This is a genomic window from Pseudodesulfovibrio hydrargyri (assembly GCF_001874525.1).
GTDB lineage: Bacteria > Desulfobacterota > Desulfovibrionia > Desulfovibrionales > Desulfovibrionaceae > Pseudodesulfovibrio > Pseudodesulfovibrio hydrargyri.
Genome location: NZ_LKAQ01000004.1, coordinates 1,411,171 through 1,467,559, shown reverse-complemented (window position 1 = coordinate 1,467,559; position 56,389 = coordinate 1,411,171). Strand labels below are relative to the sequence as shown.

Below are 56,389 nucleotides of genomic sequence, written 5' to 3'. Positions count from 1 at the left end.
GGCGTGCGCCAGAAGGTCAAGCTGGTCTTCTGCCCGTCGGACACCTACAGGGGGTTCAGGCAGATCAAGGTGCTCATCGACCGCGAGGCGGGCGAACTCACGGCCTGGGAGAACCTCAACCGCAATTTCATCAACGACCTGCGCAAGCAGCTGCTCGCCTGGCGCTCCCTGGACGAGGAGGCCGTGCACCACTACGCCGAGGACCTGGAAGAGGAACGGCTGCGCCTGGAGCGCGAGGAAGCAGAGGAGGCCTGGGCATGAACGGACGACTGAGGCTGCGCGCACTGGCCACCGGGCTCGTCCTCGGCCTGGTCCTGTGCGTCTACACCCCGTACAACAACGCGGTCCTCGGCGGCGTGCCGCTGGGCGGCGGGCACTTCCCCCTGGCTCCGTTCTTCATCCTGGCCTGGCTGTTCCTCCTCGACGCCGCCGCCGCGCGCCTGACCAGGCGGCCGCCGGTCCTGTCCGGGGTGGAGCTGCTGGTCGTCTGGCTGATGATGACCCTGTTCACGGCCATCGGCTACGCCGGGCTGACCGAGACCTTTTTCGTCAACATCACCGCGCCCCAGCGCTACGCCAAGGACGCCTACCGCTGGACCGAGGTCCTGGGCCCGCTGCTGCCCGACTCCTGGTTCCCGCACTCGGCCGATGCCGTGCGCCAGCTCTTCCAGGGGCTCAAGGGCGGCCGGGACATGTCCGTGCTCCAGGTCCTCTCGTCCATCCCGTGGGGGGTCTGGCTGCCGCCGCTGCTCGTCTGGTCCCTGTTCATCCTGGGCGCGTATTTCGTCATGATCTGCCTGACCGCCCTGTTCGGCCGCCAGTGGGTGGTCAACGAGCGGGTCAACTTCCCCCTGCTGCGCGTGCCCATGCTCATGGGCGAGGCCCTGGACCAGAGGCAATTCTCCTCCTGGTGGACCGACCGCTTCCTGCTCACCGGCCTGGTCCTGACCGGGGCCCTGCACCTGCTCAACGGCCTGCACTTCTACTACCCGTCCGTACCCCAGCTGCCGACCCTGATCCTGGCCGGGTCCTATTTCCCCAAGTTCGGGCTCTTCTCCGGGTTCTACAAACTGAAGCTCTATTTCATCCCGGCCTTCGTGGGCTTCGCCTTCCTGACCACCCGGCAGATATCCTTTTCCATGTGGTTCTTCCACCTGGCCGCCGGGCTGCTCTTCGGCCTGCTCTACGTGCTCGGCTGGCAGCTGCCCGAGGCCGCGCTCGGGACCACGCTCGGGCCCGACCTGGCCCGGCCCGAGGGCGCGCAGACCATCGGCTCCTACGCCGTGTTCTTCATTTTCCTGGTCTGGCTGGCCCGCCACCACCTCAAGGAGACCCTGTCCTGCCTGACACGGCCGGTCTGCAAGGGCGGCGAGGCCATCAACCGGTCGGGCCGCGCCATGCCTCCCCAGGAATGGGGACCGCCCGCCTGGCCGCTGCTCGGCCTGGTCCTGGGCATGCTCTTCCTCATCGCCTGGTGCCGCTGGTTCGGCCTGCCCTGGGCCGGAGCCATCCTGCTGCCCGTGGCCTTCATGCTGGTCATGCTGGTCATCAGCCGACTGGTCTGCCAGGGCGGCCTGCCCTACTTCACCCTGACCGCGGCCCCGTCCGACGGGATCATGGGGCTGTTCGGCACGGGCGTGCTCGGCTCGGCGGGCGTGGCCGCCACCGCGATCATGCAGAAAGTCCTGTTCCTGGACGTGCGCGAGGCCGTGGCCCCGACCCTGTTCCACGGGGCCAAGATAGGCGAGTCCGCGGCCCCGGCCCGGCGCGGCCTGGTGCTCGCGGCCATAGGCTTGTCCCTGGTCCTGGCCCTGGCCGCCGCGTTCGCGACCATGCTCTACCTCGGCCACCGCTACGGGCTGCGCGAGCTGCGCCTGGACTGGGCCACCCAGACCGTGCTGGCCAACTTTGAAAACGCCCAGCGGCTGGTCGACCAGCCGGTGGGGCCCAACCAGTGGCTGCTGACCTACGCGGGCTTCGGCGCGCTGGTCATGTTCGTGCTCATCTACTGCTACTACAAGCTGCCCTGGTGGCCCCTGCACCCCCTGGGCTATCTGGCGGCCTATTCGGCGGGCATGAAGATCCTGTGGTATCCGTTCTTCCTGGGCTGGCTGTGCAACCACCTGGTCCTGCACTACGGCGGCACTAGGCTTTACAACAAGGTCCGGTTCCTGTTCATCGGCCTGATCCTCGGCGATTTCCTCATGGGCGGCGCCTACGCCGTCATCGGCATGTTCTCCAGCCAGGCGTACAGCGTCTTCCCCATGTAGCCGTGAGCCCAGCCATGCGAACCATACTGAAGATACTCCCCCTCTCCCTCTGCCTCCTGCTCATCGAAAGCGCGGGCATGGCGGGCGTCGTCCCGACCGCTGCCGAAGAGAGGAGCATGGTCATGTTCATCGCCTACGCGGACGTGCCGCCCTACTACATCGACGACTCCGAGGGCCGGGGCAACGGCATCCTCATGGACGTGCTCCGGGCCGTGACCGGCCCGCTGAACTGCACTGTGACCAGCATGCGGCTGCCCGACAAGCGGGGTTGGGAAATGCTCGAACACGGCGGGGTGGACGTGTACGCCTCGGCCAGGGAGTGGATCGGAAACCCGGACCGGTTCCTGTGGACCGACCCGTTCATGCCCAATGACGACGTGCTCATCTACCGCGCGGGCAGCCCCCAGATATACAGCGGGCCCGAATCCCTCTACGGCAAGACCGTGGCCTGCATAAAGGGGTTCGTCTACCCGACCCTGGAAGGCCATTTCGGGCCGGGCCGGATCATGCGGATCGACGCCACCTCGCCCGAGGCCATGCTCGAACTCCTGGTCCGCGGCCGGGCCGACGCCGTGCTGGTCAACCACACGGAAATACGGTGGATATTCCGCACGAGCAGGGAGCATGAGCCGCACAGGTTCCGCATCGACGCCCAGCCTGTGGACCGGGCCCTTATCCGGTTTCTCTTTCCCCGCGGCCGGGGCTGGGAGCCCATGGTAGGACAGTTCAACCGCCGCCTTCACGCCATGAGAAAGGACGGCAGCCTCAATGCCATACTCGACAGATATAAGTAGGCACGGACGTATGTACGACAAGGAATCGATACCATACCGGCAAGTTGCCGCAAAGACCGGACAGGACGGGCCCGGCTCGCCGTCCGGCGGGGAGACGCGGGCGACGCGCCGTTGTACCGGCGGCCTGCGCCGCGCTTCCGGCCCAGCCGCCGTGGTCCTTGCCTGCCTGTTGTTTTTCTGCTCCGAAGGCGCGGGACACGCGCGCGATCTCGTCCTGTTCATAACCAACGAGAATTGGCCCCCCTATCAGATCAACGATTCGGCATTGAAGGGCAAGGGCGTGATAGTGGACATGCTCGGGGAAATCGCGCCTTCCCTAGGCCTGACCCTCAAGGTACGGGTCCTGCCCGAGCGCCGGGGCTGGGACATGCTCGAACACGGCGAGGTGGACATCTTTCCCACGGCCCGGGAATGGACCGAGAATCCCGACCGCTACCTCTGGACGGCCCCGCTCATGCTCAATGAGGACATTCTGCTTTTCCGGGCGGGCAGCACGCTGCGCTACGTTTCTCCGGCCTCCCTGGAGGGGCTGAGCGTGGCCGCCATGGAGGATTTCGTCTATCCCGCCCTGGAGCCGTCTTTCCGGGAAGGAAAGATCATACGCATCGACTGCGGGTCGCCCTACAACATGCTGGAGATGCTCGACCGGAGCAGGGTGGACGCGGCCCTGGTCAACCGCAGCGAGACCCTGTGGCTCTTCCGCAACTATCCGGAGCTGCATCCCGAGCGCTTCCGCATGGACGAGACCCCGTTCGACAGCGCCTGGTACCGCTTCCTGCTGCCCAGGGGACGGGGCTGGGAGCAGTATATCGACCGTTTCAACGACCGCATCACGACCATGAAGCGGGACGGCACCCTCAACGCCATACTCGACCGGTACAGATAGCCCCTGACGGAGCCTGACGCATGTACGACGACAAGGAACTGAAAGAATATCGCGACCTGATGCAGCCGCCGGAGAAGTTCGAGGAGGGCTTCGACTGGAAGACCATCGTCGGGGCCATCTTCATCGGCTTTTTGATGATGCCCGGCTCCATGTACCTGCAGCTGGTCATCGGCCAGGGCATCGGCCCGGCCGCCCGCTGGGTGACCATCATCCTGTTCGCCGAGATCGCCAAGCGCTCCTACACCCACCTGAAGGAACAGGAAATCTTCCTGCTCTACTACATGGCTGGCGCGGCCCTGGCCTCGCCGTTCCAGGGGTTGTTGTGGAACCAGTACCTGGTCCAGTCCGACGCGGCGCGCATGCTCGGCCTGACCGAGTTCATCCCCCACTGGGTCGCCCCGGCGCTCGGCTCGGGCTCCTACCTGGAGCGGACCTTCCTGCACCGCGACTGGCTGGTGCCCATCCTGCTCCTGGTCGGCTCCCAGCTGGTCCAGCGCATCGACCACTTCGGCCTGGGCTACTCCCTCTACCGGATCACCTCGGACGTGGAGAAGCTGCCCTTCCCCATGGCCCCGGTGGGCGCGCTGGGCACCATGGCCCTGGCCGAGTCCACCGAGGACAAGAAGACCGGCTGGAAGTGGCGGGTCTTCTCCATCGGCGGGGTCATCGGGCTGGCCTTCGGCTTCTTCTACGTGCTCCTGCCCGCCCTGTCCGGGCTGCTCTTCACCGAACCCATCCGGCTCATACCCATCCCGTGGGTCGAGCTGACGCAGCACACCGAGGACGTTCTGCCCGCCGTGGCCACCGGCATACAATTCGATCTCGGCCTGGTCTTCATCGGCATGGTCCTGCCCTTCTGGGCGGTCATCGGCGGCCTGCTCGGGCTGATCGTGACCATCGTGGCCAACCCGATCCTCTACGCCCACGGCATCCTGCACCGCTGGCACCCGGGCATGGCCACGGTGGAGACGGTCTTCGCCAACAATTTCGACTTCTACATGAGTTTCGGCATCGGGCTTGGCCTGGCCATCGGCGCGGTGGGCGTCTACTATGTCGTCAAATCATTCAGGAGCTCCAGCGGCGGTCTGGACTTCTCGGCCCTGTTCAACCCGCCCGCCGGGCGCGGGGACATCAACTTCTGGGTGTCCATCGCCATCTACGTCTTCTCCACGCTGTGCTACATCGCGTTTTGCCTGTGGCTGGTGCCGAACTTCCCGTGGATATTCTTCGTCCTCTACGGCTTCGTCTACACCCCGGTCATCTCGTACATCTCCGCGCGCATGGAGGGCGTGGCCGGGCAGTTCGTGGCCCTGCCCATGGTCCGCGAGTTCTCGTTCATCGCCGGGGCCAAGTTCTTCGGCTACCACGGGCTGGAGATCTGGTACGCGCCCATCCCGGTGCACAACTACGGCGAGGCCACGGTCCAGTTCCGCCAGATCGAGCTGACCGGCACCAGCCTGCGGGGGATCATCAAGGCCGAAATCCTGGTCTTCCCCATCGTCATGGTCTCCTCACTGCTCTTCTCCCAGTTCCTCTGGCAGCTCGCGCCCATCCCCTCGCCCGAGTACCCCTTTGCCCAGGAACTGTGGCACCTCCAGGCCCTGAACTCCCTGCTGCTCCAGACGTCCACCCTGGACGGCAACTCGCTCTTCTTCGAGGCGTTGTCCGGCCCGGTTGTCCTGTCCGGCCTGGGGCTCGGGCTGATCCTCTACTCCGTGCTCAACGTCCTCGGCCTGCCCGTGCTCCTGGTCTACGGCGTGGTCCGGGGGCTCGGCCAGTCCACGCCCCACGGCATGCTCCTCGAGGTCGTGGGCGCGCTCCTCGGGCGTTTCTATTTCCTGAAGAAATACGGCACCAAATGGCGGCACTACGCCCCGGTCCTGCTGGCGGGCTTCTCCTGCGGCATGGGGCTGACCGGCATGTTCGCCATGGGCTGCACCCTGATCATGAAATCCCTGGGCCGATTGGCCTACTAGAAGACCGGGGGAAGGGGGAAAGGAAACCCTTTGAAAAGGGCTTTCCTTTCCCCCTTCCCCGGACCCCCATCCTCCTTTCCTTCCTAAACTTCTTGTGGCCGCTTCGCGGATGGCGGGCGTGACGGGGGAATGGATCGTTGGCTTTCTTCAGGTGGGAACCGGGCGGTTTTTTCTGAACGGGCGGCCGGGGGCCGAAACCATCCGGCAACTTGGCTTCATTTTGCAAACGGGCCTTGTTCTTTCCCTTGCGAGCGGGTAATTTATCCCCGGCATAACGGTACAAGGAACCCAATACGGAGAACAGAATGCCCGAGACCAAGACGACCGCCCTGGTGCTGGCCGCCGGCAAGGGGACGCGGATGCGTTCGCCCAAGGCCAAAGTGTTGCAGACACTGCTGAACGAGCCCATGCTTTTCTACGTGTACGAGGCCCTTGCGCCCATCGTCCGGGACAACGTCCTGACCGTTGTCGGCCACGACGCCGACAACGTGGCCAAGGCCTTCCCGGCCATGGCCGACCGCTTCGTCACGCAGGCCGAACAGCTCGGCACGGGCCACGCCCTGCAGGTCGCCTGGGAGGCTGTGGAAAAGTCCGGGGCCACCCACTGCCTGGTCATCAACGGCGACACCCCGCTGGTCACGGTCGAGGCCCTGGACCGGTTGGTGGCCGCCCAGGGATGCTGCGACCTGGCCTTCATGACCATCACCCCGCGCGACACCGGGGCGTTCGGCCGCGTGGTCCGCGACCCCGAGCGCCGAATCCGGGCCATCGTCGAGGCCAAGGACTACGATTTCTCCCTGCACGGACCGGTCACCGGCGAGGTCAACGCGGGCATCTACCTGCTCAAGGTCGCGACCATCGGCCCGCTCCTGCACAAGCTGGAGAACGGAAACAAATCCGGCGAATACTACATCACCGACCTGGTGGAACTGGCCGTGGAAAAGGGCTTGTCCGTGGACGGCGTCCAGGCGGGCAACGACGTCTCGCTCATGGGCATCAACTCCCCGCGTGAGCTGATCAATGCCGAGAACACCCTGCGGGCACGCATCGTGGACGAACTCCTCGACGGGGGCGTGCTCATCCACAACCCCGGCACCGTGATCATCGGGCCCAGGGCCGTGGTCGAGCCCGGGGCCGAGATATTCGGCCACTGCGAGATCTACGGCGCGTCAAGGGTCGCCGCCGGAGCCCGGCTCGGCTCATACAACCACATCACCGACGCGACCTTCGCCCCCGGCTGCGTGATCCGCGAATTCAACCACATCGAGGGGGCCGAGGTGGGCGAAGGCGTGACCGTGGGGCCCTACTCCCGGCTGCGGCCCGGCGCACGGCTCGAAAAGGACGCGCGCATCGGCAATTTCGTGGAGATGAAGAAGGCGACCCTCGGCGAGGGCGCCAAGGCCAGCCACCTGACCTATCTCGGCGACGCCGAGGTCGGGGCCGGGGCCAACATCGGGGCCGGAACCATCACCTGCAACTACGACGGGAAAAACAAATTCACGACCAGGATCGGCGCGGGCGCGTTCATCGGCTCCAACACCGCCCTGGTCGCTCCGGTGAGCGTTGGCGACAACGCCCTGATCGGGGCGGGATCCACCATCACCAAGGACGTGCCGGACAATCAGACCGGCATCGCCAGAGGCAAGCAGGTCAACCTGAAACGGAGCCTGAAGAGAAACTCGTGATGCAGTGGAAAACCCTTTAAATAACTGTGGAAAGAAATCTTGCCTTGGACCCGAAAAAAGCATAGATAAAAGATATGGAATTAGTTGCCAAGCTTGAAGAGCGTTTCAACGGATTATTGAATAAAGTTGCGGAACTGAAAGAAGAGAATCAACGCTTGAGGGAGGAGGCCGAGGCCGAGAGGCGTCTGCGTACCGACATCGAATCGCGTATCGACACCCTGCTCGAGAAGATCGAAACCGAGTTGGAATGATAGTGGATCACGATGCCGCGCTACACGCTGACCCTGATGGGACTCGAGATATCCTTCAAGACGGATGCGGACAACGTCCGTATCGAGGCCGCGCAGGCGTTTATCGAGAACAAGCACAAGGAGCTTGTTTCCGGGGCCGGTGACATCAGCAAGGAAAAGCTGCTCACCTATCTGCTCCTGAGCCTGGCGGACGATTATCTGGTCGCCGAGGATAAGCTGAAGCGACTGGAAGGGAAGATCGGAGAGATTTTGGAAAAGACCTCAACGGACCCGGGCCGATAACTGGACGGGGCCGAGGTCGGCAAGGAATTACCCTGGGGCGTGCGTGATTGCCCGGAGTGTTATTGAGCCAATGCTCTGAAAAAGGGCGACGACTCCAGTGTGCTGGTGAGCAGGCCCGGTCCGGCCGGGAAGCCTGAAGGCGCGCGAGTCATGCCCACCTGGACATGCCAGGTTCAAAACATACAGGCAACACGGCTTCCCGGGGATTTAAAACTCCGCCTGACCGGCTAAGACCGGCGCTTTCGGGCGGCGATATACACCCTACAGCCATATCCGAAACCACCCTCCTCTCTTCCCTTCAGGGCAGAGTGCGTCTTTGTTGCGTGCTCTTCAACGCGGCACGGCGGAAACAGGCCGCCTGTTCAAAAGCCTGTTAACATAAAAAGGAGCAACCACATGTTACCCCAAATCGCCATGGTCGGCGGTGCATTGATCCTCGGCCTCGCCGTCGGGATCATCCTTTTCAAATACATCACCGACAAAAAGGTATCCGACTCCAAAGGGCTTGCGGAACGCATCGTGGAGGAGGCCCGCAAGGAGAGCGAGGCCCTGAAGAAGGAATCGCGCCTCCAGGCGCAGGATGAGATTTTCAACCAGAAAAAGGAGCTGGAGCGCGAGTTCAAGGACCGCGAGAGCCAGCTCAAGAACGAGGAGAAGCGCCTCCACTCCAAGGAGGAGCGCCTCGACGCCAAACGGGAAAAGGTCGCGGACAAGGAAGCCCAGGTGGTCGAGCTGGAAAAGCAGCTCATCAAACAGGAGAAGCACCTGAGCGAACTGGAGGAGGACCTGACCCTGAAGGCCGACGAGCACGAGCGCAAGCTCCAGGAGATCTCCGGCCTGACCGTGGAGGAGGCCCGTGAGAGCCTGCTCAAGGAGATCGAGTCCCGCACCCGGCACGAAGCCGCCAAGATGATCCGGAACATCGAGATGGAGGCCAAGGAAAACGCCTCCAAGAAGGCCAGGGAGGTCCTCTCCCTGGCGCTGCAGCGCTACGCGGGCGACTACGCCGGCGAGCAGACCGTGACCGCCGTGACTCTGCCCTCCGAGGACATGAAAGGCCGCATCATCGGCCGCGAGGGACGCAACATCCGCGCCCTGGAAGCGGCCACCGGCGTGGACCTGATCATCGACGACACGCCCGAAACCGTGGTCCTGTCCGCCTTCAGCCCGCTCAAGCGGGAGGTGGCCAAGCAGGCGCTCGAGCGTCTCATCCACGACGGCCGCATCCACCCCGCCCGCATCGAGGAGATCGTCCGCAAGGTCGAGGGCGAGATGGACACCAAGCTCAAGGAGATCGGCGAGCAGGCCACCTTCGACGTGGGCGTGCACGGCATCCACCCCGAGTTGATCAACCTGCTCGGCCGGTTGCACTACCGCACCAGCTTCTCCCAGAACGTGCTCCAGCACTCCATGGAGGTCGCCTTCCTGTGCGGCGTCATGGCCGCCGAGCTCGGCCTGAACGAGAAGGAGGCCAAGCGCGCGGGATTGCTGCACGACATCGGCAAGGCCGTGGACCACGAGATCGAAGGCCCCCACGCCATCATCGGCGCGGACCTGGCCAAGAAGCACGGCGAGTCCAAGGAGATCATCCACTCCATCGCCGCCCACCACGAGGACACCCCGCCCATGTCCATCCTGGCCAACCTGGTCCAGGCCGCCGACTCCCTGTCCGGCGCCCGGCCCGGCGCGCGCAAGGAGCTGCTCGAGAACTACGTCAAGCGTCTCGAGGAGCTGGAAGGGCTGGCCACCGGCTTCGACGGCGTGCAGAAGGCCTACGCCATCCAGGCCGGGCGCGAGATCCGCGTCATGGTCGACTCCGAGAAGGTCGGCGACGAGAACACCTACGTGCTCTGTAAGGACATCGCCGAAAAGATCGAGAACAACATGACCTACCCCGGCCAGATCCGGGTCACGGTCATCCGCGAGAAGCGGGCCGTGGGCTACGCCAAATAACGCATTCGACCGCGCACCCGGAGGCTCCTCCGGGTGCGCTTCTTCCATTTTCGAACACGCATTCGAAAAAAATCATAGCTCACGAATATGATGATCCTATATGGTTGCGTCACTGCACCCGGCAGCAAACGGAGCCCTGACAGACATGAGCCGCAGCACAGACCAAGCCAACGAAAAGCTCAAGCAGGCCATGGATCAATCCATGAACCTCGTGCGCTCCGAAATGGGCGACGCGGAATTCAAGCGGTTCAGCGACCTGATCCAGTCCGAACTCGGCATCAAGATGCCGCCCACCAAGAAGGTCCTGCTCCAGTCCCGGTTCCAGAAGCGTCTGCGCGCCCTGGGGCTGCCCGGTTACAAGGAGTACTGCGACTACGTCTTCTCGGACGCGGGGCGCGAACAGGAGCGCATGCACCTGATCGACGTGGTCACCACCAACACCACCCATTTCTTCCGGGAGCCCAAGCACTGGGACATCATGAACAACATCGTCCTGCCCGAGCTGTGGAGCCGGGGCGTGGGCCGGTCCACTCCCCTGCGCATCTGGTCGGCGGGCTGTTCCAGCGGCGAGGAGCCGTATACCCTGGGCATGGTCCTGCACGAATGGGGCGGGACGCGCCAGGGGTTCGACTTCACCATCCTGGCCACGGACATCTCCCAGAAGATCCTGGCCGAGGCCAAGCGGGCCGTCTACTCCATGGACAAGGTCGAGGACGTGCCCATGCAGTACAAGAAGAAGTACATGCTCAAGTCCAAGGACAAGCAGCTGGTCAAGATGGACGCCATCCTGCGCAACAAGGTCTCGTTCCAGCAGTTGAACTTCATGGAGGACTTCCGGCTGCAGAACAGCCAGAACATCATCTTCTGCCGCAACGTGGTCATCTACTTCGACCGGTCCACCCAGGAAGTGCTCTTCAACAAGTTCTGCAACAACCTGCAGCCCGGCGGCTACCTCTTCATCGGCCACTCGGAAAGCCTGTCCGGCATGACCCTGCCCATCCGGCAGGTTGCCCCCACGGTCTTCCAGCGGCTCTGACCGCCCCGCACCACATTTCGCCGATCCCTGTCGGCAAACCCTTCGCACCATCCCAAGGAGCGTCATGCGCATTCTCTTTCTCGGCGACATCGTAGGCGTGCCCGGCCGCAAGGCCGTCATCCACAACCTCGCCCGCATCCGGGAGGAGGAGTCCCTCGACTTCGTCTTCGCCAACGGCGAGAACGCGAGCGGCGGGTACGGCCTCAAGGCCAAGCACGCCAAGGAGCTGCTCAAGGCGGGCCTGGACGGCATCACCGGCGGCAACCACATCTGGAAGTACAAGGATCTCTACTCCATGCTCGACGGGGACGGCCGCATCCTGCGGCCCCACAACTACCCGGAGCAGCTGCCCGGCTCGGGCGTGCGCGTCTTCCGCAAGGAGGGCTTCCCGCCGGTGGCGGTCATCAACCTCATCGGCCGGACCTTCATGCCGCCCATAGACTGCCCGTTCGCCGCAGTGGAGACCGTGCTCGACGCGTTGCCCGCCGAGGTCACGGTGCAGGTCGTGGACTTTCACGCCGAGGCCACGGGCGAGAAGATCGCCATGGGCTACTTCCTGGAGGGCAAGGTCTCGGCCGTGGTCGGCACCCATACCCATGTCCAGACCAACGACGCCAAGGTGCTCTCCGGCGGCACGGCCTACCTGACCGATCTGGGCATGTGCGGGGCCGCCGACTCCTGCCTGGGCATGAAGCCCGAGATCATCCTGGACCGCTACCTGACGGGCCTGCCCCGGCAACTGGAAGCGGCCACCGGTCCCGGGGTTTTACAAGGCGCGATTTTTGACATAGATGAGAGCACCGGCAAGGCGGTATCCATGGCCACGTTCCAGCGGGAAGGCTAGCCGTGAACCACTGTCAAACCCACATACGCGAGGAATAAAGTGAATATCTTTGATGAGTTGAAATGGCGGGGGCTGATCAATCAGGTTTCTGACGAAGACAAGGTGCGCGAGTATCTGTCCGAGCCGGGGGCCACCATGTATTGCGGCTTCGATCCCACCGCCGAATCCCTGCACGTGGGCAACCTCGTCCCCCTGCTCTGCCTGGTGCGCATGAAAAAGGCGGGCCACAACCCCCTGTATCTCATGGGCGGGGCCACGGGCCGCATCGGCGACCCCTCGGGCAAGGACAAGGAGCGCGAGCTGTCCGACGCCGAGAAGCTCGACGAGCGCCTCGAACTCATCAAGCACCAGGTGCGCCGCTTCGTGGAACGCAACACCGGCGAGCGCCCGACCATCGTCAACAACTACGACTGGACCAAGGACATGACCTGCATCGAGCTGTTGCGCGACGTGGGCAAGCACTTCACGGTCAACTGGATGCTCCAGAAGGAGTCGGTCAAGGGCCGCATCGGCCGCGAAGAGACCGGCATCTCCTACACCGAGTTCTCCTACATGATCCTGCAGTCCTACGACTTCTACCATCTGTACAAGAACCACGACTGCCGGCTGCAGATCGGCGGCGGCGACCAGTGGGGCAACATCACCGCGGGCTGCGAGTTCATCCGCCGCCGCTATGCGGTGGACGGCGAGTCTGCCGAGGCGTTCGCCCTGACCTTCCCGCTGATCACAACGGCTTCCGGCAAGAAGTTCGGCAAGTCCGAGGGCAACGCCGTGTACCTCAACGCGGACCTGACCTCGCCCTACGCTTTCTACCAGTTCTTCATCAACACCGACGACGCGGACGTGATCAAGTTCCTCAAGCTGTTCACCTTCCTCACCCCCGAGGAGATCGCCGAGCTGGAGAAGCAGACCGGGGAGGCCCCGCACCTGCGCACGGCCCAGAAGCGGCTGGCCGAAGAGGTCACCACCATGATCCACGGCAAGCACGAACTGGAGCGTGTCCTGGCCGCCACCGAGGCCCTGTTCGGCAAGGGCGATCTCAAGGCCATCGACCCGGGCACCCTGCGCTCGGCCCTGGAATCCGCCCCGGCCGTGCGCTACGCCCCGGGCGACGTGCCCGACCTGCCCCAGATGCTGGTGGACCTCGGCCTGGTCAAGTCCAAGGGCCAGGCCCGCAAGGACATCCAGGGCGGCGGCGTATACATCAACGGCGAACGCGTGGAGGGCGACGATATCCTCGACACCCACTTCATCGCCGGAGAGCTTCTGGTCATCCGCAAGGGCAAAAAAAACTATGGGTTGGTTACCAAAGGCTAAGGCGGCCACCACTTACACAAAGAATCGAGAACGAGCGCGGCTTGCACAGCAGGCCGCGCTTTTCTCTTTCCCGGAGTGATTCGGGTAGCGTAGCTACGACAGCGGCTCTCCCCCGTGCCCGGAATAGGCTTGGGAGAGAGGGCCGCTCCCCACCAAAAACTTGACCTTCCGTAAAAATGGAGGCAAGTCACCCCACATGAACGAGACACTATGGATTCTTTTCGCTCTGGTGGACCTGTGCATGGTCCTGGTGGTCTACCGGCTGTTCGGCAAGGTCGGATTGTTCGGGCTGATGGTCTTCAACCTGCTGCTGTGCAACATCCAGGTGCTCAAGACCGTGCAGCTGTTCGGGCTGACCACGACGCTGGGCAACGTGCTCTACGCCAGCGTGTTCCTGGCCACGGACCTCTTGAGTGAATTCTACGGCAAGAAAGAGGCGCGCAAGGGCGTGCTGCTGGGGTTCGTGACCCTGCTCATGATGGTCGCGTACATGCAGATCGCCCTGCTGTTCCAGCCTGCGGCCGACGACTTCGCCCAGCCGCACCTGGAGGTCCTGTTCGGATTCATGCCGCGCGTGGCCCTGGCCTCCATGGCCGCCTATCTGGTCTCCCAGCTGCACGACGTCTGGGCCTTCCACGCCATCCGCGCGCGCACGGGCGAGAGGCTTCTGTGGTTGCGCAACAACGCCTCGACCATGGTCAGCCAGCTGCTCGACTCGGTGATCTTCTGCGTCATCGCGTTCTGGGGCGTGTTCCCGATGAACGTGTTCATGGAGATCCTGCTGTCCACCTACCTCATCAAATTCGTGGTGGCCGCCCTGGACACCCCGTTCATCTACCTGGCCAAGCGCGTGTTCCACAAGGAACAGGCCGCCCAGTCCGCGTAGGACGCCGTATCCATACACGGAATGACAAAGGCCGCCGGATGATCCCGGCGGCCTTTTTTCATGCCCAAGTCAGCGCTCAAGGGCATCCAGGTCCGCGCCGCTGATAGCGTCGCGCTTGGCTATGATCTTCTCGAGCGGCCAGTCCCACCAGCGGAGGGCGAGGAGTCTGTCAACGGTTTCCTGGTCGAACCGCTTGCGCACCTCGCGGGCCGGATTGCCAGCGACCACGGAGTAGGGGGGCACGTCGCGGGAGACCACGGCGCGTGCGCCGATGATCGCGCCGTCGCCGATGGTCACGCCGGGCATGACCACGGCTTCCATGCCGAGCCAGACATCGTTGCCGATGACCGTGTCGCCCTTGCGGCCGGGCTGGTTAAACAACGCCTTGACCTCGTCGAACCCGGTTTCCGGGGTCATGGTGAAATTCCAGAAGGGGTAGGTCGAAAACCCGTGCGTCGCGTGGTTGGCCGAACTGGTGACGAAGACCGCGCCGTGGGCGATCTGGACGAACTTGCCGATGATAAGCCGCTCCGGGCTGAGCGGGAACAGGTACGGGGCGATGGCCGCCGCGTAGTCCTCCACCGGGTTGAAGTTGGAATAATAGCTGAAATCGCCGATCTCCATGCGCGGATGGTCGATGACCTGGTTCAGATTGACCACGGTTTTGACCACCGTGCCGTCCGGCAGGACCATGGGGTGGCGGGTGGTGGGATCAAGCATATGAAGCTCCTTTTGCGGGGCTGGTTTTCGCGTGGGAAGCATTTCCTTCCCGGATCGTGTGCGATAGAAAAAGGGCTGTCCGGTTCTCCGCACAGCCCTTTTGGATATTTCGTCCCGCCCGTCAGTTCGCGGCGGTCTTCTTCTTGAGCAGCGGCTTGCCTATGCCGAACCTGGCCAGTACACCCTTCATGTCCGATGTGGACGCCGGTGTGCCGTGGTGCAGGACCTGGACACGGTGCCAGGTGGAGCCGTTGGCCTGTCCCGACTCGACCCGGGCGTTCAGGCCCGCTCCGGCCAATTTGTCGCGCAGCGCACCGGCCATGTCCGCCTTGCGGAAGGAAGCCACCTGGTAGACGTAGTCGAAGACCGCCTCGCCGGGCTGGGCCGGGGTCGTCTTGACCGTCTCGGGCTGCGCGGACGCGGCGGGCGAGGGTTCCGGCCTGGGCTCGGGCTTGGGCTCGGGTTTCGGTTCGTGCGCGGGCTGGGTCTCCTCCCGAGTGTCGAGCAACTGCTGGGGCGAGGCCTTGAGGCGGTCCTGGTAGTCCAGTTCCTCCAGGGTCAGGACCTCGGGCGGCTTGGACTCCGCGGCCAGCTGGCCGTGCTCGCTGCTGGGCATGATATCCTGAAGCGGTGGCACGTCGGCCTCGGGCCGGTAGCCGCGCCCGATGAGGATGCCCATGACGAAGAAGAAGGTCAGCGCCAGAACGCCCACCCCGGTGATGCTGATCAGCCCGGACAGGGACAGGGAGAAGTCGTACTTCTTCTTGGCCGCGTTGAGCTTGGGCACCTTGACCTTGTATTTCGGTTCCAGATTTTCCGCCATTTTCCTCGTCCGATTTGGGGTTCGCCGGTGGTTACATGGACTCCGGGGCGTTCACGCCCAGCAGGCCGAGACCGCCAGCCACGACACCGGCCACGCAGTCGAGCAGCATGAGCCGGGCCGAGGCGACCCCGGGCTCGGCGCTGAGCACATGGCAATTGGTATAGTACCTATGAAGCGTTGAGGCAAGCTCCTGCAAATACATGGAGATCAGGTGCGGGCTCTGGGCCTTGGCCGCGGCCTCCACATAGTCAGGGTACTGGTCCAGGAGCTTGAGCAGCTCCAGGTCCCACTCGGTGTCGAGCTGGGCCAGGGATTCCGGGCCCACGGCGGCTGCCTTGACGCCCGCCTCCTCGGCCTTGCGGTCCAGGGAGCGGATGCGCGCGTGGGCGTACTGCACGTAGTAGACCGGGTTGTCCATGGACTTCTGCTTGACCAGCTCCAGGTCGAAATCGAGCTTGGAGTCGGACTTGCGCGACAGGAACATGAACCGGGCCGCGTCCGAGCCGACCTCGTCGACCACGTCCTTGAGGGTCTCGAACTGGCCCGCGCGGGTGGACATGGCGATGGGCTGGCCGTCGCGCAGCAGGTTGACCAGGTTGACCAGGATGACGGACAGGCCGCCCGGCTTGCCGAGCGCCTCGCAGGCCGCCATCATGCGCGGCACGTAGCCGTGATGGTCCGCGCCCCATATGTCGATGACCAGGTCGAAGCCGCGCTTGAACTTGTTGTCGTGGTAGGCGATGTCGGACGCGAAATAGGTGGTGTCGCCGTTGGACTTGCGCAGCACGCGGTCCTTGTCGTCGCCCAGTTCCGTGGACTTGAACCAGAACGCGCCGTCCGCCGCGTAGCCCATGCCGGACGCGGTCAGGTCGGCGAAGGTCTCGTCCACCTTGCCGTCGTCCACCAGGGACTGCTCCGAGAACCAGACGTCGTGGCGCACGTGGAAGGCGGCCAGGTCGTCCTTGATGCCCTGCAGGATGATGTCCTTGCCGTAGACCTTGCAGGCCTCCACGGCCTCGGGTTCGGGCAGGTCGAGCAGATCGGGCCGCTCGGCCATCAGGTCGCGGGCGATGTCGGTGATGTACTCGCCCTTGTAGTAGTCCTCGGGCTCGGCCGGGTCCTGTCCGGCGACCTGGCGGGCGCGGTACAGGATGGAGCCGCCCAGGATGAGCATCTGGCGGCCCGCGTCATTGATATAGTATTCGGCCTGGACGTCATACCCGGCCTTTTCCAGGATGCGGGTCAGGGAGTCGCCGAGCGCCGCGCCCCGGCCGTGGCCGATGTGCAGCGGCCCGGTGGGGTTGGCGGACACGTACTCCACCTGCACCCGGGTGCCGTTGCCCATGGTCGAGCAACCGTAGGCCTCGCCCTGGTCCAGGATGACGCCCACGGTCTCGCGCCAGAAGGCGGGGGCAAAGGTGAAATTCAGGAAACCGGGCCCGGCGATCTCGATCTTTTCGATGAGCGGGTCGCCCGCAAGCGCGCCCTTGATGTCCTCGGCCACCGCGCGCGGGGCCTTCTTCGCTTCCTTGGCCAGCATCATGGCCACGTTGGCCGACATGTCGCCGAAGGAACTGTCCTTGGGCGGCTCGATGACCGCCTTTTCCGGCCACGGCCAGCCGAAGTTGTCGAGCGCCTGTTTCAGCGCCCCTTCCAAATGTATTTTCGCTCTCATCCGAGTATTCTCCTTAAACAAAGCTCGTGGCGAAGCCTCTAGCACGAAACCCGAGGCAATCCAAGTATAGAAGCGGGACCTCCGGCGGCCGGAAAACGCGGGCCGGAGACGGTCTTTAACGGTATCGGGGGAGCGTTCGTCGGATGGCGGCCGGGAGCAGGCAAAGCGCCTTCTCCTCGATGGCCTCCCGATGCTTGTGGTACTGGAGCCCGGCCAGGATGACCAGCAACCCCAGCCCGCTCAGGGCAAAGGAAAAGGACAGGGTGTCGTCGAACACGTCCGCAGCGAGGTGGCCGAGGTAGATGGACACGCCCAAGGCCCCGAAGACGATGAACACCCGCCGCTGCAGGATCACGGAAACGGCCATAAGCAGCAGGTTGACGCAACAGTAGACGAACTTGCCCAGCTCCGAATCGCTGTCCAGGCTCGTCAGCCCGCACCAGAAGGCGATCATGCCGAACAGATACAGCCAGAAGGCGAAGTCCTGCCGGGTACGGCGATCGACCAGATATCCGGCCGCGAGCATGGCCAGCCCGAAACACAGGGACACGACCTTGCGCTGGTCCCAGGTGAAGTCCGGGCCGTAGAGCACGGCCGTCAGGTCCATGGACAGGAACCACAGGGAGAACGCGACGGGCAGGGTGACGAACGGAAACCGGAACCGGCGCAGGGCAAGCCCCCCCACAGCCACGGTGCCGATCTCCATGAAGAACCAGCCGCCCTTGATCCAGCGGTAGAAATCCTCATACATGCCGGGCGCGTCCCAGACCCACCAGCCGGACAACTCCTGTATGCCGTACACGGTCAGCGGGGTCATGCAGACCGCCGCCGTGACCAGGATGCCGCCGGGCACGCGCTGCTCCCTTTTCCTCCACAGCCAATTGCCCATGCCCAGGAAGGCCAGTCCGTATCCCGCGCCGATGAGCAGATGCCCCAGGCCGCCAAGGCGCTCCCAGGCGTCGGTGACGAAGATGGTCATGGCCCCGATGACGATGAGCCCGCCGAGGTAGTAGAGCACGTTGGCCATGGTGAAGGCGGGCGCGCCCCCGCGCCCGTCCTCGAAAAAGGCCACCAGGGCGTCGCGCGTCTCCCGCGCGATGACGCCCGCCCGGACCGCGCCGTCCAGGTCCTTGTTCGTGAACTTCATCGGCTCTCCCGGTTTCCTCCCTCCTAGCCGGGAATGTCCTTCCGGGTCAACACCTTGGGCGAAACCGGCGCATCCCGTTCACGCCATTTGCCTTTCTCCCCGGGCTGGGCGATGATCGGGCCATGGCACGTTCCCCCTCCAAGGAAACCGCGTACGTCTCGACCCTGCCCTTCTGGGGCGGGGTGGAACTGCTGCGCGCCCGCTTCGTGACCCAACGCTTTTCCAGGCACTTCCACGAGGGGTTCGCCGTGGGCTGCATCGAGGACGGGGCCATGCGCTTTTCCTATCGCGGCGAGTCCGTGGTGGCCGCGCGAGGGCAGGTCAACCTGGTGGTCCCGGGCGAACCGCACGACGGCCACGGCGCGGAGGAGTCCGGCTGGGCCTACCGCATGTTCTACCTCGCGCCCGAGGCGCTCATGACCGCCGCCCGCGAGCTCATGCCCCGCCCGAACCTGCCCCATTTCCACGCGGGCGTGCTCGACGACCCGGCCCTGGCCGCGATGATCGACCGCACCCACCGGCGGCTGGAGAGGCCCGAGACCTCGCTCATGGAAAAGGAGACGCGCCTGTTGCGCCTCCTCGAGGCCTGGATCAGACGGCACGCGGACGAGCCGGGGAGCGAGCCCCGCACCGGCAGCGAGCACCGCGCCGTGCACCGCGCCCGCGAAATCATCGAGGACCGCTTTGCCGAGGACCTGCCCCTGTCCGAGCTGGCCCGCGAGGCCGGGCTGTCCCCCTTCCACCTGGTGCGCGTGTTCGAGAGCCGGCTCGGCATCACGCCCCACGCCTACCAGACCCAGACCCGGATCGCCCGCGCCCGGCATAAACTGGCCGGGGACGGACGCGTGGCCGACATCGCCATGGACTGCGGGTTCGCGGACCAGGCGCACCTGACCCGGCTGTTCAAGCGTCAGATAGGGGTCACGCCCGCAAAATACCGCAAGATGCTTCAAAACTCCTGACCCCGGTTCGGGCATGCTCCGGCCATGCCTGAAAAACACTTCGCCTATCTCAATCTGTCCCTGGCCATGATCCTGGTCGGCAGTTCCGTGGTGGCCGGCAAGATCATGGTCGACGAGCTGCCCGTGTTCATGGCCTCCGCCCTGCGCTTCGCCCTGGCCCTCATCATCCTCCTGCCCATCATCCGGCTGCGCGAGGGCGGCCTGCCGCGCCTGTCCCGCCTGACCTGGGCCAAGCTGGCCGTCCAATCCCTGTGCGGCTCGTTCCTGTTCACGGTCTTCCTGCTCTATGGCCTGACCCTGACCGGCCCGGCCTCGGCGGGCGTGATCACCTCGACCACCCCGGCCTGCATGGGAATCATCGCCTGGCTCTTCCTCAAGGACCGTCCGTCGCGCAAGGTCCTGACCGGCATCCTCCTGTCCATGGCGGGCGTGCTGGTCATCAACCTGGTCCAGGCCGCCCCGCACGGCGCGCCCGGCGGCGCGAACCCCGTCCTCGGCAATCTGCTCGTCCTGGCCGCCGTGCTCTTCGAATCCCTGTTCCTGCTCATCCGCAAGACCGTGCCCGAACCGCTCTCCCCCATGGCCGTGTCGACCATCATCTCCCTGTTCGGCCTGCTCTGGTTCCTGCCCATGGGCGTATACGAGGCCGCCCATACCGACCTCGCCGCCATCTCCCCGACCGGCTGGCTGGTGGTCTTCTACTACGGCGCGTTCGTCACCGTGCTCGCCTACCTCTTCTGGTTCGCGGGCATCACCAAGGTCCCGCCGTCCACCGCGGGCGTGTTCACCGCCATCATGCCCGTGGCCGCCCTGGTCCTGTCCGCCCTGGTATTGGGCGAACCCATCGGCTGGCAACAGCTCACCGGCTGCGCCTGCGTGCTCGGCGGCATCGTGCTGATATCGAGATAATGGGCAAGAAAACGGCTGGCACCGGTCCCGGATTATTCCGGTTCGGTTCCGGCCAGTTTGGCGAAGAGCGGGGCCAGCAGGCGGGTAATCTCCTCCTGGTCCGCGTTGACCAGGGCGGGCAGGGCGACGACCTGGCGCATGAGCTTGTATCCAGAAATCAGGGCGACGCACAATGCGGCCCGGATGTCGGGGTTGTCTCCCCCCAACGCCTCGGCAGCGGATTCGAGATAACCCTTGGCGTTGTCCCGCAGGATCCCGGCGGCCTGGTCGTTGCCCACGGAGCGCAGCAGGATCACCGTGCCGTCCGGGCTCAATTCTGAGGGCGAACTGGCGACGAGCGCCTCGGCCATTTCCCGGCCCATGACCCCGGCCTCCCGGCGTGGCTTCGCGGTTTCGGAACGCAGGATGCCGTGCAGGCTCAAGGTCTCCCCGACCACTTCCTCGAAGAGCTTCTCCTTGGACCCGAAGTAATGCTTGACGAGCATGGCGGTGACCCCGGCGTTTTTGGAGATCTCGCGCACGCTGGCGCGGTCGTACCCGTATCTGGTGAAGGCCAGGCGAGCCGAGTCCAGAATGGCCTTGCGGGTGGCCACGGGATTGCGCCGCCGCCTGGGCGCGTCCGGTGAGGTTTCTTTGGCCTGTTGCGTCTTCTTCATTCCTCGCCTCCCGGGTCCACGGCCGGTCCAAGGCCGTGTGGAGTTTTCGGAAAATTTCCATCAAACAGCGCGGTTTGCATCCCAACTTAATGAGATTGTTGGACAACATAAATCATGTAACATAATTATACAACCGTAGACAAGCGGTCTCTTTTATTCTACAGATGTAGAAAGAATCGATCACAGGCCGCGACAACCCCGCCAGTTAAACGGAATACAAACAATTCGGACACGCCCGATTCGCCATGTCCCCGTCCCGCGCATTGCCGGGTGATCCGGGGAGGAGCGGTCGAGGCGGCGCCCGGCGTATCCAATATTATCGAGCATCGTTTTTCCATGACACAGCCGCTATCATTCCATCTGTCGCTTCGCCTCCGGGAGGCGCTCAAGGCCGGGTTGGCCATGGCGGTCACCTGCGGCGTGTCGCTCAGTCTGGGCTGGGACAACCCCTCCTGGGCCTGCATCGCCGTGGCGGTGGTCAGTATGCCCACGATCGGCGAATCCATAAACAGGAGCTTTCACCGCTTGCTGGGCACGGTCATGGGCGGCCTGGTCGCCCTGATGATCGCCGTGCTGTTCCCCCAGGACCGATGGCTATTCCTGCTCTGCCTGTCGCTCTGGGTCGCTTTCTCGGCGTACCGCATGACCGTGTCGCGGTACCTCTACGTCTGGTTCATCGCCGGCTACGTCGGGACTCTGATCGCGGCTTACATAGGCTCCGGCCCCCAGGGCCTCTTCAACGTATTCACCGCGCGGATTCAGGAGACGGCCCTGGGCATCATCGTCTATGCGGTCATCTCCACGCTCATCTGGCCGCAAAAGAGTTCGGACGAACTCAACCGCCTCCTGGTCGATCTCCTGAACACCCAGAAAACCCTTTTCAACCGATATTTCGATCTGATGTCCGGCCATGGCGGCGAGGAGACGGAAGCATCCCTGTACGCCACGGAAACGCAACTCGTGGCCCGGCTGGCCCAGCGTCTGCAAGCGGCCGAGATAGAGCAGTTCGAGGTCTATGAAACGCGGCACCGGTGGAGGCAAACCCTGGGGCTATGCCAGGAACTCATGGAAGTCCTTGAACTGTGGCGGGAAAGCCTGAGCGAGTTGCGGGGGGTGGACGCCGCCGCCCTGTTCTCCAACCTGGACGACTACCGGGCCGACTTGCTGCGTCGGCTGGACCTGGCCGGCCTTTCCCGGGAAGGAAACGGGGATGCGATCCCTCCGGAGACCGGACTGAACGCGGACACGGAACGGCTGGCAGAACTGCCGCACCACGCCCGCGCCGTCGTGCACAACGTCCAGCTTCTCATGGAACGCCTGGAGCGGGTCAGCCACTCCCTGGCCACCGGCGTCCGCAGGATATCGGCGGACTCCGGCCCTACCCCGGAACCGGCGAACGCGGGCGGCCACGCGGCGGCCCGGCTGCCGGACGAGGACAGCCTCATGGCGGTCTTCCACGCCTTGCTCGCCTTCTGGATGGGCGCGTTTTTCTGGATTTACGTGGATGTTCCGGGGCACATGATGTTCGTCGTCTTTGTCAGCGTCTTCGCCGTACTCGCCCTCATGGGTCAGCAGGTGGACTGGGTCAAACTGTTCGCCGCGGAGGCCTGGGGCGCCTTGCTGGGCGGACTTTTATACGTCTTCGTCATGCCGCATCTTTCCGGTTACTTCGGACTGGGGACCCTGTTGTTCGTGTTCACATCGTCGCTCTACTACGTCTTCTGGCATCCCCGGATGACCATGCTGAAGATGGCCAGCATCATGCCGTTCCTTCTGTTGACCGGCATCCAGAACAAGCCGAGCTACGACTTCGCGGTCTTTGCCAACAACGCCACGGGCATGCTCCTGTCCATCGTGTTCACGGCCTTCGCCTTCAACTTCCCGTATTCCCAGCGCCCCGAAAAGATGTTCATGCGCGTGACCAGGCGCTATTTTCATCAGGCAGGCCAGTTCCTGGAGCGCTTCGTCCGCCAACCCCCGCCGCGGGAACGGCAACCGGCGCTGCGGGCGTCCCTGGCCCGGATGCAGACCTCGGCGGGCAAGATCGGTGGATGGGGCCGAAGCATCGACTACAAACTGATGCCCTGCAATCCGCCGGAAAGGACCTCGGCCCTGGTAGGCTGCCTGAACTCCATCACCTACCGCTTCCGGATGCTGGCCGACGCCGGACGCCAGACGCTCCCCATGGGGGACGCGTGCCGGGCGCAGGCCCTGGCGTGGGAGGCGGCCATTGGGGGGGCTCTCGAGCCCTGGACCATGGGAAGGTTCGAGGTTGCGGACGTCCCGGCCCTGCGCACGCGCCTGGCCTCCCTGGAGGCCGGACTGGAAAACGTCCTGTCCACGTTCCCTGTCGAGGACGGGGAGGAGGCCTATGCCGGGACGTCCCGGCTGCTCGGGTGCTACCGGGCGCTCTACCGGGCGCTCATAACCTATGCCGAAACCGCCGACGGGATCGACTGGAACCATTGGCGCGAATCAAGATTTTAATATGGAAGAGGAGTAGATAGAATGCTGATTCCCAGTGAAGTCAATATGGGGGGAGTCTTTTTCCCGCCCCTGCTTTTGGCCGGATCCCTCGGGCTGGTGTCCACCTTCCTGCTGACCCGGTTGATGAACCGCTACCGCCTGTCCCGGTTCTTCGCCTCGCCGCCCACGGCCTTTTTTTCCTTTGTCATCATCTTCACCGTCATTTTCGACGTCATTCTCTTTGGATAGACACCATGAAACCGCATCTCCGAAAATGGCTGTTGACCGGCCTGGTCGTCCTGTGCGCGGTCCTCGCGGTCGCGCTCAGGTACAGGGAACACATCTTCAACCCATGGACCCGGGACGGGCAGGTCAGGGCCGACGTGGTCCAGATCGTGCCCCGCATCTCCGGCCCCATCGTCGATCTGCACGTCGTGGACAACCAGTTCGTCCACAAGGGCGACCTGCTCTTCGAGATCGACCCCCGGACGTACTCCGCGGCCCTGGACGAGGCCAAGGCCAACCTGGATCAGGCCGATGACCAGGTCCAGAACCGCCTGGAGCAGGTCAACAGCGCGGCGGCAGCCCTTGAGCAGGCCCAGACCAGGGTGCGCAACGCCCAGTTCGGGTTGACCAGCGCCCAGGCCCACCACGAAGAGGCGTCCAGGGATCTCGGACGATTCAAGACCCTGCTGGAGGACGGGACCGTCGCCCGCCGCGACTACGACATGAACCGCGAGACCGCGGTGACCGCCGAGGCCCAACTCAACCAGGCCAAGGCGCAACTCGACCAGGCCAAGGCCGCCAAGATCCAGGCCGAAGCGGAACTGGGCCAGGCCAAGGCGGTGCTGGGCGCGGCCGGCAGGGACAACCCGTTGCTGCGCGAGGCGCTGGCCCGCTGGGAACAGGCGCGCCTGAACCTGGAGTTCACCAAGGTCCGGGCCCCGGTGGACGGCTGGGTCACCAACCTGACCCTGCGCCAGGGCAGCCAGGCCGTGGCCAACCAGGCGATGCTCGCCCTGATCGACGCGGACAGCTTCTGGGTGGCCGGATACTTCCGTGAACCCTCCCTCGCCCACATCAAAAAAGGCGACAAAGCCGTCGTCACGCTGATGACCTACCCCGACACGCAGATCTCCGGAACGGTGGACAGCATCGGCTACGGCATATCCCAGGCCGACGGCTCCCCCGGCCACGAACTGCTGCCGTCCGTCAGCCCGACCTTCGAATGGATTCGCCTGGCGCAGCGCATCCCCGTACGGATTCACCTGGACCAGGTCCCTCCGGCGATCGCCCTGCGGGTGGGCTCCACCGCCTCGGTGCTCGTGAAGACACGCTAACCGCGGCCCCTTCACAACTCCAGATTGGTGAACGGCCTGCGCTTCTTCTTTTTCTTCTTTTGGGGCGGCTCGGGCAGGGCGTCGAGGTTCAGGACCGGTTCTTTCCCGGGACGATGGCGGCGGGCGGATTCGGGCTGGGCTCGGGCCAGGCGGTGGGCCTGGTCGAGTTTGGCCTGGGCCAGGTCGTTTTCCGGGTCCAGGGAGAGGACGTGTTCGAAGAACGGCGCCGCGTCGTCCGGGTAGCGCAGGTCCAGGTAGAGCGAGCCGATGTTCAGGGCCGCGCCCACGCTGCCGGAGTAAAAGGCGGGGTCGATCCCAAGCGCCTTTTCGAAGCAGTCCAGGGCGGTCATGCGCTCATTGCCCTCCCAGTGCGCCAGGCCCATGTTGTAATGGATGACCGCGTCCTCCGGGGCGATGTTCAGGGCCTTTTTGTAGACCTCCACGGCCTCGGCCCAGCGGCCCTCGCCGCGCAGGATGATGCCCAACCGGTTGAAATGGATGAGGTCGTCGCGGCCGAGCACGCGCTTGGTGTCGATGACCCGGTTCAGGTATTTGACCGCCAGGTCCGGGGCCACGCCGGACACGGCGTCCACGATGCGTTCGGTCAGGTCGCCGACCATCGAGCGGGTCTCGCGCTCGGCGGCCTGGACGCTCTGGTCCAGGTAGCGTTCGGCCTGTTCGTGTTCGCCCTGGCGCAAATGCTGCTCGGCGATGTCGATCTTGCGGTCCGGGTTGAGCGGCGAAATGGCGTCGAGCTCCTTGAGGTAGGACAGGGCGCGTTCATCCTCCATGTCGCGGAAGGCCTCGGCCAGCCTGAGAAGCGGGGCCATGAAGATGGGGTTGGCCTCGTGGGCGGCCATGTAGGCCTGGATCGCCGAGTCCACCTTGCCGGTGCCCATGAGCGCGTCGCCGCGCATGGCCAGGCCGCGCGCCGAGTCGGGCCGGATCATCAGGATGCGGTCCGAAGCGGTCAGGGCGGCCGCGTAGTTGCGGGACTCCAGAAGCTTGGCGCAGTGCTCCATCTGGCGGCGCAGCTCCATGGGCGGGGAGATGGCCGCGGCCAGCTCCTCGATGACCTTGTTGGCCGAGGCGGGCTTGACCAGCACGCGGGACACGCCCAATTCGAAGAAGTAGGCCACGGTCTCCTGGGTGGCCTCCCAGGTGAGCACGATCATGCGCGCCTCCGGGCATTCGCGCGACAGGCGGATGATGAAGTCCGTGGACGGACGGCCGTCGATCATGCGCTCGATGAAGACCACGAAGGGGATGTCCTGCTCGCGCAGCTCCACGCACTTGTCCACGGCCGCGTCCAGGGAGGCGAACGGCAAAAGCGCGTCGCCGCGCAGGCCGATGACGCGCGAGACCATGTTGCGCAGGGCGCGGGTGAACCCGTAGTCGTCCGAGACGTAGACGATCAGGCCCCCGTTCTTTTCGATGAAGTGGCGGACTATGCTGTCGGCGGTTTCGGGCGGCATGCGCATCCCCTTTGGCTGCCGGTGGCGAAGCGGCGATCCGCTCCCTGTTCCGACAGTACGTGAAGTGAGGGAAACGGGTCAACCCGACGCAAAAAAGGGGCCGGGCGGATCGCCGCCGGTCCCTGCCGTGGGGATATGCGAAAGGGGGCGCTCAGCCCGCGGATTCCCTGAGGGCGGCGAGCTTGCGCGCGGCCAGGGCGTTTTCCGGGTTGAGGGCCAGCGCGTTCTCGAAGCAGGGGATGGCGTATTCGTATTCGCGCAGGTCGGCGAACAGGGTGCCGATGTTCATGGAGACCGTCTCGCTGGCCTTATAGAAGTCCGGGTTGTGCTCCAGGGCCTTCATGAAGCACTGGCCCGCCCGGCGCTTGTCGCCGCCGTCGTAGTAGGCCATGCCCATATTGTAGTACAACCCCTCGTCCTTGGGCGAAATGCGCAGGGCCGCCGTGTAGTTGTCGATGGCCTCCCGCCACTTGCCCTGGCCGCGCAGGGCGATGCCGAGCTTGTTGAACAGGGAGATATCGTCCTTGTCCAGCCGGCTGCCCTTGGCCTCCAGGACCTTGGTCAGGTACTTCTCGGACATGCCCGGATCCTCGGCCACGGCCTCGGATATGGATTCCGCCACCGCGCTGATCATACCCATGGCCTCGCGGGTCACGGTCTCGATGGCCTGGTCGAAATAGGATTCGGCCTCGGCCATCTCGCGCCGTTTGGCGTGAACCTTGCCGATCTCGGTCTTGCGCTGGGCATTGAGCGGGCTGAGGCGGTCGAGCTTCTTCATGTACTTGAGCATCTCGTTCTCGTCCACGCCCTTGTAGGCGTCCACCAGCTTCTTGATCGGCTCCAGGTAGATCTTGGAGCTCTCGTGGGCCCGGTGGTAGCTTTCCAGTCCCTTGTCCAGCTCGTTCTGGGCCAGGTGAATGTCGCCCTTGAGCATCAGCCCGGCCGGGCTCTCCGGCTTGAGGGCCAGGACCTTCTGGGCGATCTTCATGGCCTCCATCAACTTGCCCGCGGCCAGGCTCCGCTTGCCCAGGTCCATGTATTCGCTGAGCTTGCCCTGGGGTTTGACGGTGAAGGCCAGCTTCTCGATGATGTTGTTCACGGACGCGGGCTTGGAGATGACGTTGGCCACGCCGATCTCGTAGAAGTAGGCGATGTTCTCGCGCTTGGTCTCGCCCACCAGGACGATGATCTTCAGATCGGGCAGAAGCCGCTTGAGGGTCAGGATGGTGTCGGTGCTGGTGTTGCCGCCGATCATGCGCTCGATGAAGACGATGAATTCCAGGCCCGCCTTGTTCATGGCCTGGACCTTTTTCAGCCCCGCGTGCACGGTTTCGGCCGAGGACAGGCAGTCCCGCTTGATGCCTATGACCTTGAAAATGGTCGAAGAGAGCATCCGCTTGAAAAGCGGATCCTCGCTGATGAGTATGATGGAGCCGTTCGCCTTTTCGAAATAATCGTAGACGATGGCGTCGTATTTTCCAGCCATGTTCTCCCTTGGTCGCACCGGGCGACAATGCTTTCAACGCGCCCGGTTACCGCCGGTGCGCTGGGAAAAGAATGGCATGGGCCAATATAAAATGGAATGATTATTCCCCGGGTCGGCCGGGTCGGCCTGAGCGGATCAGAGCTCGCGCACGTCGCCCGGTTCGGGCACGAATCCGTTGACCTCGGGCCGGGTGTCCACGGCCATGCGGATCATGTCCATCATGGTATGCCGGATGGTCCGCTTCATGTGCACCAGGGCGCACGCCTTCGCGCCGGACTTGCGGGCCATGTCCAGGGAAGTCCCCACGTCGCCGTGCCCCAGGGTGATCTCGTCCAGGGTGAAGGCCTCGTGGACCACCAGGTCGCAGTCTTCGGCCAGGTCCACGGTGGCGTCCGTGGGCTTGCCGTCGCCCGAGTAGTAAAGGGACTTGCCCCCGGCATCCAGCCGGATGGCCAGGCAGGGCATGGAGTGGTCGTTAAGCGCGAAACGGAAGCGGAAGCCGCTGTGCTTGAAGTCCTCGCCGGGCACGCACTCGATGAAGAATATCTCGAACCCGGTCCTGGTCAGGGCGTTGGAATAGGCCAGCTCCATGAGCCGTTGGACCCTGGACTCGATGCCGCTCGGGCCGAGGATGGTCAGCCGCTTGGTGCGCTTCTCCTGCATGGAGCGGACGATCAGGGCCGGGAGGCCGAAATAGTGGTCCGCGTGGAAGTGGGAGATGAAGACCGCGTCCAGGTCGATGGGGTTCGCGGCATAGTCCCACAGGCGGCAGGAGACGTTGAAGCCGCAATCGAGCAGGATGGACGAATCGCCGGACTCCACCAGCAGGGAGGTGTTCGGCAAACGTTCGTCAAAGGCCTCGCCCACCCCGACAAAAGTGACGCGCATTGGTTGCTCCATGGTCTGTTGTTCCCGCAAGAGGAGACTATTTAGCAGAAACGGGGCGGGAGTGGAAGACCAAGGGCTCAATCGCCGTCACGATTGCGCACGTCCTCGCGCCAGGAGTTGAGCGGGGCGTAGCACCCCTGCCCGGCATGCTGGGACCGCTTGACCTGCTCGGCGGTCTCGGGATCGAGCATCAGCCCGCACATGTACCGGCCCGCCTCCCCGTCCCAGAACAGGTCGGGGCAGCGGCGCATGTAGCCGTATCTTCTATGGGATTCCATGCAGGGGTCCTGTAGGCAGCACCACCCGCATCCGACGCACGGTTTGGACATGATCTCGTTCTCCAGGTCAAGCTGCCCCTGCGATACCGTTCCCTTCCGCGAAAAGCAAGAATCCCCACCTTGACAGATCGTTCACTCACATTCATAAACAGTCGCTACGGAGTATTATGTCAGAACCACCACAATGAACTACACCGCCTGCATACAGCCCATGGGAACCTATCTCAAGGTAACCGTCTCCGGCACCATGGAATCCCTCGAGGACCTGACCGACTTCGCCGACCTGCTCCGCAAGCTGAGCGACGAGTACGGCCTGAATTGGGCGCTGCTCGACGAACGCAGGCTGCGCAAACACTTCGACATACTCGACGCCTACAACCTCGCCGAGGCCGACATCACCGCCGAGGCCGCCGCCCGGGGCGTGCGCATGGCCTGCCTGCCCCACCCCGAGGACCTCGAATTCGCCCGGAACATTGAGACCATCATGCACAACCGGTCCATCAGCTACCGGGTCTTCACCGACCAGAAGGACGCCGAGGCCTGGCTGACCCGCTGACCCCCTCCCGGCCATCCATACGCAAAAAGAATTGGACCATACCCGCCCCGGGCGTATACCCCTCAAGAAAAATACGAGGATTCTCCCATGGACATATTCACCGACTCCGTGCCCTTCTTCAAGATGCAGGGCTGCGGCAACGACTTCGTGGTCATCGACAACCGTGAACTGGGCATTCCCGAGGAGGCCATGGCCGACTGGGCCAAGGCCGTGTGCGCCCGCGCCTTCGGGGTCTGCGCCGACGGTCTGTTCTTCCTCGAAAACGCCGACGACCCGACGCTGGCCTACCGCTGGCACTTCTACAATTCCGACGGCTCCCGGGCCGAGATGTGCGGCAACGCCTCGCGCTGCGCGGCCAAGCTCTCCCACGCCATCGGCCTGGCCCCGGCCGAGCACGCCTTTGGCACCGACGCCGGTCCCATCCGTGCCAAGGTCCTCCTGGACGGCCCGGACGAGGGCCGCGTCAAGGTCCAGCTCACCCCGCCCCTCAAGACCGAGACCGACATCACCCTGGACGTCGACGGCCAGCCCCTGACCGTGCACTTCACCGACACCGGCGTCCCCCACACCGTGGTCTTCGTGGACGACGTGCAAAAGATCGACATCATGGACCTCGGCCCCAAGCTCCGCTACCACGCCCACTTCGCGCCCGCCGGGACCAACGTCAACTTCGCCCAGGTCATCGACGAAAACACCATGCTCCTGCGGACCTACGAGCGCGGCGTGGAGGCCGAGACCTACGCCTGCGGCACCGGCGCCGCCGCCACCCAGCTCCTGGCCCACACCCTCGGCCTGACCAATGATCACGCCGACCTGACCACCACCGGCAACGAGGTCCTGACCGTGTTCCTCGAAAACGGCACCGTCTACCTCCAGGGCGCCGCCGAACTCACCTTCCAAGGCGAGCTCTACCTCAAGCCCCTCGGCCTGAGCCTGTAGCCCCGCGACTGAGACAAATTAAAGTGGCCGCTCCTATCGGAGCGGCCACTTTTTTTTGCCTCCGGCGGCCGGGGGAAGGGGAGAGGGGAACCCTTTGAAAAGGGCTTCCCCTCTCCCCTTCCCCCGGACCCCCCATCCCCTCTCCCTTCCTAAACTTTTTTATTGCCGCTTCGCGGTATGTGCGGGGCGGATGATTGTCTATGTTTGCATCGTAGGGAAACGCCGCGAAGCCCATTTTTCAAGTTCCTCTAAACGACGGGGCGGCGTTGGCAACCGTCCCGAAGGGGGCGCGCCGGACGGCCCTCCGAGGCCCATGGACGCCCGGCGCGCCCCCTTCGGGACACCGCAGAAACAAATTACTACCGCCTCCCTAAACAACAAGCTCCTCCCCACTTCCGCACGCCTCTGCCGAAGGCACACAAAAAATTTGGAAGGGGGGGCCAGGGGGGAAACTTTCTCAAAAGTTTCCCCCCTCGGCCGCCGGAGGCATTCTTCTTTCTACTTAATAGAGGTGGCGGCCACCCGTTCTTCCTGGGTCATGGCGGCCAGCCGTTTGACTTCGGCCATGTCGAGGCCGAGGCCCTGGGCCACGCGGGCGCCGTAGTCCTCGTGGGTCAGGTAGAACAGGGCGCATTGCCGCAGTTGGATGGGCTGGGGCACGGTTTCCATGTTGCCCACGATGTTGTTCACGAGATTGGCGCGGTCCTGGTCGGTCATGACCACGGAGTACAGGGTGCCGGGCTGGACGAAATCGTCGTTGGGGTGATTGAACTCGTGGCGCTGGCCCACGCCCTCAATCGGGATGTCGGGCTCAACGGAGACATTGTCCGGGGCCGGTCCGTCAAAGGAATTGGGCCAGTAGTTGGGTCCGGACCCGCCGTTCTTGTCCACGCGCATGTTGCCGTCGCGCTGGTAGTTGTTTTCCGGGGCGTTCTTGGCCTGATTGACCGGAATGAGGTGGTAGTTGGGTCCGAGCCGGTGCAGATGGGTGTCGTGGTAGGAGAACAGCCGCCCCTGGAGCATCTTGTCGGGCGACACGCCGATGCCGGGCACCAGGTTGCTCGGGTTGAAGGCGGCCTGTTCCACTTCGGCGAAGTAGTTTTCCGGGTTGCGGTTGAGCACGAGCTTGCCCACGGTGATGGGCGGTACCTCGCTGTGCGGCCAGACCTTGGTGATGTCGAGGATGTCCCATTTGAAATCCCGGGCCCGTTCCGGGGTGAGGATCTGCATTTCCAGGGTCCAGGACGGGTAGTCCCCGGCCTCGATGGCGTTGAACAGATCGCGGGTGGCGTGGTCCGGGTCCTTGCCGCGCATGGCGTCGGACTCGGGACCGGTCAGGTTCCTGATCCCCTGGTCGGTCTTGAAGTGGTACTGGACCCAGAAGTACTCGCCTTTGGCGTTGTACCACTTGTAGGTGTGGCTGGAGTAGCCGTTCATGTTCCGGTAGGTGGCCGGGGTGCCCCGGTCCGAGAAGAGGATGGTCACCTGGTGCATGGACTCCGGGGTCAGCGACCAGAAGTCCCAGGCCATGGTCGGGCTCTTGAGGTTGGTCAGGGGATCGCGCTTCTGGGTGTGGATGAAGTCCGGAAACTTGAGCGGATCGCGGATGAAGAAGACCGGGGTGTTGTTGCCGGTCATGTCGTAGTTGCCGTCCTCGGTGTAGAACTTGAGCGCGAAGCCGCGCGGGTCGCGCTCGCAGTCCGCGCTGCCCTTTTCACCGCCCACGGTGGAGAAGCGGGCAAAGACCTCGGTCTTCTTGCCCACCTCGGACAGGAAGGCGGCCTTGGTGTATTTGGTCACGTCGGCCGTGACCTCGAAGTAGCCGTAGGCCCCGGCGCCCTTGGCGTGCACCACCCGCTCGGGGATGCGTTCGCGGTCGAAATGCGCCAGTTTCTCAAGCAGATGCACATCCTGCATCAAGGCCGGGCCGCGCTCCCCGGCGGTTACGGTATTCAGATCGTTGCCAACGGGGCAACCAAAGGCACTCGTCATTTTTTTCGTGTCTTTTGACATGGTTGTCTCCTGTTTTCTCGTTATGATTGTCAAACCGCGCACCCTGCTCTTTCACAGGGTATCGTGCCCAATGTAGCACAAGAAAATAGTAATCGATAGCGTTTATTGCTTCGTTTTCCCAACGATCCGCCACATCTCCCAACCCCCTCTCTTCACGGGACATTTCTCCACCGCGCGCCTTAACGTGCCCACTCCCGGCAGACAAGGCAGCGATCTCCTTTCATCCGCACGTCACCGGCACCGCCGTTGAAACAAAAATGCAAAATCCAGCGAAGCAACAGTCTCGAAGGAAACCGCTTTTTCCTATTAATGTTAAATCAACGCTCGCCATTCGAACAAAAATACCGATATTCGGCTGAAATTGCGTCATTTATTCGGGATGGCACATGGCTTGCTCCTTTTGCACAGTTTCCCCGGACGGTTACGGGGAAAGGCGTCCCCGCTTCAGCATCGAGGCCCGTCCGAGGATGTGAAGCAGTGTATTACCCTTGCCGCAACAGAGTGAGAGAAAAGGAGTCAGGATGAAAAGAAGAGAGTTTATCACCAAGGCCGGCATCGCCGGTCTCGCCGCCGCCGGAGCCGCCGCCGTCGCCCCCGCGGTGCACGCCAGCCAGAAATCCACCATCAAGTGGCGCCTCCAGACTTATGCCGGCCCGGCCCTCGCCGAGCACGTCATCAAGCCCCAGATCGACGCCTTCAACAAGGCCGCCCAGGGCGAGATGGTCATCGAGCTGTACAATTCCGACCAGCTGGTGCCCACCAGCGAACTGTTCCGCGCCATGCAGCGCGGCACCATCGACGCCGTGCAGTCCGACGACGACTCCATCGGCGCTCCGGTGGACGTGGCCGTCTTCGCGGCCTACTTCCCCTTCGCCTCCCGCTACTCCCTGGATGTCCCCACCCTGTTCAACCACTACGGGCTGAAGGAAATCTGGGAAGAGGCGTACAGCGAGGTCAAGGGCGTGAGCTGGCTGGGCGCGGGCGCCTGGGACCCGTGCAACTTCGCCACCCGCGAGCCCATCCGCAGCGTCAATGACCTCAAGGGCAAGCGCGTCTTCACCTTCCCCACCGGCGGCCGCTTCCTGTCCCGCTTCGGCGTGGTCCCCGTCACCCTGCCCTGGGAAGACGTCCAGGTCGCCCTGCAGACCGGCGAGCTCGACGGCATAGCCTGGTCCGGCATCACCGAGTGCTACACCGTGGGCTGGGCCGACGTGACCAAGTACTACCTGACCAACAACATCTCCGGCGCGTGGGCCGGTTCCTACTTCGCCAACACGGACAAGTGGGAGGCCCTGCCCGAGCACCTCAAGACGCTCTTCAACCTCAGCATGGACAGCTCCAACTACTATCGCCTGCACTGGTACTGGTGGGGCGAGGCCCACTACCGCACCAAGGGCGGCAAGCTGGAACTGACCTCCATCCCGGACGCCGAATGGCAGACCGTGGAGGACGAGGCCTTCAAGTTCTGGGACGAGATCGCGGCCAAGAGCCCGCGCAACGCCAAGGTAGTCGCCATCCTCAAGGAATACGTGGACACCATGCGCAAGGCGGGCAAGCCCTACCGCTACTAATTCAACGGGCAACGAGACGGCGCCTCCCCTGGGGGACGGGGGAGGCGCCTTGCCCCCTGCCTGTTCATTTCGAAAGACCGAGGAGGAATCCCTTGTTACGGCCCATTCGAGCCTACGTTCGATTCGTCGACAAGCTGAACACCATCGTCGGGAAGTTCGCCATGATGCTGATCTTCCTGATGATGGGCATATTGTTGTGCGAATCCATTTCGCGGACATTCTTCGACACGCCGCACATCTGGACCATGGAGTCCGCCCAGTTCACCATGGCGGCCTATTACATGCTCGGCGGCGGGTTTTCCCTGCTGCTTAGGGCGCACGTGCGCATGGATGTCCTCTACAGCCGCTGGTTCACCAAGACCAAGGCCAAGGTGGACCGCTTCACCATATTCTTCATGATCTTCTATCTGGTCGTACTGCTCTACGGCGGACTTTCCAGCGCCTCCTATTCCCTTGAGTACGGCCAGCACAACCACACCGCCTGGGCCCCGCCCCTGGCCCCGATCAAGATCATCATGGTCATCGGCATCATCCTGATGCTCCTGCAGGCCGTCGCCACGTTCTTCAAGGACATGGCCAAGGCCCGCGGCGAGAGCGAGGAGGAATGGTCATGAGCTATGAAATGATCGCCCTGATGATGTTCTCGTCCCTGGTGATGCTGCTCATCACCGGACAGCGGTTCTTCGGGGCAGTCGGGTTCGTGGCCGCGGCCTCGTCCCTGCTCCTGTGGGGCAACGGCGGGGCAGAGATGCCCTTCAACGCGGCCATCGTGCTGCTCAACTGGTATCCGCTGCTGACCCTGCCCCTGTTCATCTTCATGGGCTACATCCTGTCCGAGTCCGGCATCGCCAGCGACCTGTACAAGATGTTCCACGTGTTCATGGGCCCCATTCCCGGCGGCCTGGCGCTGGGCACCATCGTGCTCATGGTGGCCATCTCGGCCATGAACGGGCTGAGCGTGGCCGGCATGGCCATCGGCTCGTCCATCGCCCTGCCCGAGATGCTCAAGCGCGGCTATGACAAAAAAATGATCTCCGGCGTCATCCAGGCGGGCAGCTCGCTCGGCATCATGATCCCGCCGAGCATCGTCCTGGTGCTCTACGGCATGATCGCGCGCCAGCCCGTGAGCCAGCTGTGGCTGGCGGGCGTGTTTCCCGGCCTGCTCCTGGCGGTCATGTTCGCCGTCTACATCCTGGTGCGCTGCAAGCTCCAGCCCGACATGGGCCCGGCGCTTCCCGCCGAGGAACGCGACATGCCGCGCGCCGAGAAGCTCAGGCTGCTGGGCGCGGGCGTCATGCCGCTGTTCATCATCTTCTCGGTCACCGGCCTGTTCATGATGGGCGTGACCAACCTGGTGGAAAGCTCGGCCGTGGGCGCCGCGGCCGCCATGATCGCCGCCGCCGTCAAGGGCCGGCTGTCCAGGAAGGTCATGAGCAACGCCCTGCACGACACGCTGGGCGTGAGCTGCATGTTCATGTGGATCATCATGGCGGCGCTGAGCTTCGGCGCGGTCTTCGACGGCCTGGGCGCGGTCAACGCCATCAAGTCCCTGTTCATCGAGAACTGGGGCCTGAGCCCCTGGGGCGTGCTGATCATGATGCAGCTGTCCTACATCGTCATGGGCATGTTCCTGGACGACACGGCCATGCTGGTCATCGTCGCCCCGCTGTACATCCCGCTGATCATCCAGCTGGGCTTCAACCCGGTCTGGTACGGCGTCCTGTACACCATCACCTGCCAGATCGCGTACATGACGCCCCCCTTCGGCTACAACCTGTTCCTGATGAAGGCCATGGCCCCCAAGGAGATCACGCTCATGGACATCTACGCCTCCATCGTGCCCTTCGTCATCATCATGACCGCCGGGCTGGCGTTGATCATGCTCTTCCCGAGCATCGCCACGTTCCTGCCGGACCTGTACTTTGCCCGATAGGGTGAGAACAACGGCCGGGGAAGCCCGCTTCCCCGGCCGACAATCGTCCCGCCTCCCCTAGCCCGCCAGCCTGCATATCCCCGTCCCGGCGACGGCGCAAAAAAGCCCCCGCACGAGGCGGGGGCTCCATTGTCTCCGCATATCGTTCGTGACGCTACCCGAGCAGGTCCTTGTTGCCTTCGACCAGATCGGTGACCACGCCCGGATCGGCCAGGGTCGAGGTGTCGCCGAAGTCCGTGGAGCCCTCGACGATCTTGCGCAGCACGCGGCGCATGATCTTGCCCGAGCGGGTCTTGGGCAGCCCGTCCGCGAACTGGATGAACTCGGGAGTGGCGATGGGCCCGATTTCCTTGCGCACCCAGACCTTGAGGTCCTTGACCATGTCGTCGTCGGGCTCCACGCCGGAGCGCAGGGTCACATAGGCGTAGATGGTCTCGCCCTTGATGTCGTGGGGCATGCCGACCACGGCGGCCTCGGACACGTCCGGATGGGCCACCAGGGCGGACTCGATCTCGGCCGTGCCCATGCGGTGGCCGGACACGTTGATGACGTCGTCCAGGCGGCCCATGATCCAGAAGTAGCCGTCCTCGTCCACGCGCGCGCCGTCGCCCGCCTCGTAGGCCCCGGGGAACCCGGCGAAATAGGTGGACTTGTAGCGCTCCGGGTTGCCCCAGACGTTGCGCAGCATGCCGGGCCACGGCTTGTCGATGATCAGGTGGCCGCCCTCGTTGGGCTCGGCGCGGGTGCCGTCGCGGCGCACGATCTGGGCCGACACGCCGGGCAGGGGCAGGGTCGCGGAACCGGGCTTGAGCGGGGTGGCGTAGGGCATGGCCGAGATCATGATGCCGCCGGTTTCGGTCTGCCACCAGGTGTCCACGATGGGCAGTTTCCCGTTGCCCACGTGGTCGTGGTACCACATCCACGCCTCGGGGTTGATGGGTTCGCCCACCGAGCCGAGCAGGCGCAGGGAGGTGGTGTCGTAGGTCTTGGTCCACTGCTCGCCCTCGCGCATGAGCGCGCGGATGACCGTGGGCGCGGTGTAAAAGATGTTGACCTTGAACTTGTCCACGATCTGCCAGAAGCGGTCCGGCCTGGGATAGCTCGGCACGCCCTCGAACATGACCGAGGTGGCCCCCAGCGCCAACGGTCCGTAGACGATGTAGGAGTGGCCGGTGATCCAGCCCACGTCGGCCGTGCACCAGTAGACGTCGTCGTCCTTGACGTCGAAGACGATCTGGGTGGAGTGGGCCGCGTAGGTCAGGTAGCCGCCCGTGGTGTGCAGCACGCCCTTGGGCTTGCCCGTGGACCCGGAGGTGTAGAGGATGAACAGCGGGTCCTCGGCCTCCATCTCCTCGTAGCCGCAGTCCGAGGTGATGTCCTCGGCCGTGATCTCGTCGTGCCACCAGGAGTCGCGGCCCTCGACCATGTTGATCTCGTTGCCGCCGCGCCTGACCACGATGCACTGCTCCACCGACGGGCAGTCCTTGAGGGCCTCGTCCGCGTTGGGCTTGAGCGGGATGGTCTTGCCCGCGCGGATGACCGCGTCGGCCGTGACCAGGACCTTGGCCTCGGCGTCCTCGATGCGCGACTGCAGGGCGATGGACGAGAACCCCGCGAACACGATGGAGTGCGGCGCGCCCAGCCTCGTGCAGGCCAGCATGGCGATGGCCAGTTCCGGGATCATGGGCATGTACAGGGAGACCCGGTCGCCGCGCTTGACGCCCTTCTTCTTCAGGACGTTGGCGAACCGGCAGACCTCGGTGTGGAGCATCTGGTAGGTGTAGACGCGGACGTCCTCCTCGGGCTCGCCCTGCCAGATGAGCGCGGCCTTGTTCCGGCGGTTGCCGGTCAGGTGGCGGTCCAGGCAGTTGTAGGCCACGTTGGTCCGGCCGCCCGAAAACCACTTGAACTCCGGCTTGTCGTAGTCCGCTTCCAGTACGGAATCGAAATCGGAAAACCAGTCGATCAACTCCTTGGCCCGCTCGCCCCAATACCCGTCCGGGTCATTGAGAGCCCGCTCGTGGTCCGCCCGGTAGGCGTCCATGCTCTGAATCCAGGCCTGTCCGGCCATGGCGGCGTCGGGCTGAAATATCTGTCCATCCTTTTGCATGCTTTCGATTTTCTTCTCTTCTTCGGTCATCGAGATGCTCCTGAGCTGATCGTTTCTTCGCCTCGCCCGCGTGTCACGGGCCGCAACCCACTGGAATGTCGAATCATGGCGGAGACCGCCGTTGACACGTTATCATCTATATAAAGCAAAAGCCAACCGCCCCTCTTTTTAGGTGAACGGTCACAAACCACCCGGTGAACGGCAAGGGGTGGTGCGGGGGGACAGGGGCGGCTTGCGATAGCGGGCCATCTGCACATTTTCCGAGGGCCCGCCTGATCCTCACGTACAGGGAGTACGCTGCGGTCAGGCGGGCCCTCGAAAAATGCACAGCTGCCCCACTCTCCCAAGCCTATCCATAGCGCGGTAGGAGATCCGCTGTCGGGTGCTGCGCACCCGAGTCGCTCCAGGGAAGAAGGGGTATTCCCGAATCCGCACGGCCCTGCCGAAGGCACACAAAAAGCTTTGAAGGGGAGTCCAGAGGGGAAACTTTCTCGAAAGTTTCCCCTCTGGCCGCCGGAGGCATTGTCTTCCCCTGTCAAGTTGCTTTTTTATGCGCATCGGGTGCTTTTGGGCGTCATTCTTCGACAAAACAGGGTGTTGGCGAAAACCGGGGGTATGCTGGTTTGGATTCCCGGGGACGGGCCTCGGGAACGAAACCAACGGAGGTCGCCGTGACAGCACCTTATCTTTGCCAACTGAGGCGCGGCCCGGACGGGCGCATTGTGGAGAAAACCGAGACGGTCAGGGGGCGCAAGTCCACCTGGGCCTATGCGTTTGACGACGGCGGGCGGCTGGCCGAGGCCAAGCTGGACGGGCGGCTGATCTGTCAGTGCTAGTACGGCCGCGAGGGGCGTAGGGTGCGGGATTATCTGCCCGCCACGGCCGGGGCGAATTATCGCGACTACCAATACACCCCGGACAACCGGCTGATGCGCGCGGGGGGCGGGCAGTATTCGCACGATGAGCGCGGGTTCCGGTCCATCTGGTCGGACAAGGGCGTGTACACCTTGTACGAATACAGCCCGGACTACCGGCTGCTCAAGGCCGAGGAAGAGGACCGGGACAAGGTCTTCACCTTTGCCCACGACGAGGACGATCAGCGGGTGGCCAAGTACAGGAACGGCGAACTCGTGGAGGCCTACCAGTGGCTCGACTTCGTGCGCCTGGCCGCGTTCTATGACGGACAACACCAATACGAGTTCGCCTACCGCGACGGCGAGCGCACGCCCTTTGCCATGCGCCGCGACGACGGTGAGGTGGCCGGGCTGTTCTACGACCAGGTCGGTCCCCTGCGCGTTGTTGCCGACGTGGACGACAACGTGATAAAGGAAGTGCTGTACGACCCGTTCGGCGGCATCATCGAGGACACCAACCCGGACCTGCGCCTGCCCGTCGGCTTCGCGGGCGGCCTGCACGACCGGGACCTGGGCTTTGTCCGCTTCGGCTGGCGGGACCACGACGTCAGGACAGGCCGATGGACCGCCCCGGACCCCATCGGGGACAAGGGAGGCGACCCGGATTGGTACGGGTATTGTTTGGATGATCCGGTGAATGGGGTTGATCCGCTGGGGTTGGAAGCAAGAAAAGGTGCTGGACGCAGGATAGCTACGAGCAGTGCGGTCGGTGTTGGCTTGGGTGCTTGGCGGGGTAGTACCTTTGGTTTGCCGGGAACGATTGCAGGAGCGATTATGGGGGGAACCTCCGGCTTATTACGGGGAACAATAAATGAATATCCACCGTTACGAGAATTCATAGATGAAACAAAAAAGAAAACGATTCATGAACTTACGGATGGGAGTGCTGAACGGATGATGAGAACGAGGTGGAAAGACTTCGATCCCAAGGAATACACGCAAACCGACAAATAGAATTCCCAAGGACGGTGAGGCAACTCACCGTCCAACAAAGGATTGCAAATGACAAGATGCCCCAACTGCAACTCGCCGGATATTGTGGAACACCGTAAAAAGAAGGAAGGATTGCTCCTCCTTCTTGCCGCATCGATTGTTCTTTTGATCGACTTGATCGCAGGCACAGTGTCCATTTTCCTTTATGCGATAATTGCAATCACTTGTGCTTATTATTTTTTTAGTAAAGGACGGTTTTATTACACTTGTAAAAAATGCATGTCCGAATTCCATGACTTAAAATAATTAATACACCACTACAAGAATACACCAACATTCGATTGATACATCCATTACTGCGGCACCTCGGTTTCCGACAGTTGCTATATTGAAAATTTGAGCATCCCCTGTTGAGCCTGTTCAATAAAACACCAACCCGGGCCTGCGCCTGCCCATCGGCTTCGCGGGCGGCCTGCACGACCGGGACCTGGGCTTTGTCCGCTTCGGCTGGCGCGACTACGATGTCCGAACCGGCCGATGGACCGGGCCAGTCCCCGCGAAGCGGCGATAAAAAGCTTTGAAGGGGAGTCCAGGGGGGAAACTTTCTCGAAAGTTTCCCCCCTGGCCGCCGGAGGCACTCCCTCCCCTACCCGGCCACGGCGCGGGCGAAGAAGCGACAGGTCAGGTCCTGCCACCAGACGAAGCCGAGCTCGGCGTCCACGTACCAGGCGGCGGTAAAGGCCTTGCGGTCGGCGGACCAGAGGCGGGCCTTTTGCGGGTCAAAGGCGGATTCGAAGCAGAATTCGCCGGGCTCGGTGCGGCCGGTGAAGAGCGTGGTCAACTCGGCCACGGTGGGCAGCCGCCAGTCGGCGCGGCCTGCGTACCCGTTTTTGTTCAGGCGGGCGACGTGACTGTTCGCGCGCTCCCAGGTCAGCGGATAGCGGGAGCCGTGACGCTCCCAGACCAACCCCCGGGTCCGCTCAACGACCGTGCCGTCACCCTGGTCCACGAACTCGCCGTGGGCATAGCACTCGGGCCGCCACAACTCATCCAGGCCGAAGGCCGCGCGCCCCTGCTTGAGCCCGGCTTTGAGCGGCTTGGACCGGGGAGGCGGGCAGGTTTTCAGGGGTTCGGGCTCGGCCAGGAGGTCCGGGGCCGCGCAGGCGGCGTCACGCCGCTTGCGCCAGCGGGCTTCAAGCTCGTCCAGGGCCGCAAGCATGGCCGGGCCGTCCGGGAACCGGGCCGCCGGGTCGCGGGCCAGGGCCGTGGCAAAAAAGTCGTCCCAACCTCGATCCAGGTCGGCGTGGACCTCGCGGATGGGAGCCACGCCCTTGCCGCCCGGCGTCCCGTCCGGCAAGCAACCGGTAAGCATGCGGTACAGGGTCACGCCCACGGAATAGAGGTCCGAGCGCTCGTCGGCCGACTCCGGGTCCGCCTCCTGCTCGGGCGCGGCGTAGTACGGCGAGCCCACGACCATGCCCTTGTGGTGGGCGGTGCGCTCGCCGCGCAGCTTGGACAGGCCGAAGTCGATGAGCTTGACCGTGCCCGGCCCGCCCTGGTCCTCGGCGAGCATGACGTTGAACGGCTTGACGTCACGATGGATGATGCCCTCGTAGTGCAGGCGGTCCAGGCCGCCGATCATGCCGCGCGCGATGGACAGGGAGGTCTCCACCCCGAGGAGCCGGGATTTGCGCTCCACCTCGTAGGTCTCGCCCATGAGCACCCCGAGGTTGCCGCAGAAATATTCCATGGTGAAATGCGGGGGCACGGCGGGGCAGTCCGCACAGTCGCCCCCGCCGCCCGCGTCGAGCACGGCGGCCACGTTGGGGTGGCTGATCGAGGCCATGGCCGAGGCCTCCTTGAAGAACATCTCGCGAAGGGCGTCCCGGCCGAGCAGGTCGTCCATGATCTCGGCGGGCCTGAGGACCTTGAGGGCCACGATGCGCCCGGTCACGGGCATGGCCGCCTTGTACACCGCACCCATGCCGCCCCGGCCGAGCAGGCCACGTATCTCGTACCGTCCGATTCGCATGGATGCACGGTAGCCCAAGGCGGCGGCCCGCGTCCATCCCGCGTTTGACGCCGGGCGGGTTGTCCGCCATAGAGGTGGCATGGGCGATGTGGACCGGCCTGTCCTGAAGGGGCGGGAACCGGAGTCCCCGCCCCTGACCGGGATGGGGCCCGGGGCCGATCCCCGGACTTCCCGGACAGCTTACACCCTGTTTTCGGCAAAACGGGGTTTCGGGAATGAATGGCGGGAAAAAACAACCGATTGGCATAAAAAAACAACTTGACGGAGTCGGCCGCGCCCCACCCCGGCAGAGCACGAAAATCCGGGCGTCCGGCGGCTTGCCAAGGCCGATTATGACGTATACTTTAGACATATTCTAGACAGATACGCCACAGAGATAGAACAGGGGGAGCTACCCATGAAGAAAACCATACTGGCCCTGGCGGTGCTGACCGCGGCCGCCCTCGTCCTCGGCGGCTGCTTCCGCAAACACATCGAATCCGCGCCGCCGGTGCGGCAACCGGCCAAACAGGCCGAGACCGCCCCGCCGCCCGTTATCGAGGAGACCTACGTGGTGGGCGATGAAAAGCCGCTGGACGAGCCCATCGACGAGGTCTACGAGGTGGACGCGGCCAAGCAGGCCGGCACCAAGCCCCCTGCCGTGGGCGAGGACGACCTGGCCGAGGAGCCGCTGCCCGACGCGGACCAGCTCAAGCGCGAGGCCGAGGCCGCCGCTGCCCAGGGAACGCCCCCGGCCGTGGAACCGCCCGCGCAGCAGGCCGTGGAGCCGACGGTGAAAGCCGACGCGAAACCGGCCGCGAGCACGGTGGCCGAACCGGCACCGGTGCGAACGCCGACCAACCCGGAGGACGAGATCGTCGGCATCGGGGACGTGGCGGGAACGGACGGCGCAACACGGGCCGACACCCCGGCCGCGACACCGGCCGTGGCCGCGGGCGGCCCGTATTATGTTCAGGTGGGCGCGTTCTCGGATGAAAAGAATGCAAACAGAGCCCTGCAGCGTCTCATTGCGGACGGCTACAAGGGCTCTGTGATGGTCAAGACCGACGAGGGGCTGTTCCGGGTGCAGGCGGGCTCGTTCCCGGACGAGGCAACGGCCGGAGCCGCCCTGGATAAACTGAGGACGGACTACCCCAAGGGGTTTGTGCTGAAGAAGCCGTAAGTCCGGCGGCAAACCGAACTTCAGGGCCGGGTGTCGTCATTCGGCCCTTTTTCGCGTCTTCGGCCTAGGGATTCAGCTCGGCGCGGAACTTGCGGGACAACCGGAACACGACCACCTTGCGCGGGGGCAGGGTGATGGTCTGGGTCGTCTGCGGGTTGCGGCCCTTGCGGGCGCGCTTGTCATACGCCTCGAACTTGCCGAAACCGGAGATCAGCAGGGCGTGGTCCTTCTTGATGGACTTCTTCATGATCTCAAGGATGGTCTCCACCAGGTCCTTGATCTCGGCGCGGTTTTTGTCGGTGCGTTCGTAGATGTAGTCCACGATTCCGGCTTTGGTGAGAGTGCTCATCGATTGCCTCCAAAAAAGGTTTTCAATAACTTACTTCAGCAATCCCGCGATAGTGGCCGCGAGTTTCTGCATGTGGTCCGGGGTTTCGTAGGACGACTGGGCCCACAGTTTCAGGCCGTCGTCCGCAAACCTCGGTATGAGATGAAAATGCGCGTGATGAACCAGTTGTCCGGCTGCCTCGTAGTTGTTCTGCATGAGGTTGAGCCCGTCGGCGCCGGTGGCCTCCATGACGGCTCCGCCCACGGCGGACAGGGCCTTGAAGAGGTCGTTGCCGAGCGCCGGGGGGATGTCCATGAGCGTCGGATGATGGTCCTTGGGCAGCACCAGGGCATGGCCCGGATGCACGGGCGCGATGTCCAGAAAGGCCAGGACCGTGTCCGATTCAAAGACCTTGGCGCAGGGAATTTCCCCGGCCACGATCTTGCAAAAGATACACTCGGAATCCGCAATCGGCATTCGTCTTTTCCCTCCGTCGGAACCGAATTCCAAGCGTTTCAAGCGCATGGAATCCACGGCCTTGCGATGACAGTTTTTGACCGTTACTCGTATTCATACTAGGGATATCCAGTTAAATCAAGTCAGTTCGTCCAATTTCCTGAAAACCCCCGCCCGGCAAGGGTTGCCGAGAAGTCTAGATATAGTCTGAAAAATCGGACAGTTGACATAACCCAGGCAATTGAAATCGTTGTTTAACTCAATTGTGAAACAATTTCAGACCGTTGTGTGACCGACTGAGAAAAGCCCCGACATTGCGGACAAATACGGCGAACCAGGGGAAAAGAATCAGGTTTTCGGACGGGCCGGGACACCCACCACGGTCAGGCCGGGGACCACGTCGCCCAGGACCACCGCGCCAGCCCCGGCCACGGCACCGCCGCCGATGATCACTATCTTCATGAAAACCTCCTTGAGGCCGCCCACCCGGACGAAAGGCCTGGGATTCCGGTGCGGTGGTCGTGCATGGTCATGCCATGAGTCCTACCCGCTTTGCTTTTTCAGTGTCAACCGCAGGCCCGCTTTCCTGTGCCCGCGCTTGACGTGCCGTCGCGCCGCGCGGTATCCCGTTGCCACCGAAATCAGACACCATCACGCGGCCGGGACCGCCCGCCCGTGCATCTCAAGGAGCTATTCATGACCAAGACCGGCATTCTCTTCCCCGGACAAGGATCCCAGGAAAAGGGCATGGGCCGCGACGTGGCCGAGGCGGATTCCGCCGCCCTGGACCTCTGGAAGCTGGCCGAGCGAGAGTCCGGCCTGGCCCTGCGCGAAATCTACTGGGACGGGGAACCGGCCGACATGGCCGACACCCGGGCCCTGCAGCCCGCCCTGACCGTGGTCAACCTGACCCTGTGGCTGGCCGCCAGGGACAGGCTGGCCCCCTCGGCCACGGCCGGGCATTCCCTGGGCGAGTTCGCCTCCCTGGGCGCGTCCGGGATTCTCGGCGTGGAGGACTGCGTCCGGGCCGTGACCCTGCGCGGGCGGCTCATGGCCGACTGCGGCGGCGCGGGCCACGGCATGGCCGCCGTGGTCAAGCTGGCCCAGGACCAGGTCGAGGAGGTCGTGGCCCAGGCCGTGAAGCAGTCCGGCAAGGAACTGCGCATCGCCAACTACAACACCCCGGCCCAGTTCGTCATCTCGGGCGAGGCCGAGGCGTTGGACGCGGCGGAAACCCTGGTCAAGGCGGCCAAGGGGCGGGCCATCCGGCTGGCCGTGTCCGGGGCGTTCCACTCCCCGCTGATCAAGGAGGCCGCCGACGAGTTCGCCGCCTTCCTGGACACCCTTGCCTGGAAGGCCCCCGCCTTCCCGGTCTTCCACAACGCAACCGCCCTGCCCGAGCCCGACGCGGCGTCGATCAAGGCGGTCATGCAGCGTCAGATGACCTCGTCGGTCCTGTGGATCCAGACCATGCGGGCCATGTGGGGAGCCGGGGTGCGCGAATTCATCGAGATCGGGCCCAAGGGCGTGCTCTTCAAGATGCTCAAGGCCAACCTCGGCTCCGAAGAGGAGAAGTGGTCCGGGCTGAACATCGGCAGCCTCGAGCAGGCCGGGGAGCTGTAGGCCCGTGCCCCGCGCCTACGGCATCATCGGCTGGCCGCTGGGCCACACCATGTCCCCGGCCCTGCACAACTGGGGATTCGCCGAACTCGGCCTGGACGCGCGCTACGAGGCCTGGCCGCTGGAGCCGGAGGATCTGCCCGCGTTCATGGAGCGCGTGCGCACCGAACCGATCCACGGGCTGTCCGTGACCATCCCGCACAAGCGGGCGGTCATGGCCCATCTGGACCGCATATCCGACCGGGCCCTGGCCATCGGCGCGGTCAACACCGTCCACTGGGACGGCGACACCCTGTGCGGCGAGAACACCGACGTCATCGGCGTGGTCGCCCCCCTGCGTTCGCTCGATCCCCTGCCGCGCTCGGCCATGGTGCTCGGCGCGGGCGGCGCGGCCCGCGCGGCCGTGGCCGGTTTTTTGGAGCTGGGCATCCCGCGCGTGGCCGTGTCCAACCGCACCCAGTCCAAGGGCGAGGGGCTGGCCGCGGACTTCGGGGTGGCCTGCGTCCCCTGGGACGAGCGCATGGACGGCGGCTGGGAGCTGGTCTGCAACACCACGCCGCTGGGCATGTCCGGCGACATGCAGGAACTGACCCCGTGGGACGCGGACCGCTTCGAAGATGGTGCGGTGGCCTACGATATAGTATACAACCCGCTTGAAACCCGATTCCTGGCCGAGGCCGGGGCCGCCGGGTGCCGCACCGTCTCGGGACTCGAGATGTTCCTGCACCAGGGGCTGGCCCAGTTCAGGCTGTGGACCGGGCGGGACATGGACGAGGCCGGGGCGAGACGACTGCTCCTCGCGGCCCTCCGGTCATAAGACAACCCAATACAAGGACTATTCCCATGAAATACTTCCGTCTCCGGTTCACTCCCCTGCTGCTGGCCTGCTCCCTGATCCTGGCCCTTTCCGCCCGTCCGGCCCAGGCCGGGCCCGACCCCGTGGTCGTCATGGAGACCTCCATGGGCCGGATCATGATCATGCTCTCCACCAAGGACGCGCCCAAGACCGTGGCCAACTTCCTCAAATATGTGAACGCCGGGTTCTACGACAACACCGTCTTCCACCGGGTCGTCAAGCAGGGCCGGGGCGAAAAGGGCATGGCCGTGGTCCAGGGCGGGGGCTACACCTTCCCGATCAACCGCAAGCGCCCGCTGTTTCCGCCCATCCCCAACGAGGCGGGCACCGGGCTGATGAACGAGAAGGGAACCATCGCCATGGCCCGGGCCGACGCCCCGGACTCGGCCACCTGCGAGTTCTTCTTCAACGTCAAGGACAACCCGGTCCTGGATTTCAGCCGATCCTCCTCGCAGACCGGCGCGGGCTCCTATTCGCAGCAGACCACCGCCGGATACTGCGCCTTCGGCAAGATCATCCGGGGCATGGACGTGGTCGAGAAGATCAGCGAGGTCCAGACCGCCCGGGCTGGCCGCATGGAAGACGTGCCGGTCAATCCGGTGTTCCTCAAGAAGGCCTACGTGGCCCGGTAGGGAGGATCCCTACAGGTTGCAGAAGTCGTCGGAGCATTCGAGAAACAGGTCCCACAGGGACTGCAGCTCGACCACCACTTCGGCCGAGACCCTGTCCAGGATCGCGGACGTGACGCCCAGCCGCTCGACCACCGAGGGCGAGACCTCGTAATTGAGGCCGTCCGCGCCGAGCCCCACGCCGATCATCTTGGCCAGCACGTTGCCCACGTGGACCAGGTCCAGGACCACGTCCCGGCCCTCGTATTCGTCCGGGCGCAGGTGGTGGCAGACCACCCTGGTCAGGGCGTCGGGCAGCCCCCAGCGCTCGAGCACGATGCCGCCCAATTCCGCGTGGTTGATGCCGAGCATGCGATCCTCGGCCCGGTCGAAGGCCATGCCCTCGTCAAAGACCATATGCAGGATCTGGCGCAGGTCCACCTGGACGTACGCCCCGAGCAGGAGCTTGCCGATGCCGGACAGCAGCCCGGCGGTGTAGACGTGTCCGGGCGCATCCAGCTTGAGCGCGGCGGCCAGCTCGCGGGAGGCGATGGCCACGGTGGTGGAATGCTGCAGGAACTGGCTCGGGGCCTGATCGTAGCCCGCGATGACGTGGACATAGTAGGGGGCCACGCCCGTGGAGATGAAGAAACGCAGGACCTCGGGCGACCTGAGCACGTCCAGGGCCTCGCGCGCGGTCAGCACAGGGCGGTCCGAGGCCAGGTCCGAGGCGTTGACCACCTTGAGCAGGTTGGCGGTCAGGCCGGGGTCGTGCTCGATGATCCGCGACAGCCGGGCGAGGTCGGTTTCCGGCCCGTCCAGCAGGGCCCCGGCCTTGCGTACGCAGGTCGGCATGGCCACTACCTTCTCGCAGGCCAGCAGGATTTCGTCTCGTCGGCTCATAGGTCGCTCTCTTTCCCCAATGACCTTACTACCACACGACCGGTATCCAGGTACAGAAAGAGTGTCCGGGGAATCGTGCCGCCCACGTCCTTGGCCGTCAGCAGCCTGCCGTTGCGCTCCAGCAGCTTCATCAGCGCGTTGAAATTGCGCACGCCGGTGTCGAAGATGCGGTCCTTGCGCATGTTCGCCCCGCCGGCCGCCTTGAAGACCAGCCGGTTCTTGTCGGCCCCGAGGTCCACCAGACGGCGCACGGTCATGGCCACCCCGGTGTTCACGAACATGAACGGGTTGGCCCGCGCCTTTTCCTTGGCAGCGGCGGCCGTGGGCAGCAGACAGTGGACCATGCCGCCGATCCGCGCCTTGGGGTCGTAGACCGTGACCCCGAGACAGGAGCCCAGGGAATAGGTGACGATGACGTCTCCGGGATTGGTGGACAGCTTCATGTCCGATATGCCGACAACGTGCGTATTGTTCATTTCCGGCCCTCATATATCGGCAAGGCCGTAGAGTAAAGAACATCCGCACCCTTGCCTTCGGGCCCTGTTTTGCGGATAGTGGGTCCCATGAAAAGTCAAGAGCCTCTGGCCGTTCTGGCCGACATCCACGGCAACGCGGCCGCGCTCAAGGCCGTTCTGGCCCATGCGAAAGCGCACGGGCTGACCCGCTTCGTCAACCTAGGCGACACCTTCTACGGCCCCCTGGACCCGGCCGGAACCTGGGCGGTGCTTGCGAAACACCCCATGCCGACCGTGCTCGGCAACCAGGACCGCATCCTCCTGGACGACGCGCCCCCGCCCGCGGTGGACGCGGTGCGCGGCCTGCTCGGCCCCGCCCCCCTGGCCTGGCTGGCCGGGCTGCCCGGAACCCTGCGCCTCGAACCGGATATCCTGCTCTGCCATGGCACGCCCAAGGACGACGCCGCCTACCTGCTCGAGGACGTGGCCACCGGCCTGCCCGCCCCGCGCGAGCCGGGCGCCGTCCTGGCCGACCTCCTGCCCGAGGCGGAGGGATGCACCCTGGTCCTGGCCGGGCACAGCCACCACGCCGGACTGGCCCTGGCCGGCGGCATGACCGTGATCAACCCGGGCAGCGTGGGACTGCCCGCCTACAATGACGACGACCCGCCCCACGCCATGGCCAGCGGTTCACCCCGGGCCGCCTACGCCGTGGTCTCGCGCACGGCCTCGGGCTGGGACGCGGAGTTCGTCGAGGTGGACTACGACTGGGAATCCGCCGCCGCCCTGGCTCGCGAAAACGGGCGCGGGGACTGGGCCCGGTGGCTGTCCACCGGCCTGGCCTGACCCGGTCGGCCGGGCATTCAGGGGCCTTTGCTTTTTTTCTGGACTTTTTTTAGAATCTTCGGAAAAATGCGGACTTAATGAACCTGCCGGACATGCGCCTGCGGGAAGGCGATGCCGGGCGGGCCAGACCCGAGCCCCGGTCCGATATGCCATGAAGCAGCTTTACGCCGCCAAAATACGTCTGCTGTCCGCCTTGGCGCTTTGCGCCCTTGCGGCCCTTTTGCTATGTCCTTCCCCGGCCCTCGCCGCGTCGGCCAAATCCTATTTCACCGTGGGGCACTCCGAGTTCCATTCCCTGGCCAAGGATTCGCGCAGGGCCAAATACCGCTCCAACTGGCAGAAGGTGGAGAAGAGCTTCTCCCTCTGCCTCAAGGCCTCGCCCAACGGGCCCTACGCGCCCAAGGCCCTGTATTACATAGGCCGGGTATACGAGGAACTGGGGGCCCGCTCCGGGCTCAAGTCCGACTTCCGCCGGGCCGTGGACTACTACGGCCGGGTCCTGTCCCGGTATCCGCGCCACGGCTGGGCCGACGACTGCCTGTACCGCCGGGCCGACATCTACGACAGAAGGCTCAAGGAAACCGCCAACGCCCGGCACGATCTGGCGGCCATCATCGTCGACTACCCGCGCTCGGACATGCGCGACAAGGCCGAGGTCGCCCTGAAGCGGCTGGGCAACTACGACGCCTCCATCAGGGAGGCCTCGGGCGGCGCCGCCCCGGCCCCGAACAAGCCCGCACCGGTCCGCCAGCAGGCCGTGACCGCCAAGCTCAAGGACCCCGCCGGACTGGCCCACCTGGACGTGGTCCGGTACACCTCCAGCGACGAATACACCCGCGTGGTCCTGGAACTCGACGCCCAGGTCAAGTACCGCTACCAGGTGCTCGGCCCCAACCCCAAGGTGAACCGCCCGCACCGGCTGTACATCGACCTGCAGGACTCCCGCCTGGGCCACGACGTGACCGCGGCCACCACCGTATCCGACGGCATATTGCGGTCCATCCGCACCGGCCAGTATTCCAAGGACACCACCCGCGTGGTCCTCGATTTCCTGAACATGCAGGACTACAAGATCTTCCCCCTGCAGAACCCCTACCGCATCGTCATCGACGTGTACGCGCCGGACGGCAAGACGCCCGCCCCGACAACCGTGGCCAAGGCCGAACCCGAGCACAAGACCCCGGCGAACTCGGACTACCGCCCGCCCAAGGGCAGCAAGCAGATGGCCGGAAGCCTCCTGGAGCAGCTCGGCCTGACCGTGCGCACGATCATGATCGACGCCGGGCACGGTGGAAAGGACCCCGGGGCCATGGCTCACGGCCTGCGCGAAAAGGACATCAACCTGAAGTTCGCCAAGCTGGTCGGCGGCAAGCTCCGGGACAAGGGATTCAACATCATCTATACCCGCAGCACGGATGTGTTCATCCCGCTGGAGAAGCGCACGGCCATGGCCAACGCCCAGAAGGCGGACCTGTTCCTGTCCATCCACTGCAACGCCAACCGCAGCAGCAAGGTCAGCGGGCTGGAGACATACAGCCTGAACCTGGCCAAGACCGACGCGGCCGTGCGCATCGCGGCCCGCGAAAACGCCGTGGACCCGCGCGCCATCTCGGACCTGCAGTTCATCCTGACCGACCTGATGGTCAACTCCAAGATCAAGGAGTCCCGCGACCTGGCCGGAGACGTGCAGGCCAGCACCATCAAGCGGGTGCGCAAGGCCTACCCCCTGAACAACAAGGGCACCCGCGAGGCCCCGTTCTACGTGCTCATGGGCGCGAAGATGCCCTCCATCCTGGTGGAGATCGGCTACATCACCAACAGCACCGAATCCAAGCGGCTGCGCTCGGACAAGTACCTCGACCACCTGTCCGACGGCATTGTCGAAGGCATACTCACCTACAAAAGCCAGATTGAACGGTATGCGATGAATTAGCCGGCTTGCGATAGCGCATCCGCACATTTCCGGGGGATGCTCCTAAGCAGAACGCTCGCAATCAGGCCTATCGATCGACTTCCGGTAAGCAATCCATCCACAGAGCCGCGCGCTCCTCTCTTCAACAGGCCAGACCGCCGCTTTCCATTCAGGCTTGAGAGAGTGGGCAGTTGGGCATTTTCTCCTGGTGGGCTTTCACCGCAACGTAGCCTTCCACATGAGGATGAAAGCCCATCAGGGAAAAGTGAGATGGCCCGCTACCGCAAACCGCTCTGGGCTTGAAGCCAGACATTGGCGCGATGGGCCGCCTCGTTCATTTCCTCTTTCGTCATGTGCTCGACGATCTGGTTGAGGCGTTGTTCGGCCCGGGGGTGGCCCTTGGTCCCGGCGATGGCGAACCACTTGCATGCCTCGACCCGGTCCGGGGGCTGGTTTATGCCCCGGATAAGCAGTTCGCCCAGGGCCACCTGGGCCTCGGTGAAGCCCTGGTCCGCCGAGAGTTCGAGCCAGCGACGGCCCTCGGGGACGTCTTGGGGGACCAGGCTGCCGGTCAGACAGAGGGTGGCCAGGTTGTATTGGCTGCGGGCGTCGCCGCTCTGAGCGGCCTTACGGGTCCAGCGCAGGAACTCGGCCGCGTTGCGCTCCACCCCGTCGCCCTGGCCATAGGCGTAGGCCATGTAGGCCTGGGCCTGGGGCTGGCCCTGGTCGGCCGCGGCCCGAAGCAGGGCCAATCCCCCGGCCGCATCCCGCTCCACGCCCAACCCCGCGAGATAGAACCGTCCGAGGATGTTTTGGGCGTCGGCATTGCCCTGGTCCGCGGCCCGTTGCAGCCAGCGCGCGGCCTCGGCCGGGTCGTGGCTGCCGAAGTCGCCCTCGAAATACTTGCGCGCCAGGATCAACTGGGCCTCGGCATCCCCGGACCGGGCCGCGGCCTTCAATTCGTGCTCGACCTCGGGAAGAGCCGAATGCTGGACGCCCGCCAGGAGCAGGTAGGCAAAGAAGAGAAACTGGAACAACCGCTTGAACATGGGCACCACCTCTGTGTTGGGACACAGTTCCGTCATACCCGGTCTAATACGGCAAAGCGCACGCTGTCAAAAAATAGAGCCTGAAATCGCCGTCCAGCCTTGGCTCGGCCGCAAACGCCCCTCCCGCCTTGGAGCGCCTTTGCCGCCGTCGGCGGCAAACAACGTCTCTCCGCGATAGGCTTTTTTACATGGAAGAACCGGCGGCCCGCTCAGGCTTTCGAGAGTGCTGCATATGTGCATTTTCTCCCGGCCGGGGCAACCGCAGCGTGCCTCATTGCTCGGTCTTAGAGACGACTACAGCAGCGATAGCCGTCTACGTGAGGATTGGCCCGGCCGGGAAAAATGTGCGGATGCGCCGCTCTCGGAAGCCGCCTACCAATCAACGGGCAGCTTCACCTTCTGGGAGGCCTTGTTGGTGAAGAAGATGTGGCCATGCTCGCGGCCGAACAGATAGACGTCCCGGGTCACGGCCACGTCCTGACGGCAGTATTCGGTGATCAGGTCCAGCCGCCCTTCCTTCCACCACTTGAGCGCCATCAGGCCGTCGGCGGACTTGCCCGCGCCGAGCGTGGCCGAGGCGATGTTGTCGAGCTTGACCCGGTAGCCCAGCCGGTTGTTGACCTCCACCAGCAGGTCGAGATTGGGCAGGGAGCGGAACCCGAAGGGGTGCAGGCCGCCGAGCACCGCGTAGTCGAACTTCACGTGGTTGAAGCCGATGACCAGGTCGAACTTTTGCAGGTGCGCCACCAGTCCGTCCATGTCGTCCTGCTCGTAGTCGAACATGGCCTCCTCGGCCGAGTCCCACAGGCAGGCGATGGACACGCCCATGCGGTCGGCGCGGTTCCAGCCGCCGACCTCGTCGGCGGAGTAGCGGGTCTCGATGTCCAGGACGCCGTATCGCTTGGGCGCGGGCCGCTTCACGTCGATGCCGGGGAGCGTGTTCACGTCGATTTCCTTTGGAGTGATGGATTGGGGGTCGCCCGAGCGGATGGATTCCAGCACGAACAGGGCGGCCCGTTTGTCGATGGGCCGGTTGCCCGACCCGCACTTGGGCGAATGCACGCAGGACGGACAGCCCAGCTCGCACGGGCAGTCCCGGATGGTTGAAAGCGTGGTCTCGATGAGTTCGTCGGCCCGTTCGAAGGCCTGGCGGGTCAACCCCGCGCCGCCGGGCATGCCGTCGTAGATGAACACGGCCGGGCCCTCCACCTGGGGGTGCATGGGCGTGGAGATGCCGCCCAGGTCGTTGCGGTCGGTCATGACCAGCAGCGGGAGCATGCCGATGGCCGCGTGCTCGAAGGCGTGGATGCCGCCCATGAAGTGGAGGAATTCCTCCTCGCAGCGCCGCCGGATGTCGTGGCCGATTTCGAACCAGATGGCCTCGGTCTCGAAGACCTGGGGCGGCAGGTCGAGCGGCACGATGCCGAGCAGCTTGCCGCCGCGAACGGAGCGTTTCTCGTACCCGGTGATCTGGTCCGTGACCTTGACCCGCCCGAAATAAACCCGCGTGCCGAAGCTCGCCTTCTGGCCGAGCACTTCCAGTATCTCGGTGTCCTTGGACCCGCGCGGTTTGGTGTAGTATCCCACGCGCTGGGCCACGGCATGCACCGCGTTGGTCGAAAGATCCATGTCCCGGATGACGAAGGTCCGCCCCCGGTGCAGATAGACCGCGCCCGGATGGGTCTCGCGAAAGGCCCGGTACTGGTCGATGGTGCCTATCACCGGCGCTTTTTCATCACTCAGGGAGTTGTCCTCGATGTGCATCTGGCTGCCCGCCCCGCGCAGGTCCACGTCACGGTGCGGCCGTTTGCGGTGGGTGACGATCTCGGTCGGATGCCCGGGCAGGTCCGGCTCCACTTCGAAGAGGTGCCCGGCCGCGACCATCTGCTCCACCCGCAGGGCCACCGGCTCCTCGGCCAGGAACGGCTCGCCGCGCCGCAGGGTCAATTCGGCGGCCGCGCAGACCAGGTGCCGGTCCATGACCACCGGATTGAACGGATTGAGCATGGCCGACTCGGGCGGACGGGCGAAGAAGTCGTCCGGGTTGCGCATGAAATACTGGTCCAGGGCGTCCTCCTGGGCGATGAGCGCCACCGCCGAATCCCGCTGGCTGCGGCCCACGCGTCCGCCCCGCTGCAGGGTGGCCATGATCGAGCCCGGGTAGCCGACCATGATGCAGACATCCAGGCCGCCGATGTCGATGCCCAGCTCGAGCGCCGAGGTGGAGATGACCGCCAGCAGCTCGCCGTCGGCCATGCGAGCCTCGATCTCGCGCCGTTCCTCGGGCAAAAACCCGGCCCGGTAGGCAGAAATGCGGCTCTTGAACTCCCCGCTCTTCTCGGCCGCCCAGATGGAGATCAGCTCGGTCATCTTGCGCGACTGGCAGTAGACGATGGTCCGCAACCCCCTGGCCAACGCCGCCCGGAGCAGGGAAATGGCCGCCCCGGACGGGCTGCCGTCCGGGTTGACGAAGACCATGTGCCGCCCGCCCCGCGCGGCCCCGGATTCGAGAATAGGATGCGCGTCGAGCCCGGTGAGCATCTTGCATAATTCCGCCGGATTGCCGATAGTGGCCGAGCAGAAGACGAAGGTCGGACTGGCCCCGTAGTAGCGGCACAGCCGCATCAGCCTGCGGAAGACCATGGCCATGTGTCCGCCCATGACGCCCCGGTAGGTATGCACCTCGTCAACCACGATATGGGTCAGCCCGGACAGGAACTCGGCCCAGCCCGCATGGTGCGGAAGCATGGACAGGTGGACCATCTCCGGGTTGGACAGGATCACGTTGGGCGGCGAGTTGCGGATCTTCTTGCGAAAATGGGGCGAGGTGTCGCCGTCGTAGATGGCCGCCGTGGGCCTGCGGTCCTCGCGCCCGTCCAGCGGCAGGAGCGCGGCCAGCTCGTTGAACCCCTTGAGCTGGTCCTGGGCCAGGGCCTTGAGCGGAAAGAGATAGAGCGCCTTGGACTCGGGGTCGGCCAGGATCTGCTCCATCACGGGCAGGTTGTAGGTCAGGGTCTTGCCGCTGGCCGTGGGCGTGGCCACGACCACGTGCCTGCCCGCCCGGACATAGTCCACGGCCTCGGCCTGGTGGTCGTAGAGCCGGTCGATGCCGAGCAGGGAGAGAGCGCTCCGCAGGGCGGCGGGCCACGGCCTGCGCGGCTCGCCGAAACGGGCGTCCGCGCCCTCGACAACTCGATGGTGGGCTATCTGGTGGGCCATGCGCTCGGAATCGAGCATGGCCGAGACGTATTCAAGGACAGGGCTTTCCACGCCTGAATCCTACTTCGGGCGGACGGGCGAGGCAAGCCGCGAAATATAATTGCACCCGGTCCGGGGCCCGCCACATACTCGCCCCAGACAAAATTGTTCAAACCTCGGAGCGTGCCATGTCACCCGAAACCTGTTCCGCAGAAATACTGGCCAGCCTGATCGAGATCGCCCGCGCCGCCGAGGCGCGCACCGAATCCACAGCTTTCCACTCCGAAAAGGTCGCCCGCGTGGCCCACGGCATCGCCAAGGCTTTGGACCGGCCCAAGAACATCCTGGAACGGCTGCTGATCGTCGGCAGGCTGCACAATATCGGCCTGGTCGGCACCAGCGACGCGGTGCTGCGCAAGACCGGCAAGCTCAGCCCCCAGGAGTTCAAGCACATCCAGGAACACACGCGCCTGGGCGCGGCCCTGCTCGCGCCCATCCCGGCCCTGGCCGACGTGGCCGAAGTCTGCCTGTCCCACCACGAACGGTGGGACGGCTCGGGCTACCCCAACGGCCTGGCCGGATCTGAAATCCCCCGTCTGGCCCGGCTCATCTCCGTGGCCGATACCTACTGCGCCATGATCTCCGAACGCCCGCACCGGGACTCCCTGCCCCGGGCCGTGGCCGCCGAAGTCATCGCCGAGGAACGCGACAAACAGCTCTGCCCCGAATGCGTGGACGGATTCCTGACCTGGTACAAAAAAACCGACGGCCGAATCGATTTATTTTAGGAATGCCTCCGGCGGCCAGAGGGGAAACTTTTGAAAAAGTTTCCCCTCTGGACTCCCCTTCAAAACTTTTTGGCGCCGCTTCGCGGGGTGCGAACGCGGTCAGACGGGCTTCTTTGCAAGGTCTCGCTTCGCACGCAAGTCTTGCCGTGTTAGACGCACGCCCTTCCTTATCCCGCCACACGCGCGAATGCGCATACAAAAA

The 56,389-nt window shown here is 64.3% G+C and carries 51 protein-coding genes and 1 other RNA gene (1 of these 52 cut by a window edge); 34 read left to right on the top strand and 18 right to left on the bottom strand.

All coding sequences use genetic code 11. The features are described 5' to 3' along the window. From BerOc1_RS11245 to BerOc1_RS11185, 14 genes are all read left to right on the top strand, one after another. Positions 1–261: the final stretch of an FtsX-like permease family protein gene (locus BerOc1_RS11245; RefSeq protein WP_129586524.1), read on the top strand. Its footprint begins 4,662 nt before the window's first position; the window shows 261 of its 4,923 coding nt (coding positions 4,663–4,923); the start codon falls outside the window, past its left edge; it ends in the stop codon at positions 259–261. Next, positions 258–2,270 carry a DUF6785 family protein gene (locus tag BerOc1_RS11240; RefSeq protein ID WP_071545792.1) on the top strand — a complete coding sequence of 671 codons (2,013 nt, stop codon included), beginning with the start codon at positions 258–260 and terminating at the stop codon, positions 2,268–2,270. The genes BerOc1_RS11245 and BerOc1_RS11240 overlap by 4 nt, the downstream gene beginning before the upstream one ends. Positions 2,271–2,284: 14 nt before the next feature. Further along, positions 2,285–3,064: a substrate-binding periplasmic protein gene (locus BerOc1_RS11235; protein ID WP_071545791.1), complete on the top strand. Its 780-nt coding sequence runs from the start codon at positions 2,285–2,287 to the stop codon at positions 3,062–3,064. A 10-nt stretch (positions 3,065–3,074) separates the two neighbouring features. Beyond that, positions 3,075–3,950: a substrate-binding periplasmic protein gene (locus tag BerOc1_RS11230; RefSeq protein ID WP_165610814.1), complete on the top strand. Its 876-nt coding sequence runs from the start codon at positions 3,075–3,077 to the stop codon at positions 3,948–3,950. A gap of 20 nt (positions 3,951–3,970) precedes the next feature. Next, the gene (locus BerOc1_RS11225; RefSeq protein WP_071545789.1) at positions 3,971–5,926 is read left to right on the top strand and encodes an OPT family oligopeptide transporter; all 1,956 of its coding nucleotides are present in this window, start codon (positions 3,971–3,973) and stop codon (positions 5,924–5,926) included. Positions 5,927–6,231: 305 nt separating this feature from the next. Further along, on the top strand, positions 6,232–7,611 hold the full coding sequence (glmU, locus tag BerOc1_RS11220; RefSeq protein ID WP_071545788.1) for a bifunctional UDP-N-acetylglucosamine diphosphorylase/glucosamine-1-phosphate N-acetyltransferase GlmU: 1,380 nt from the start codon (positions 6,232–6,234) through the stop codon (positions 7,609–7,611). Between the two features lie 74 nt (positions 7,612–7,685). Beyond that, positions 7,686–7,862, top strand: a complete 177-nt coding sequence (locus BerOc1_RS19125) for a hypothetical protein (RefSeq protein WP_165610813.1) — start codon at positions 7,686–7,688, stop codon at positions 7,860–7,862. A 12-nt stretch (positions 7,863–7,874) separates the two neighbouring features. Next, a complete protein-coding gene (gene zapA / locus BerOc1_RS11215; protein WP_071545787.1) occupies positions 7,875–8,144 on the top strand; it encodes a cell division protein ZapA in 270 nt (89 codons plus the stop codon). Positions 8,145–8,170: 26 nt separating this feature from the next. Further along, positions 8,171–8,354, top strand: a non-coding RNA gene (gene ssrS / locus BerOc1_RS11210) — 6S RNA. Between the two features lie 186 nt (positions 8,355–8,540). Further along, positions 8,541–10,097: a ribonuclease Y gene (gene rny / locus BerOc1_RS11205; RefSeq protein ID WP_071545786.1), complete on the top strand. Its 1,557-nt coding sequence runs from the start codon at positions 8,541–8,543 to the stop codon at positions 10,095–10,097. A 145-nt stretch (positions 10,098–10,242) separates the two neighbouring features. After that, the gene (locus tag BerOc1_RS11200; protein WP_071545785.1) at positions 10,243–11,133 is read left to right on the top strand and encodes a CheR family methyltransferase; all 891 of its coding nucleotides are present in this window, start codon (positions 10,243–10,245) and stop codon (positions 11,131–11,133) included. Between the two features lie 64 nt (positions 11,134–11,197). Then, complete coding sequence (locus tag BerOc1_RS11195; protein ID WP_071545784.1) at positions 11,198–11,977, top strand: TIGR00282 family metallophosphoesterase; 780 nt, start codon at positions 11,198–11,200, stop codon at positions 11,975–11,977. A gap of 39 nt (positions 11,978–12,016) precedes the next feature. Continuing rightward, positions 12,017–13,294: a tyrosine--tRNA ligase gene (gene tyrS / locus BerOc1_RS11190; RefSeq protein ID WP_071545783.1), complete on the top strand. Its 1,278-nt coding sequence runs from the start codon at positions 12,017–12,019 to the stop codon at positions 13,292–13,294. Between the two features lie 196 nt (positions 13,295–13,490). Continuing rightward, the gene (locus tag BerOc1_RS11185; protein WP_071545782.1) at positions 13,491–14,180 is read left to right on the top strand and encodes a queuosine precursor transporter; all 690 of its coding nucleotides are present in this window, start codon (positions 13,491–13,493) and stop codon (positions 14,178–14,180) included. A 69-nt stretch (positions 14,181–14,249) separates the two neighbouring features. Here the strand turns inward: BerOc1_RS11185 and BerOc1_RS11180 are convergent, their stop codons facing one another. The 4 genes from BerOc1_RS11180 to BerOc1_RS11165 all read right to left on the bottom strand — a co-directional run bounded on the left by BerOc1_RS11180 (position 14,250) and on the right by BerOc1_RS11165 (position 18,545). Beyond that, complete coding sequence (locus BerOc1_RS11180) at positions 14,250–14,900, bottom strand: CatB-related O-acetyltransferase (RefSeq protein WP_084641410.1); 651 nt, start codon at positions 14,898–14,900, stop codon at positions 14,250–14,252. A gap of 121 nt (positions 14,901–15,021) precedes the next feature. Beyond that, positions 15,022–15,723, bottom strand: a complete 702-nt coding sequence (locus BerOc1_RS11175; protein ID WP_071545781.1) for an SPOR domain-containing protein — start codon at positions 15,721–15,723, stop codon at positions 15,022–15,024. A gap of 31 nt (positions 15,724–15,754) precedes the next feature. Further along, a complete protein-coding gene (argS, locus tag BerOc1_RS11170) occupies positions 15,755–17,398 on the bottom strand; it encodes an arginine--tRNA ligase (RefSeq protein WP_071545780.1) in 1,644 nt (547 codons plus the stop codon). 115 nt (positions 17,399–17,513) lie between these two features. After that, positions 17,514–18,545, bottom strand: a complete 1,032-nt coding sequence (locus BerOc1_RS11165) for a DUF2157 domain-containing protein (protein ID WP_071545779.1) — start codon at positions 18,543–18,545, stop codon at positions 17,514–17,516. A gap of 122 nt (positions 18,546–18,667) precedes the next feature. Between BerOc1_RS11165 and BerOc1_RS11160 the strand changes: the two genes are divergently transcribed. Together BerOc1_RS11160 and BerOc1_RS11155 are read left to right on the top strand one after the other, a co-directional pair. Then, the gene (locus BerOc1_RS11160; protein ID WP_071545778.1) at positions 18,668–19,507 is read left to right on the top strand and encodes an AraC family transcriptional regulator; all 840 of its coding nucleotides are present in this window, start codon (positions 18,668–18,670) and stop codon (positions 19,505–19,507) included. A gap of 24 nt (positions 19,508–19,531) precedes the next feature. Beyond that, positions 19,532–20,416 carry a DMT family transporter gene (locus tag BerOc1_RS11155; protein WP_071545777.1) on the top strand — a complete coding sequence of 295 codons (885 nt, stop codon included), beginning with the start codon at positions 19,532–19,534 and terminating at the stop codon, positions 20,414–20,416. A gap of 32 nt (positions 20,417–20,448) precedes the next feature. On the opposite strand, the gene BerOc1_RS11150 is transcribed toward BerOc1_RS11155, so the two are convergent. Then, positions 20,449–21,072: a TetR/AcrR family transcriptional regulator gene (locus tag BerOc1_RS11150; RefSeq protein WP_084641407.1), complete on the bottom strand. Its 624-nt coding sequence runs from the start codon at positions 21,070–21,072 to the stop codon at positions 20,449–20,451. 336 nt (positions 21,073–21,408) lie between these two features. Here BerOc1_RS11150 and BerOc1_RS11145 point away from each other — a divergent pair, with 336 nt between their 5' ends. From BerOc1_RS11145 to BerOc1_RS11135, 3 genes are read left to right on the top strand one after another with little or no spacing between them, the layout of a single operon-like run. Further along, positions 21,409–23,559 (top strand): FUSC family protein, encoded by a 2,151-nt coding sequence (locus BerOc1_RS11145; RefSeq protein ID WP_084641404.1) that lies wholly within the window; start codon positions 21,409–21,411, stop codon positions 23,557–23,559. A gap of 21 nt (positions 23,560–23,580) precedes the next feature. After that, the gene (locus BerOc1_RS11140) at positions 23,581–23,787 is read left to right on the top strand and encodes a DUF1656 domain-containing protein (RefSeq protein ID WP_071545775.1); all 207 of its coding nucleotides are present in this window, start codon (positions 23,581–23,583) and stop codon (positions 23,785–23,787) included. A gap of 5 nt (positions 23,788–23,792) precedes the next feature. Next, positions 23,793–24,878 carry an HlyD family secretion protein gene (locus BerOc1_RS11135; RefSeq protein WP_071545774.1) on the top strand — a complete coding sequence of 362 codons (1,086 nt, stop codon included), beginning with the start codon at positions 23,793–23,795 and terminating at the stop codon, positions 24,876–24,878. A gap of 11 nt (positions 24,879–24,889) precedes the next feature. On the opposite strand, the gene BerOc1_RS11130 is transcribed toward BerOc1_RS11135, so the two are convergent. The 4 genes from BerOc1_RS11130 to BerOc1_RS11115 form a co-directional block, all read right to left on the bottom strand. Continuing rightward, positions 24,890–26,353, bottom strand: a complete 1,464-nt coding sequence (locus BerOc1_RS11130) for a tetratricopeptide repeat protein (protein WP_071547086.1) — start codon at positions 26,351–26,353, stop codon at positions 24,890–24,892. A gap of 151 nt (positions 26,354–26,504) precedes the next feature. Further along, complete coding sequence (locus BerOc1_RS11125) at positions 26,505–27,839, bottom strand: tetratricopeptide repeat protein (protein WP_071545773.1); 1,335 nt, start codon at positions 27,837–27,839, stop codon at positions 26,505–26,507. A gap of 135 nt (positions 27,840–27,974) precedes the next feature. Next, the gene (locus tag BerOc1_RS11120; protein WP_071545772.1) at positions 27,975–28,727 is read right to left on the bottom strand and encodes an MBL fold metallo-hydrolase; all 753 of its coding nucleotides are present in this window, start codon (positions 28,725–28,727) and stop codon (positions 27,975–27,977) included. Between the two features lie 77 nt (positions 28,728–28,804). Beyond that, the gene (locus tag BerOc1_RS11115) at positions 28,805–29,005 is read right to left on the bottom strand and encodes a hypothetical protein (protein WP_371912958.1); all 201 of its coding nucleotides are present in this window, start codon (positions 29,003–29,005) and stop codon (positions 28,805–28,807) included. Between the two features lie 184 nt (positions 29,006–29,189). Here BerOc1_RS11115 and BerOc1_RS11110 point away from each other — a divergent pair, with 184 nt between their 5' ends. After that, entirely contained in the window at positions 29,190–29,561 is a 372-nt protein-coding gene (locus tag BerOc1_RS11110) for a hypothetical protein (protein ID WP_071545770.1), read from the top strand. An 87-nt stretch (positions 29,562–29,648) separates the two neighbouring features. Then, the gene (gene dapF, locus BerOc1_RS11105) at positions 29,649–30,500 is read left to right on the top strand and encodes a diaminopimelate epimerase (RefSeq protein WP_071545769.1); all 852 of its coding nucleotides are present in this window, start codon (positions 29,649–29,651) and stop codon (positions 30,498–30,500) included. A gap of 498 nt (positions 30,501–30,998) precedes the next feature. On the opposite strand, the gene BerOc1_RS11100 is transcribed toward dapF, so the two are convergent. Then, positions 30,999–32,513 (bottom strand): catalase, encoded by a 1,515-nt coding sequence (locus BerOc1_RS11100; protein WP_071545768.1) that lies wholly within the window; start codon positions 32,511–32,513, stop codon positions 30,999–31,001. A 521-nt stretch (positions 32,514–33,034) separates the two neighbouring features. Here BerOc1_RS11100 and BerOc1_RS11095 point away from each other — a divergent pair. The 3 genes from BerOc1_RS11095 (at position 33,035) to BerOc1_RS11085 (ending at position 36,017) form a co-directional block, all read left to right on the top strand. After that, on the top strand, positions 33,035–34,084 hold the full coding sequence (locus BerOc1_RS11095; RefSeq protein WP_071545767.1) for a TRAP transporter substrate-binding protein: 1,050 nt from the start codon (positions 33,035–33,037) through the stop codon (positions 34,082–34,084). 92 nt (positions 34,085–34,176) lie between these two features. Then, positions 34,177–34,698: a TRAP transporter small permease subunit gene (locus tag BerOc1_RS11090; protein ID WP_071545766.1), complete on the top strand. Its 522-nt coding sequence runs from the start codon at positions 34,177–34,179 to the stop codon at positions 34,696–34,698. Further along, complete coding sequence (locus tag BerOc1_RS11085) at positions 34,695–36,017, top strand: TRAP transporter large permease (RefSeq protein ID WP_071545765.1); 1,323 nt, start codon at positions 34,695–34,697, stop codon at positions 36,015–36,017. Before BerOc1_RS11090 ends, BerOc1_RS11085 begins: the two co-directional genes overlap by 4 nt. Positions 36,018–36,171: 154 nt before the next feature. On the opposite strand, the gene acs is transcribed toward BerOc1_RS11085, so the two are convergent. After that, entirely contained in the window at positions 36,172–38,157 is a 1,986-nt protein-coding gene (gene acs / locus BerOc1_RS11080; protein WP_071545764.1) for an acetate--CoA ligase, read from the bottom strand. 641 nt (positions 38,158–38,798) lie between these two features. Here acs and BerOc1_RS19290 point away from each other — a divergent pair. The 3 genes from BerOc1_RS19290 (at position 38,799) to BerOc1_RS19535 (ending at position 40,545) form a co-directional block, all read left to right on the top strand. After that, complete coding sequence (locus BerOc1_RS19290; protein ID WP_242652961.1) at positions 38,799–38,963, top strand: hypothetical protein; 165 nt, start codon at positions 38,799–38,801, stop codon at positions 38,961–38,963. A 21-nt stretch (positions 38,964–38,984) separates the two neighbouring features. Beyond that, positions 38,985–39,995, top strand: coding sequence for an RHS repeat-associated core domain-containing protein (locus BerOc1_RS11075; protein WP_242652959.1), 1,011 nt, complete (start codon positions 38,985–38,987; stop codon positions 39,993–39,995). A 421-nt stretch (positions 39,996–40,416) separates the two neighbouring features. Continuing rightward, positions 40,417–40,545, top strand: a complete 129-nt coding sequence (locus tag BerOc1_RS19535; protein WP_504109388.1) for an RHS repeat-associated core domain-containing protein — start codon at positions 40,417–40,419, stop codon at positions 40,543–40,545. 75 nt (positions 40,546–40,620) lie between these two features. On the opposite strand, the gene BerOc1_RS11070 is transcribed toward BerOc1_RS19535, so the two are convergent. Further along, complete coding sequence (locus tag BerOc1_RS11070) at positions 40,621–42,006, bottom strand: protein kinase domain-containing protein (protein ID WP_071545763.1); 1,386 nt, start codon at positions 42,004–42,006, stop codon at positions 40,621–40,623. A gap of 397 nt (positions 42,007–42,403) precedes the next feature. Here BerOc1_RS11070 and BerOc1_RS11065 point away from each other — a divergent pair, with 397 nt between their 5' ends. Then, positions 42,404–43,168, top strand: a complete 765-nt coding sequence (locus BerOc1_RS11065; RefSeq protein WP_071545762.1) for an SPOR domain-containing protein — start codon at positions 42,404–42,406, stop codon at positions 43,166–43,168. Positions 43,169–43,232: 64 nt separating this feature from the next. Here the strand turns inward: BerOc1_RS11065 and BerOc1_RS11060 are convergent, their stop codons facing one another. Both BerOc1_RS11060 and BerOc1_RS11055 read right to left on the bottom strand, forming a co-directional pair. After that, complete coding sequence (locus BerOc1_RS11060) at positions 43,233–43,517, bottom strand: integration host factor subunit alpha (protein WP_071545761.1); 285 nt, start codon at positions 43,515–43,517, stop codon at positions 43,233–43,235. Positions 43,518–43,547: 30 nt separating this feature from the next. Beyond that, positions 43,548–43,973, bottom strand: coding sequence for an HIT family protein (locus BerOc1_RS11055; RefSeq protein ID WP_207503307.1), 426 nt, complete (start codon positions 43,971–43,973; stop codon positions 43,548–43,550). Between the two features lie 675 nt (positions 43,974–44,648). Here BerOc1_RS11055 and BerOc1_RS11045 point away from each other — a divergent pair. From BerOc1_RS11045 to BerOc1_RS11035, 3 genes are read left to right on the top strand one after another with little or no spacing between them, the layout of a single operon-like run. After that, complete coding sequence (locus tag BerOc1_RS11045; protein ID WP_071545760.1) at positions 44,649–45,575, top strand: ACP S-malonyltransferase; 927 nt, start codon at positions 44,649–44,651, stop codon at positions 45,573–45,575. Positions 45,576–45,579: 4 nt separating this feature from the next. Further along, positions 45,580–46,389 (top strand): shikimate dehydrogenase, encoded by an 810-nt coding sequence (gene aroE / locus BerOc1_RS11040; RefSeq protein WP_071545759.1) that lies wholly within the window; start codon positions 45,580–45,582, stop codon positions 46,387–46,389. A 26-nt stretch (positions 46,390–46,415) separates the two neighbouring features. After that, positions 46,416–47,060 carry a peptidylprolyl isomerase gene (locus BerOc1_RS11035; RefSeq protein ID WP_071545758.1) on the top strand — a complete coding sequence of 215 codons (645 nt, stop codon included), beginning with the start codon at positions 46,416–46,418 and terminating at the stop codon, positions 47,058–47,060. Between the two features lie 9 nt (positions 47,061–47,069). On the opposite strand, the gene BerOc1_RS11030 is transcribed toward BerOc1_RS11035, so the two are convergent. After that, positions 47,070–47,939 carry an HDOD domain-containing protein gene (locus tag BerOc1_RS11030; RefSeq protein ID WP_071545757.1) on the bottom strand — a complete coding sequence of 290 codons (870 nt, stop codon included), beginning with the start codon at positions 47,937–47,939 and terminating at the stop codon, positions 47,070–47,072. Then, entirely contained in the window at positions 47,936–48,415 is a 480-nt protein-coding gene (locus tag BerOc1_RS11025; RefSeq protein WP_071545756.1) for a chemotaxis protein CheD, read from the bottom strand. Before BerOc1_RS11025 ends, BerOc1_RS11030 begins: the two co-directional genes overlap by 4 nt. A gap of 87 nt (positions 48,416–48,502) precedes the next feature. On the opposite strand from BerOc1_RS11025, the gene BerOc1_RS11020 reads away from it, so the two are divergent. Beyond that, complete coding sequence (locus BerOc1_RS11020) at positions 48,503–49,240, top strand: metallophosphoesterase family protein (RefSeq protein WP_071545755.1); 738 nt, start codon at positions 48,503–48,505, stop codon at positions 49,238–49,240. 151 nt (positions 49,241–49,391) lie between these two features. After that, positions 49,392–51,173: an N-acetylmuramoyl-L-alanine amidase gene (locus tag BerOc1_RS11015; RefSeq protein WP_071545754.1), complete on the top strand. Its 1,782-nt coding sequence runs from the start codon at positions 49,392–49,394 to the stop codon at positions 51,171–51,173. Positions 51,174–51,430: 257 nt separating this feature from the next. Here the strand turns inward: BerOc1_RS11015 and BerOc1_RS11010 are convergent, their stop codons facing one another. Continuing rightward, a complete protein-coding gene (locus BerOc1_RS11010) occupies positions 51,431–52,237 on the bottom strand; it encodes a tetratricopeptide repeat protein (protein WP_084641399.1) in 807 nt (268 codons plus the stop codon). 336 nt (positions 52,238–52,573) lie between these two features. Beyond that, positions 52,574–55,438 (bottom strand): DEAD/DEAH box helicase, encoded by a 2,865-nt coding sequence (locus tag BerOc1_RS11005; protein WP_443197720.1) that lies wholly within the window; start codon positions 55,436–55,438, stop codon positions 52,574–52,576. Positions 55,439–55,587: 149 nt separating this feature from the next. Between BerOc1_RS11005 and BerOc1_RS11000 the strand changes: the two genes are divergently transcribed. Further along, entirely contained in the window at positions 55,588–56,187 is a 600-nt protein-coding gene (locus BerOc1_RS11000) for an HD-GYP domain-containing protein (protein ID WP_071545751.1), read from the top strand. Positions 56,188–56,389 lie beyond the last annotated feature (202 nt).

What these genes read in the sequence shown, in the direction of transcription:
- BerOc1_RS11240 (WP_071545792.1), top strand. Translation starts at nt 258, where the DNA reads ATGAACGGACGACTGAGGCTGCGCGCACTGGCCACCGGGCTCGTCCTC.
- BerOc1_RS11235 (WP_071545791.1), top strand. Translation starts at nt 2,285, where the DNA reads ATGCGAACCATACTGAAGATACTCCCCCTCTCCCTCTGCCTCCTGCTC.
- BerOc1_RS11230 (WP_165610814.1), top strand. Translation starts at nt 3,075, where the DNA reads ATGTACGACAAGGAATCGATACCATACCGGCAAGTTGCCGCAAAGACC.
- BerOc1_RS11225 (WP_071545789.1), top strand. Translation starts at nt 3,971, where the DNA reads ATGTACGACGACAAGGAACTGAAAGAATATCGCGACCTGATGCAGCCG.
- glmU (WP_071545788.1), top strand. Translation starts at nt 6,232, where the DNA reads ATGCCCGAGACCAAGACGACCGCCCTGGTGCTGGCCGCCGGCAAGGGG.
- BerOc1_RS19125 (WP_165610813.1), top strand. Translation starts at nt 7,686, where the DNA reads ATGGAATTAGTTGCCAAGCTTGAAGAGCGTTTCAACGGATTATTGAAT.
- zapA (WP_071545787.1), top strand. Translation starts at nt 7,875, where the DNA reads ATGCCGCGCTACACGCTGACCCTGATGGGACTCGAGATATCCTTCAAG.
- rny (WP_071545786.1), top strand. Translation starts at nt 8,541, where the DNA reads ATGTTACCCCAAATCGCCATGGTCGGCGGTGCATTGATCCTCGGCCTC.
- BerOc1_RS11200 (WP_071545785.1), top strand. Translation starts at nt 10,243, where the DNA reads ATGAGCCGCAGCACAGACCAAGCCAACGAAAAGCTCAAGCAGGCCATG.
- BerOc1_RS11195 (WP_071545784.1), top strand. Translation starts at nt 11,198, where the DNA reads ATGCGCATTCTCTTTCTCGGCGACATCGTAGGCGTGCCCGGCCGCAAG.
- BerOc1_RS11185 (WP_071545782.1), top strand. Translation starts at nt 13,491, where the DNA reads ATGAACGAGACACTATGGATTCTTTTCGCTCTGGTGGACCTGTGCATG.
- BerOc1_RS11180 (WP_084641410.1), bottom strand. Translation starts at nt 14,900, where the DNA reads ATGCTTGATCCCACCACCCGCCACCCCATGGTCCTGCCGGACGGCACG.
- BerOc1_RS11175 (WP_071545781.1), bottom strand. Translation starts at nt 15,723, where the DNA reads ATGGCGGAAAATCTGGAACCGAAATACAAGGTCAAGGTGCCCAAGCTC.
- argS (WP_071545780.1), bottom strand. Translation starts at nt 17,398, where the DNA reads ATGAGAGCGAAAATACATTTGGAAGGGGCGCTGAAACAGGCGCTCGAC.
- BerOc1_RS11165 (WP_071545779.1), bottom strand. Translation starts at nt 18,545, where the DNA reads ATGAAGTTCACGAACAAGGACCTGGACGGCGCGGTCCGGGCGGGCGTC.
- BerOc1_RS11160 (WP_071545778.1), top strand. Translation starts at nt 18,668, where the DNA reads ATGGCACGTTCCCCCTCCAAGGAAACCGCGTACGTCTCGACCCTGCCC.
- BerOc1_RS11155 (WP_071545777.1), top strand. Translation starts at nt 19,532, where the DNA reads ATGCCTGAAAAACACTTCGCCTATCTCAATCTGTCCCTGGCCATGATC.
- BerOc1_RS11150 (WP_084641407.1), bottom strand. Translation starts at nt 21,072, where the DNA reads ATGAAGAAGACGCAACAGGCCAAAGAAACCTCACCGGACGCGCCCAGG.
- BerOc1_RS11145 (WP_084641404.1), top strand. Translation starts at nt 21,409, where the DNA reads ATGACACAGCCGCTATCATTCCATCTGTCGCTTCGCCTCCGGGAGGCG.
- BerOc1_RS11140 (WP_071545775.1), top strand. Translation starts at nt 23,581, where the DNA reads ATGCTGATTCCCAGTGAAGTCAATATGGGGGGAGTCTTTTTCCCGCCC.
- BerOc1_RS11135 (WP_071545774.1), top strand. Translation starts at nt 23,793, where the DNA reads ATGAAACCGCATCTCCGAAAATGGCTGTTGACCGGCCTGGTCGTCCTG.
- BerOc1_RS11130 (WP_071547086.1), bottom strand. Translation starts at nt 26,353, where the DNA reads ATGCCGCCCGAAACCGCCGACAGCATAGTCCGCCACTTCATCGAAAAG.
- BerOc1_RS11125 (WP_071545773.1), bottom strand. Translation starts at nt 27,839, where the DNA reads ATGGCTGGAAAATACGACGCCATCGTCTACGATTATTTCGAAAAGGCG.
- BerOc1_RS11120 (WP_071545772.1), bottom strand. Translation starts at nt 28,727, where the DNA reads ATGCGCGTCACTTTTGTCGGGGTGGGCGAGGCCTTTGACGAACGTTTG.
- BerOc1_RS11115 (WP_371912958.1), bottom strand. Translation starts at nt 29,005, where the DNA reads ATGGAATCCCATAGAAGATACGGCTACATGCGCCGCTGCCCCGACCTG.
- BerOc1_RS11110 (WP_071545770.1), top strand. Translation starts at nt 29,190, where the DNA reads ATGAACTACACCGCCTGCATACAGCCCATGGGAACCTATCTCAAGGTA.
- dapF (WP_071545769.1), top strand. Translation starts at nt 29,649, where the DNA reads ATGGACATATTCACCGACTCCGTGCCCTTCTTCAAGATGCAGGGCTGC.
- BerOc1_RS11100 (WP_071545768.1), bottom strand. Translation starts at nt 32,513, where the DNA reads ATGTCAAAAGACACGAAAAAAATGACGAGTGCCTTTGGTTGCCCCGTT.
- BerOc1_RS11095 (WP_071545767.1), top strand. Translation starts at nt 33,035, where the DNA reads ATGAAAAGAAGAGAGTTTATCACCAAGGCCGGCATCGCCGGTCTCGCC.
- BerOc1_RS11085 (WP_071545765.1), top strand. Translation starts at nt 34,695, where the DNA reads ATGAGCTATGAAATGATCGCCCTGATGATGTTCTCGTCCCTGGTGATG.
- acs (WP_071545764.1), bottom strand. Translation starts at nt 38,157, where the DNA reads ATGACCGAAGAAGAGAAGAAAATCGAAAGCATGCAAAAGGATGGACAG.
- BerOc1_RS11070 (WP_071545763.1), bottom strand. Translation starts at nt 42,006, where the DNA reads ATGCGAATCGGACGGTACGAGATACGTGGCCTGCTCGGCCGGGGCGGC.
- BerOc1_RS11065 (WP_071545762.1), top strand. Translation starts at nt 42,404, where the DNA reads ATGAAGAAAACCATACTGGCCCTGGCGGTGCTGACCGCGGCCGCCCTC.
- BerOc1_RS11060 (WP_071545761.1), bottom strand. Translation starts at nt 43,517, where the DNA reads ATGAGCACTCTCACCAAAGCCGGAATCGTGGACTACATCTACGAACGC.
- BerOc1_RS11055 (WP_207503307.1), bottom strand. Translation starts at nt 43,973, where the DNA reads ATGCCGATTGCGGATTCCGAGTGTATCTTTTGCAAGATCGTGGCCGGG.
- BerOc1_RS11045 (WP_071545760.1), top strand. Translation starts at nt 44,649, where the DNA reads ATGACCAAGACCGGCATTCTCTTCCCCGGACAAGGATCCCAGGAAAAG.
- BerOc1_RS11035 (WP_071545758.1), top strand. Translation starts at nt 46,416, where the DNA reads ATGAAATACTTCCGTCTCCGGTTCACTCCCCTGCTGCTGGCCTGCTCC.
- BerOc1_RS11030 (WP_071545757.1), bottom strand. Translation starts at nt 47,939, where the DNA reads ATGAGCCGACGAGACGAAATCCTGCTGGCCTGCGAGAAGGTAGTGGCC.
- BerOc1_RS11025 (WP_071545756.1), bottom strand. Translation starts at nt 48,415, where the DNA reads ATGAACAATACGCACGTTGTCGGCATATCGGACATGAAGCTGTCCACC.
- BerOc1_RS11020 (WP_071545755.1), top strand. Translation starts at nt 48,503, where the DNA reads ATGAAAAGTCAAGAGCCTCTGGCCGTTCTGGCCGACATCCACGGCAAC.
- BerOc1_RS11015 (WP_071545754.1), top strand. Translation starts at nt 49,392, where the DNA reads ATGAAGCAGCTTTACGCCGCCAAAATACGTCTGCTGTCCGCCTTGGCG.
- BerOc1_RS11010 (WP_084641399.1), bottom strand. Translation starts at nt 52,237, where the DNA reads ATGACGGAACTGTGTCCCAACACAGAGGTGGTGCCCATGTTCAAGCGG.
- BerOc1_RS11005 (WP_443197720.1), bottom strand. Translation starts at nt 55,438, where the DNA reads ATGCTCGATTCCGAGCGCATGGCCCACCAGATAGCCCACCATCGAGTT.
- BerOc1_RS11000 (WP_071545751.1), top strand. Translation starts at nt 55,588, where the DNA reads ATGTCACCCGAAACCTGTTCCGCAGAAATACTGGCCAGCCTGATCGAG.